The organism is Lysinibacillus sp. Bpr_S20 (assembly GCF_023337835.1).
Classification (GTDB): domain Bacteria; phylum Bacillota; class Bacilli; order Bacillales_A; family Planococcaceae; genus Lysinibacillus.
Genome location: NZ_JALNLQ010000018.1, coordinates 1 through 44,475 on the forward strand (window position 1 = coordinate 1; position 44,475 = coordinate 44,475).

Genomic DNA, 44,475 nt, shown 5'->3' on the forward strand with positions numbered 1-44,475 from the left:
CGAACACGGAAGTTAAGCTCTTTAGCGCCGATGGTAGTTGGGGGCTTCCCCCTGTGAGAGTAGGACGTCGCTAGGCACTTAAATAAGTCGAGGATTTATTCCTCGGCTTTTTTTTGCGATTTTTTAGTCAGTTAATCAAAACATATTGGTTCCTGCTAATCTCCAAATGTGTTGGGAAACGAAGGGATCTTAAGGCTGATACTAAGAAGTTTTTAATTTGTGTTTGAAATGACTGATACGTATGATAGCTTACGTCTAATTTATCTTCTAAATCTGTTTATAAAAGTACAGTTAACAAACATAAGGCAAGATTGACAACAAGCAATACCGATGTTGTTTGGAAGTTCTTTCTGTAAAAACTTTATTGCATATTCAATAGAGCCTTATAATAAAAAAAGAAAGTATATTGAACAATGAGTGATCAAAATGCTTTCTTTTCCTGTAATATAGTAAACAGTTTATACAACGTTGAGGGTTTAATGAGACAAATTTCTTATTCTCCAAGTCGCATTTCATAAACAATCTTTTAATAATCTCCCTTACTTATACCTATTTAATATTTCTTCTGGGATATGACAATAATCATCTGGACATCTAGCTAACCTATCTTGATGTTCTTCTGCACTTCTCATATAGTTTGTAAGAGGTAATACTTCAACAACTATAAGGCTGTAATCATTTCTCTCACTAAGAAACGCCTTCGCCTCTTTTAAGTGTTCAGGCTTTTCACTATATACTCCTGTTCTGTATTTCTCGCCAACATCCTGTCCTTGTTTATTTAAACTATATGGGTCAATGATTTCAAAAAAGTATCCCATTAATTCTTTTATTGTTACAACTGTCGGATCAAATCCTGTTTTTACACATTCGGCGTACCCATCATAAATACCCTCAAGTGTATGACTTGTTCCATTAGCTCTTCCTGCTTCCGTAAGCTTAACTCCAGGTAAAGTTTTTATAAATGCTTGTACTCCCCATAAACATCCACCTGCAAAATATACTACTTCCATATGGACTCTCCTCTTTGTTTAAAAGTTCATTGATTTATTCCCTTTGATGTATCATTGCTTTTAAAAGCTAAAGAAAACTAGTGTATTAAAAATAAAATATAAAAAAGTGAAGTTACTATCATGCGAATGTAACTCCACTTTTTTATTGATGAGATTATTTCCAATTAAAACCCTTTTTCGCTAAGAAATCTTTGATATGGGGACGGCGTTGTTCAATTAAAAAATCTGCCATTTGCTTTGTCCAGTTATCAATTTTTCGATTGGATGAGCGATTATTATAGTATGCTTCCATTGTGTCGTTATAAGCTGGTAAAAGTTCCTCATATTTTTCTGTATTGTATTCATTTTCATGTAATACCGCGGCAACAGGTAAACGAGGTTTTACTTCATTACGACGTGCGGGAACCCCAATTGTTAAGCCGAATAGAGGGAAAACGTATTCAGGTAGATTAAATAGTTCGCTTATTTCTTCAGGCTTATTACGCACTCCTCCGATGTAACAAATTCCATATCCCATAGATTCTGCAGCAACCACAAAGTTTTGCGCGAATAATGATACATCAGCTACTCCAACAAGTACATTTTCTGCGGAATCAGCGACAATGTCTACACCTTCTAATTTGCCTGCTGATTGAAGACGTTTGAAATCTACACAGAAGACAAATGCGCCGCCAGAAGTTTCATATTGACGGGGATTACCAGAGAGCATCCCTAATTTTTCTTTTTTCTCCTCATCAGTTACCCAAATAACACTATAAGCTTGTACAAAATGTGATGTAGCCGCCATTTGAGCAGTAGCAATTAATTCTTCAATAATTTCCTTTGAAATCGGATTTCCATCATAAATACGAACTGAAGAGTGGTTACGTAATAATTCTTTTACCATCAAAAAAATCCCCTTTTCCCTTTAATATATCAAAAGCATATCACGCTTTTTCGTCAAAATCGAATTTTTCCGATGTTGAAATTATTTTTAAATAATTTGCGAATGCATAGAATTTCTCGTAAAATAAAATATTTTGTTAGTTATAGATTAAAAATTCTAAATAGTTTAAAATTATGGTGGCGGTTCATTTGGTTGGATTTCTAATAAATGGATGACTATACCAAAATGAGTAAACCGGATAGTTGGACAAAATAAAGTGGGACGGAGGAATAAGGGATGGAAGAGAAGGTGGCGAAAAAGCTTCGTAATGAACAGCTACGAAGCAAGGTTGTAACAGCAGAAGAAGCAGCGTCTTGGATTAAGGATGGTATGGTACTTGGGATGAGCGGATTTACCCGTGCAGGTGATGTTAAAGTGGTACCTCTTGCGCTTGTGGAGAAAGCTAAAAAAGAGAGCTTCCAGGTAGATGTGTATACAGGTGCATCACTTGGCCCAGAAGTTGACCAATACTTAGCGGAAGCTGGCGTTATTCGCAAACGTGGACCGTTCCAAGCGGATGCTGGTATTCGTAATAAAATCAACAGTGGTGAGATTACATTCGTTGATGCGCATCTATCACATAATGCGGAGCTAGTACGCCAAGGTATTATTGGTCCTATTGATTTTGCGATTATTGAAGCGTCTGCTATTACAGAAGACGGCTTACTAATTCCTACAACTTCAGTTGGTAACTCTCCTATTTTTGTGCAAGAGGCAGATCAAATAATCATTGAGTTGAACGTAGCTCAGCTTGATGCGTTAGAGGGTATCCACGATATTTTAATACCTGGACCACAGGGGAAGCGTGATCCAATTCCATTACAAAATGTATCCGATCGCCTTGGCACAATTGGTATATCACTAGATTTAAATAAAGTAAAAGGTATTGTGATTTCGGATATTTTAGATGCGCCATCGACAATCGTCCCTGCGGATGAAGAAACAGATATTATGGCTAATCATTTATTAAATTTCCTTCGTGAAGAAATTAAGGTAGGTCGTTTAACGACTAGCTTAAGACCGATTCAATCGGGTGTAGGCTCAGTAGCAAATGCCGTTTTATTAGGTTTTAAAGATTCAGAGTTTGAGAATTTAGAAGTTTATTCAGAAGTGTTGCAAGATGCAGTATTCGAATTAATTGATGCAGGGAAGGTAAACTTTGCATCTGCTACTTCGATCACTCTTTCCGAGGAAGTTGGAAAACGAGTTTATGGTAATTTTGAGAAATATGCAGATAAACTTGTATTACGTCCGCAAGAAATTTCTAACCAGCCAGAAATTATTCGCCGACTCGGATTAATTTCTGTTAATACAGCATTAGAAGTGGATATTTACGGGAACGTAAATTCTACGCATGTTTCAGGAACAAAAATGATGAATGGAATTGGCGGCTCTGGAGATTTTGCACGTAATGCGCGATTAGGTATTTTCGTCACAAAATCTTATGCGAAAGGCGGAAATATTTCTAGTATCGTTCCAATGGTGTCGCATGTTGACCATACAGAGCATGATGTAGACGTTATCGTAACAGAGCAGGGGGTAGCAGACTTACGTGGGCTTGCTCCAAAAGAACGGGTTGGGTGCATTATTGATAACTGCGCACACCCGGAATATCGTGAGCAATTATGGAAATATTTTAACGATGCCAATGAAGCAACAGGTGGACATCATACACCACACATTTTAGAAACAGCGCTCTCATGGCATGTGAATTACGCAAAGAATGGTACGATGAAAAACCCTGCTTTATCCAAATAATTAAGTGATAAAAAGCCTTGAAGGACTGTTGACTTGTTCCTTCAAGGCTTTTAATTGTTAATAACGTAATCCAAAATGCTCGGGTATCTCTGGAATTAGGGGAGAGACCTACGAAGTGATTAGGTAAGCCTCTGAAGTGATCAGGTGCCCCAGAGAAGTGATCAGGTATTCAAAGAAAACCCTGGATTTTTATAATAATCCGATCCATTTCCAATACGTTGCGGAAAATAGCAGAACTAGAATGTATCCAATAATCGTTAAGGGGATACCAGATTTTAAGAAATCCTTTGTTGTAAAGGCTCCTGTACCGTAGGCAAGCATATTTTGCGGTGCACTAATAGGTAAAAGGAAGCCAAAGCTAATAACGAATTGTTGTACGATCACGAAACCAACCTGATCGACATTAGTCGTTAGTGTTGAGGCTAGAACGATAAATACCGGTACAAGTGCTGATGCTAAACTTGTTGCACTTGCAAAACCTAAGTGAATAAGAATATTAAATAAAGTAACAAGCGCGATTGTTGCAAGAATCGGCATAGAATCTAAACCAAGTGAACCGAATACTTTATCAGATAACCAGGATGCACCTTTTGTATTAAGCAAGACCGTTCCTAACATTATACCTACTGCAAAGACGATAATTGTTCCCCAAGGAATATGAGGTTCAACTTGCTTCCACGAATAGACTCCGATTTTGGGCATTAATAGAATAGCGATTGCAACGATTGTGACGGTTGTCGTATCGAATGGGTGAAGTTTACCCTCTGCAGCCCAGAAAAATAGTAAAACTACAGATGTAATGATTAATCGAATTTCGGGAGCTTTTAAGGGACCAAGCTCCGCAAGTTGTTTTTTGATTACTTCTTTACCACCTTCAATATTACTTGTTTCAGGTTTGATTAGTGTAATCATAATGAAAAATAGAGCCACTGACATGATGATCGAGAAGGGGGCAGCATAAAGTAACCAAGCACCCCAAGAAATATCAACACCAAATTGTTCTTTGATGAAATTTAAAGCGACCATATTTTGAGCTGCTGCCGTCTTAATACCGATATTCCAAATGGAAACAGCTTGTACAGAGGTAATGACGAGTAAAGCAGCAAGTCGACTATCACGTGGTAGACCAAATGCCGCAACCATTCCGAGTAGTATTGGTACAACTGCGCCTGCACGTGCAGTAGCAGAAGGGACGAAGAATGCGAGTGCAATAGATACCAAAATAGCACCGAATACGATGGCTTTCGTTTTTGTCCCTACTAGTGAAAGAATCCATAGCGCAAGACGTTTATGTAAATTGGTAATTTGCATGGCTGCCGCTAGGAAAAGTGCTGCTGCTACTAGTGCAACTGCTGAATTACTAAATCCGCTCAATGCTAATTTTAATGCATCTGATGTTCCTAGCTCTCTCGTTGGATCTTCCATTGATGGAGCTAATCCTAGTAAGATGGTCACGAGAGCAATAATCATGGCAGAGCTAACGGGATAGGATACTGCTTCTGTAACCCAAAGGATGACCGCGAAAGCTAAAATAGCTAAAGCTCGTTGTCCAGCTATAGGTAAATCGCCACTGTTGGGTAAAAATGTAATTATAATTAGTGAAGCAAAGGCTAATCCAATCCAAAGAGGCTTTAAATTACGTTTCGGTTTTGCTTGTTCAGAAGTAGACATACATTTTCATCCTTTCTATAAGCATGGATATTATTTCCTATAACATCGGCTAGTAAAATGCTTTATTAAGAAAGGAATTTGTCTATTTATTGTAAAGAAAACTAGTGTGTGAAATACGCTCTATTTATAGCGATAATGGACAGTTACGAGAAAATATGTGGTCACGAAAAATACAAAAAAATCCAAAAGTTATTATTTTTTCTTTTTGAATGCAGAAGTCACTTTAGGCTCAGTTCCCTGTGTCAATCGTTTAATATTTTCGATATGCAAAATGATGGCAATACCAACAAGAAATAAGGCTATACTCGTCGGGCCTATTCCAGGAATCCATAAATATGTGGCAATGCAAAATACGAGATAAAATACAAGTACACCGACAATTAAATAGTTCGTCAGGAAAGATAAAATAACAAATAAAATGAGTGCAAATAAACCAATTTTCCAATCAATCGCAAGTAATATACCAATGATGGAAGCGGTACCCTTGCCGCCGTTGAAGCCCATATAAAATGGGAAATTATGTCCAAGAATGACACCAGCAGCTACGATGTAGGTAAAGAGCCAAGCGTGTATTTCTGTTAATTGTGTTATATCTGTTAGGTAGGCTTGTGTACCGAGAATAGCGGCAACGCCTTTACCGATATCGATCAGTGCAACTAATATGCCGTATTTCCATCCAAGGGAAAGTGTTGCATTAGATGCACCTGCATTGCCATAACCTGACTTTTTTAAGTCTACCCCGGATAAAAACTGAGCAACTTTAGAGCCGTGAACACAGCCAATTAAATAACCAACAAGAAGAAAAATGATAATGGCTTTTATCATAAAAGGTCCTCCTTTCTAAATAATAGGCTCATCAAAAAAAGTAGGGATGATATTTTTAAAACATCGTCATTGTAATAAAGTGAAGTGAAGTGCAGGAGCCCCCTGGAACCTTTGCTCTAGCGAAAGCGAAGTGCCCAATCGGAACGGAAATCAACCCTACGTTTTGATGAGAAGAGTAAACACTAAAATAGTGTATGCGTTGGTATTACGTAAAAAAGCATACAGAAGTTTCGGAAAAAATAAAATTTTAGTGTTGACAGAGAAAAAGTCTATGTTTATACTGTGTAACAACGATGGAAATTGAATCTCATACTCTTATCAAGAGCGGCGGAGGGATAGGCCCTATGATGCCCGGCAACCAGTAAGTGACGAACTTGCTAAGGTGCTAATTCCTACAGATTCTTACTTGGATCTGGCAGATAAGGGGAGGAAAACTTGCAACCGCAACCCTCTTCTTAGCTGAAGAGGGTTTTTGTTTTCTACTGAAAAATCCTCCTCATCTCCGGTACCATCGTAAAAAAATAACCATTTGGAGGTATACAATGACAAATTTTAAACCAGAAACATTGCTGTTACACGGTGGCCAAGAGCCAGACCCGGTAACAGGATCTCGTACAGTACCCGTATATCGCTCAACGGCATTTGTTTTTAAAGACACTGCTCATGCGCAACGTCTATTTGCCTTAGAGGAAGCTGGCAATATTTACACGCGAATTACAAACCCAACTGTAGATGTTTTTGAAAAACGCGTCGCTTTATTAGAAGGCGGTACAGCAGCAGTAGCACTTTCATCTGGTGCAGCGGCTATTGCGTTTTCCATTTTAAATCTAGCTGGCGCAGGTGATGAAATTGTCGCGGGTAGCTCTTTATACGGAGGTACTTATAATTTATTCGCCAACACACTACCAAACTACGGTATTAAAACAATTTTCGTAGACGAAACAAATCCAGAAAATTTCCGCGCAGCTATTACGGATAAAACAAAAGCGGTATTCGCTGAAATTTACGGTAATCCAAGTTTAAAGGTATTAGATATTGAAGCGGTAGCTAATATAGCACATGAAAACGGCTTGCCATTAATTATTGATAGCACATTTGCTTCACCGTACGGCTCTACACCGATTGATTTCGGTGCAGATATTGTTGTTCATTCCGCAACAAAATGGATTGGTGGCCATGGTACAACTTTAGGTGGCGTTGTAGTAGATGCAGGAAAGTTTGATTGGACACGTGGACGTTTCCCAGGCTTTACGGAGCCAGATGCTTCTTATCACGGTTTGCGTTATGGTATTGATACAGCAGAGGCTGCATTTGCCACAAAACTGCGAGTGCAATTACTACGCGACTTTGGACCAACATTAAGTGCAGATGCAGCATTTAATTTATTGCAGGGTTTAGAAACGCTTCATTTGCGTATTCCTAAACACAATGAAAATGCATTAGCGGTAGCCGAATATTTACGAAACCACCCATCTGTGGAATATGTAAATTACAATGGCTTAGAAGATTTCCCTACCCATGATTTAGCCAAAAAATATTTGAGAAACGGCTTTGGTTCAGTGCTTACATTTGGTATTAAAGGTGGACGTGAGGCGGGGCGTAAATTAATTGATAGTGTGAAATTATTCTCGCACGTAGCAAATGTAGGGGATGCCAAATCATTAATTATTCACCCTGCGTCTACTACACATCAGCAACTTTCCGCTGAAGAACTAATCCAAACTGGTGTAACCGAGTCGCTCATTCGCTTATCCATCGGTCTTGAGGCAGTAGAGGACATTATTGCAGATTTAGAACAAGCTATTGAACAGGTAACAGCTTCACAACAACAAGTAGAAGCTTAATAAAAAACATTGGCTAATGTTGTAGCGTTTACGTATTTTCTCATTCGATAGGCCTCATCCGGTAATGCGTAAAACGTTGCTGCATCATCCGCTCGCCTCATTTGGTGAACGTAAGGATGTTCTTTAACATTAATACCTAGTAATTTTATAAGTATTATTGACTTATTTAATTCCTTGCTTTATACTAGGAAATAAGAAAAGTGTTCGAATGGCTACCAACCTGAACCAATCCGAGGTATTTGTAGCACCGACTTGTTGATCGGTACAGCAAATCAAACTAACTTAGTTTCATAAGTGCTCCCCCACTTTTGAATATATATCAAGAGGAGTAGTTGCTCAGCCAGTAGCTACTCTTATCTACAAAACTGATGATAAAGGAGTGTTTTAAATGGGAAATGTGTATAGTGCGCAAAACATTGCATCTTATCTTATTTATGAGTTAAATGAAGGTCATGTGTTTGTGAACAACATGTCCATTCAAAACATACTTGCGTCAGTTGAGAGTAAATGGCAAGAGAGATTTGGACATTCTGCTTTTGAGGAGATTGTTTATGTCAATGAGGAAGTCTATACAGTAAAAGAAGTTTTCGAAGCTTATGAAAGCTATGGAGCAAGTCATATTCCTCTACCTGCGACAGAGTATTACTTAAAATACGGCACATTTCAATTAGTTGAACGTACGTATGCAATACCTAACTTTACGCAGGAGGAGATAATACTGGTGCAACAAGCTTTAACACATTATCGTTATAAATTGCTAGCCAAAGCTAGTTAATTATCCCTCATATATTTTAGCTCATTCTCTGCTGCTACAGGGAATGAGCTTTTTAAATAGATGAGAAGATAGACTGGCATAATTGAAAAAATTTTTTTTCATATATTTCAAAAGAACAGTTTTTATGAACGTATTTTACATACATATAATAGAAGAAAGGTATTTATTTTGGGATCATCGTCAAAAGTTGTGGATGACATTTATTAAAATTTATATCAAATATAAGTTGATTGTAGTGAAGGTAAGAAAGCGCCAGCCGCGACGGAAATCAACCCTACGCTATGGTGATGATCCTTATTTGTTTATAAAGAATCGTCAATATTTGTTCAATTATTATAGATCAAGTGAAAAATCATATAATAAAAGGGATGAAAACGATTTCCTTTGCACGTCTGAAGAAAACAAATGTCCACACTAGGGAGATTTCCCTTGTGCAATGTATGTATTTACGTTACAATTTTCTTTAAGTTGAATTTCGAATTATTTGAATTTGTGTGTTTCACGATTTTGTATCTTCTTTCAGAATATTTTTGTAGTGAAAGTGAAACGCCATGACTAAATATCTGTTTGTAGACGAAGTATTAGAAACACTGCAAACTGACCTGCTTTGTAAAGTCGGCGCACAATTCAAAATCTGTACGAATTAAGCTGAGACGAAATAATTATAATGAAACTGCGGAATGTAAGTTGGAGGGAATAACACAAATGGCAACTATAAAGGCAGCTATATTAGGATTTGGAACGGTAGGTCAAGGAATTTACCATATTTTAAATGAAAAGCGTGAAGAGCTTAAAAATAAATTAGGAATTGAGCTAGAAGTAGCAAAAATTTTAGTTACAGACACTAGCCGTGAACGTGTACCAGGGACAGCGCATTTAATGACAACTAGTATGGATGAAGTCTTAGCAGAACCAGGTATGCAGGTGGTTTTTGAGGCGATCGTCAATGAGGAGCCAGCATTTACTTACTTAAAGCGTGCTGTTGAACATAAATGTCATGTCATCACAGCTAATAAAGTAATGTTTGCAAAGCGAGGTTTAGAGCTACAGGATCTTGCAAAAGAAAACGGTGTTTTTGTAGGATTTGAGGCAACAACTGCTGGTGGTGTACCAGTTATTAAAACGATGAAAAATATTTTGCTTGTCAATGATGTTAGTCGAATTCAGGGTGTTTTAAATGGGACATCTAACTATATTTTAACGAAAATGCGTTCACAGGGCTGGTCGTTCGAAACGGCCTTAAAAGAAGCGCAAAATTTAGGCTATGCAGAGGCAGATCCATATAATGATATTTCAGGACAGGATGCCTTTAAAAAATTAATGATTTTAAGTGCGTTGGCATTTGGCGAACAACCAGATTGGGCTGACGTTGAAGTAGTTGGCATTGATAGTATTTCAGCAGAGCAAGTAAAAGAAGCCTGTGAAAAAGGCTTACGTTATCGCCATGTTGCTGAGGTTGAGAAGTTAGCAGATGGTAAAGTAGTCGCAAAGGTTGGTCCGCAATTAGTGGATAAAGAACATCCGCTTTATCCAGTTGATGACGTCAATAATGCTGTGGCATTGGATACAAATTATATTGGTACATTAACGTTAGTTGGACCTGGCGCAGGTATGTATCCAACTGCTAGTGTAATGGTTGAGGATTACGCAGAAATTATCGGTAAGCGAGCAGGGTTTGTCGTAACAATATAATAAAGAATGCCTATCACTCAACAATGTTCTACTTGTTTGAATGATAGGCATTTTTTAATCCTCATCTTTAACATCAATATCCTCTGGAATAGGTGTATTTCGCCAAATTTCAATTTCCTCTTTAATACGGTCTAACTGTTCAAAATAAGTGCTAAACTGTCCGCTATTAATCAGTATTTGATCCCCGTCGTATACTGAGCGAATACGGCCCTCGTAAACTAGTCGAAGTACTTGATCCTCTGGCATACCAAGCTCGATGGCTGTTTCTTCAATTGTTTTATACATAATTTCGCTCCTTTTGTTGTTTTTATTATAACCTCCCTTTAATAGAAAGCCTACTATGGGTTAATAAATGAAAGAAAAAGGAAAATGGTAATTGTTTGCTTTTGGATAAATCTGTATTATTAATATTAGTGGTTGTGAGGGACTATTATTACTACTAAGAGCAGTAATAATAGTCCGTTGTCTTTTTTTTCTAATTCATTCGTCTAACCGATACAACTATTTGAACAATTGATAGCATTCCTTGTTTAGAAGGGATACTATGTTATTGACATTAGAAGGATGCTTTGAGGACAAGCGATACTAGCTAATTTATATATGCTCTAAGTTGATCTACGTTTTGTTGAGGAGACTCATTAAAACCTTAAGAAATTCTTCATTTTTATAATAACTGGTTTTTAAGATTTAAAAGGTACACTATTTATTGAGAGCGAGGTGTATATCATGACGAAACTAACAGTTCTTGTAACAGACGATGATCAAGATATTCGTGATGGTATTGAAATTTATTTAAAGAATGAAGGCTACAATGTCATTAAAGCTGCTGACGGCGTAGAGGCACTCGAAAAATTAGAAAACAATGAAGTACATTTAATAATTTTAGATATTATGATGCCAAATATGGATGGAATAACAGCGACGTTTAAAATTAGGGAAGAGCGTAATATTCCAATTATTATGCTTAGTGCAAAGGCGGAGGATGGCGACAAAATTCATGGTCTGTCTGTAGGTGCAGATGATTATGTTACAAAGCCCTTTCATCCGTTAGAACTGTTGGCCCGAGTAAAATCTCAGCTGCGACGCTATGTACAACTTGGGACGTACAATGAGGAAGCAGCAAAGGTGGAAATCGACGGGCTTGTATTAGATGAAGATGCAAAGGAAGTTCATTTAGAAGGGGAGCCTATTCGATTAACACCAATCGAATATAAAATTACAGAACTATTAATGAAAAATGCAGGGCGTGTATTTTCGATAAGAGAGATTTATGAGCGTGTGTGGAATGAGGAAGCTTACAATGCAGAAAACATTGTGGCTGTACACATTCGAAAAATACGTGAAAAAATCGAAGCAGATCCGAAAAATCCACGTTATTTAAAGGTGGTGTGGGGCGTTGGCTATAAAATGGAAAAATAAAATAGAGCAGTATGCTACAATTGCAGGGTTTGTAGCAGGAGTTATTGGACTAATTTACTTTGGTGTGTACGCCTATCAGATCGTAACTGCCCGCTCTTCGGGGATGCTACAATTGCTTGAGAGAATTTTTTAGAGAGGAGTTAAAAGCATGTTGAAAAATTGGAAACCTCTTCTCGCTCTTATATGTTTAATCTGGGTAATTTTCGGTATATTTACGTTCTCTAAAGTAGGGTACCAATACATTGGGAAGTCCTATTTTCAATCCGGTAATTTCCAACAAGAACTTGATAATTTTCAGTCAGAAATAGGACCATTAGTGTTAAATGTGCCGACTGCTGAGGATTTGAAAAGTAAAATTGTGGTGACACAGAGTGAAATTGAAGAACATCGTAATTTTTATGGAACCTTAGGACAACAGATAGATAATATTAAAGCTCAATACGAAGAACGCATTCAAGAAGCTACTAATTTAAATGCAACAGAATTAAAAACAAAGCTTGAGAAAGAGCGAGATACAACCATTAAAGATATAAAGGCGAATTTTGAGGACGATGAGCATGTCCGTAAAAAAATTCTAGCCCAAAAGAATGAACTCGTTGATCAATATATAAAGGCAGTAAAAGAAGAAGCAAAGAGTTTTGTGAGAAATAATAATTACTGGTCTTATGAATTAACGAACACTGAAACAGGCAAAACGTATCGTTCAGGTGATGTTTCGGATAGTGGTGCGTACAAAATTAAGTATAATGAACAACATCCATTAACTACTTGGAATATTAGTGATAATTTAAGCCAAATTTTTTATCGAACGGATAACAGCTTGGATACGGAAAGTTTAAGGGAAACTTCTGATTACACTGGTACCATCACCATCTCTACAAAAACGGCGCAAGCAGCCAATATCTTGGAGGAATATGACCATTTTACACGCCAGCAATACATTTACTACTTCATATGGTTAACGGGTATTGTGGCAGCAATTTTTGCATGGAACGGACGTAAAGAAGTACTGCAGATGGTACGAGGTTTAAAGGAAAAAGAAGCTCTTGTAAAAATGAAAATTGATTATCAAGTGGGATTATTATTAATAAATGCATTCATCTATTTGGTAGCATCTGAAATTGCTTTTGAAGCGATTGAGTTTACTTATCAATCCAACTATGTACAGTATTTCACTAGTGTGCTGGTGAAATTGGGTGTCTTAATCATTATTGCAATGCTATTCTTTGTACAGCTAATTTGGTTGTATGATCGAGTGAATACAGTAAAGAAATTAGAAGAGAATATAAAAGCTAGCTATTTATGGTCACTAGGTGGATCAATTACGGATTTATTTTTAAATCGTTCCATTGGATTACATGCTATTGTCATGATTGGGGCAGCGTTTTTTGGTGGCGGAAGTCTTGTTGCTTTTATGCTAAGAGGGGGAGGATTCCCCTTTCTAGTATCGGGCATCTGTGCGATGATCGGTATTCCAGCTATGATTCTTTTCCTTTCAAGAATGGGCTATTTAAACCGAATTATGAAGGATACAAAAGACATGGCAGAAGGGCGTTTAAATCATGATGTCAAAGTAATGGGCAAATCACCACTTGCGGAACATGCTGAAAACCTTAATCATTTAAGAGAAGGTGTCAGCACGTCTATGCATGAGCAGGCAAAAAGTGAACGTTTAAAAACAGAGCTTATTACGAATGTTAGTCATGACTTACGCACGCCATTAACGTCTATTATTACGTATACAGATTTACTGAAAAATCCTGATATTACTGAGGAAGAGCGCCAGCAATACATTCATATCCTTGATAAAAAATCAGATCGTCTAAAACTACTGATTGAGGATCTTTTTGAAGTATCTAAAATGGCGAGTGGTAATATAGAGCTTCATCGCAGTCGAGTCGATTTAACGCAGCTTGTACAGCAGGCAGTAGGGGAGCATGAAGAAGACTTAGCACAGGCGCATTTAGATTTACGCATGACAAAACCACAGGAGCCAATCTACGCGATTGTGGATGGACAAAAATGGTGGAGATTGATCGATAATTTAATCGTTAATGTTTTAAAATATGCATTAGAAGGTACACGGGTTTATGTAACATTGAAACGTACAGCAGACGGTGATGCTGAATTCACGGTTAAGAACGTTGCAAAATATGAAATTAGTGAGAATGCCGATGAGTTATTTGAACGCTTTAAGCGCGCCGATGCTTCACGCCATACAGAGGGCTCTGGGTTAGGGTTAGCCATTGCGCAATCTATTGTAGATTTGCATGGTGCTCGTATGAGTATAGAGGTAGATGGAGATTTATTTAAGGTCATCGTTCGAATTCCAACGGCATAAAGCAAAACCAGTGGCTATTATTTTGCCGCTGGTTTTGTTATGTTGAAAATGAAATGTTTGAGGGAATCTTTATGAATATTGTGATCGTTGATCCGTCGTTATGGCGGGGTATCCGCAGCTTTGGCGGTTCTATCCACGACTTTGACAGTTCTATCCACGACTTTGACAGTTCTATCCGTCACTTTGACGGTTCTATCCATCGCTCCGGCAGTTCTATCCGTCGTTCCGTCCCATCAAACCGTCGCCTTGGCTACAATTCGTCACTCCAGGCCATCCATCCGTCACTCCGGCCAAGCTCGGACGTCTTCAGGAACGGAAATCAACCCCTCTGCGGAAGAGCCATACACCTCAATTTCACAGTTATAATCCTAAATTCTTAGCAATAATTACTTTCATGACTTCATTGGTACCTGCATAAATCGACATGACTGGAATATCACGATATCTTCTAGCAATCTTATATTCTTCCATATAACCATAGCCACCATGTAACTGCATACACTGGACAGCAAGCTCACGTGCATTTTCTGTTATCCAGTATTTTGCCATCGAAACTTTTGTCACAACATCATTTCCAGCGATATGTTCTTCTATTAAAGATTCTAAAAATGATTTGCCAAGTTCGATTTTCGTTGCCATTTCCGCTATTTTAAATTGCGTATTTTGGAAGTCGCTAATTGATTTGCCGAAAGCTTCACGTGATTTTACATAATCAATTGTTAAAGCTAGCATGTCCTCAGCGGCTGTTTGTGCGGCGATGGCTACTGCTAAACGTTCTTGCTGCAGCTTTTCCATCATATAGATAAAGCCTTTACCTTCTTCACCAAGGAGATTCTCTACTGGTACGCGACAATCTTCAAAATATAGCTCGGCTGTATCCTGTGCGTGCATACCAACTTTTTCAAGCTTGCGACCTTTCGTGAAGCCTGGTGTCCCATCTTCAATGACAAGAAGGCTAATGCCACGATGTTTTTTTTCTGCCTGAGGATTTGTCTTTACCGCAACGACCGCTAAATTTGTATGAATCCCATTTGTAATAAATGTTTTTTGTCCGTTGACGATATAGTGATCACCATCACGAATAGCAGTTGTTTGGATGTTTGCCAAATCTGAACCTGTGCCTGGCTCCGTCATAGCGATTGCTGTAATATTTTCACCTGTCACGCATTTCGGTAGCCAGCGTGATTTTTGCTCATTCGAGCCGTATGCCTCAATATAAGGCACGACAATATCGTTATGCAGACCAACGCCAATAAGGCTCGAACCTACACGCTCAAGCTCTTCTTGAATAATTACGCCGAAACTAAAATCGAGTCCGAGACCACCGTATTGCTCTTCTACTTGAGGGCATAGATAACCCATTTCCCCAAGCTTACGCCAAAAATCAAGTGGAATAAGATGATCTTTCTCCCATTGTGGATAGTTCGGCTCAGCTTCTTCTGCTAAAAACTTACGTAAGGTTTTACGAAATAACTCATGCTCTGTTGATTCGAATTTATATTTTGTCATATGAACAACACCCCTTTTTCCCCCGTACATGCGTAAATTTTCTCTTGCAATTATAATGTTACTGAAATATTCAGAAAAATTAAAGTATATTATTCATAGATTTTCTACATAATCTTATATAATTAGGTTGAATGAGGGTCTTACCATTTAGTAGGCGCTTTCTAGTGAGGGCTGTTGCATATGATTTCGTGTAATCACCTAAATTACGAAATTGTCACTTTCCTAATTAGATTGTCATGTAAATCATACGATTAAATGACAGAGGAAATGTACACTAGATATAATGAGCTAATTGGATATCCTTGTGCACTTACTTTCTTTAAGAGAAGGTTAAGTAGAATGCTATAATCATCTAAGACTATAGGAAAGTAGGGAACTGAAATATGCCTAAAGTAATTGGTGGAATTCTTTTTATAAGTATATATAGTGCATCAACTTTTTACTTAGGATGGGGATTGAGACAATGGCTTATGGCGATGGGGTGGTTCCATTATCCAATTGTCTATTGGTTTGTGCTGTATATCATTGCGTTCAGTAGTATTATTAGTAGATTACATGAGTCCTTACGAGTGTTTTCAATCATCAATAATTACTGGATGTTTATTTTTGAATACGGATTATTTCTTTGTTTGATAGCACACTTGATTATTTGGCTAAGTCCTTTTAAAAGTGTACCGATAGTTGGTGGTATGGCAATGGCGACGTTGTTTGTACTAGGTATTGTAGGTACCTATTTAGCGTATTCACCTGTAGTCCGCCATTTAGAAATAACGATGGATAAAAAGAGTAGTGAACTAGAATCGATGAGAGTTGTAGTCGCATCAGATTTCCATTTAGGTGTTCTAGCAAATAAAGGACATTTACAGCGCTTTGTTACGTTATCGAATGAAGCAAAGCCGGATATCGTTTTTTTAGTTGGGGACATTGTAGATGACGATCCTAAATGGTTTGTTAAAGAGGGAATGGCAGATGTGATGAAGCAATTAACATCTACATATGGCGTGTATGGTGTACTAGGCAATCACGAGTATTATGGTAAGAAAATCCCTGAATTTATTAAAGAAATGGAAAACGCTAATGTAAAAGTTTTGTGTGATGAAACTATTAGAATTGATAATGTGTTAGTATTAACGGGGCAAGAGGATATTACAAACAAGGATAGAACACAACTAGAGGCACTGAAGATAACAGATGACTTGCCTTGGTTTGTCATGAATCATACCCCAAATGATTTAAATACGCCTGCAAAAATGGGCGTAGACTTCCATATGTCAGGTCATACACATAAGGGTCAACTATGGCCCAATCAGTATATAACAGCACGTGTATTTGAGCTCGATTATGGTTATAAGTTGAAGGAGAAAATGCATACACTTGTTTCATCGGGCTTTGGCTTTTGGGGTCCTCCAATGCGAATAGGCAGCCGTTCTGAATTATGGGTTGTGGATATAAACTTTCGTTAAAAAAAGCGGCAGAAAAATTTCGTTGGAGTAAGGCTGATGATAAATGTTGTCTTTTGGCACAGCATTAAAAGTTGGGGATGACATTTGTTAAAAAGTATGCCATGGATATAAGTTGATTGGAGTGGAGGCTGGGCGACTCCTTGGGGATCAGCAATAGAGGAACGAAGGCTCATCGGACGCCCCCAGGAAGCTGTGCGAAAGCGAAGCGGCAGCTACATAGCGCCCAGCCGGAACGGAAATCAACCCACATTATGGTGATGTGCTCATCGTATATGAAAAAGTGTATTTTATTATATTTTAATCTGTAAAAGGTAAGGTGACAACGTGGATATTATTGAATTATTAAAGGCGCTTATTTTAGGCTTTGTCGAGGGAATGACAGAGTTTGCGCCAGTGTCGTCGACAGGTCATATGATTATTGTGGACGATATGTGGTTAAAGACAGAGGAGTTTTTAGGGATGTATCCCGCCAATACATTTAAAATCGTTGTACAGTTAGGTTCTATTTTAGCCGTAGTCGTTGTTATGTGGAAACGAATGTTAAATTTAGTTGGACTCTATAAAATTGATGGTCAAACGACATCGGTGAAAGGTCACTTCAATTTATTGCATGTTATTGTGGGTATGCTGCCGGCAACTATAATTGGCTTTGCGGCTAAAGATTTTATTGATGATCATCTATTTAAAGTCGAGCATGTGATTTATGCTTTAGTAGCTGGAGCAATTTTAATGATTATTGCCGATAAATTTGCATCAAAAAAACCAAAAGTTGATTCGCTAGATAAAATTTCTTATGGTTTAGCATTTAAAGTAGGGTTAGTACAGTGTTTATCACTTTGGCCAGGGTTCTCCCGTTCAGGCGCAACAATTTCTGGTGGTGTACTATTTGGTATGAGTCACCGTGTGGCGGCAGATTTTACTTTCATTATGGCCGTACCAATTATGGCAGGTGCTAGTTTAGTATCTGTACTGAAAAACTGGGATACGCTGTCTATGGATTATATCGGATTCTATGTGGTGGGCTTCATTAGTTCATTTATCTTTGCATTATTATCAATTAAATTCTTCTTAGCACTTATTTCAAAAGTGAAATTAATGCCATTTGCTATTTATCGTTTAGTACTAGCTGCTGTACTGGCTGTTATTATCTTTATGTAATGAATAAAGTCACTCTTCTATTATAGAATGAGTGGCTTTTTAGTATTTTAAATGGTTAATAAGTATTATCATATTAGATGGTTTTTTACCTACATATTGTCTTTTCAATTGTCTAGACAGTATAATTAATTAAAGATTTATTTATTTTTAGTAAAATAGACATAGGTCGGTGGGGTGGAGAAATTGTTTCGAATTGGAAATAGACCAAAGAAAAAAACAATTGAGATTACTGATGAATCAAGTATAGGGGTTATTATTCAAGATCAGGAACGTTTACAGCAGTTAAATCTAGTAAATTTGACTAGAGAAGATTTGCAGTTAATTCGAAGTTTAAAACCGTATATTGAACGAAATGTCGCAGAGGTAGTGTCAGCATTCTATCACGAGATTGAAAGTGTGCCAGCCTTACGTCAGGTTATTGAGAAGTATAGCTCTAGTGACCGTTTACGCCAAACTTTACGTCATCATATTATAGAAATGTTCGAAGGGCGTATAGACGATGCATTTTTGGCGAAGAGAAGGCAGGTGGCAAAAATGCATGTTAAGATTAACTTGTATCCTAAGTGGTATTTAGCAGCCTTTCAAAATCTTGAAAAATTTTTAAGAAAGGTTGTTTATAAACTTCAATTAACGAGGGACGAAGAAGAAAAGTTTTGTAATGCCATAAGTAAAATGTGTAATTTCGAACAACAAATTGTTTTAGAGGAATATGATAATTACGCGAATACATTAATTGAAAAGCAACAGAGGAATGTTCGAACACATGTTAAAGAAATCATAGGTGGGATATCTACGCAGTTAGAGACTCAGTCTAATAGCACAAATGAAACAGTGACCGAATTAGTTTATAACGCCAAGGAAGTTAATGAATACTTAAAGGAAAGTATCGATGAGGCGAAAATAATGCAGAAGGTATCGTCTGAAGGCTATTCTAAAATAGTGTTAATTAATGAGCAGACTGGGAAAATTCATCATAAGACAGTTGAAATGTCGGGTATGGTGGAGCAATTAGATCAATCTTCGTCTAAAATTAATGCCGTTATTGAAATAGTGAAAAGCATTTCTGGTCAAACAAATTTACTTGCGTTAAATTCAGCTATTGAGGCTGCGCGTGCAGGAGAGCATGGAAAAGGCTTTGCTGTCGTGGCAAATGAAGTTCGTAAGCTTGCTGACCAAACGAAAAGTTCAGTGGAACAAATTGCGGATCTCATAACTATGTCCAATGAAATTACAAATCAAGTTGTTCTAGCTATTCATGAGATTCAAGAACTGGTGAACAATAGTATTGAGCAAAACGAGGAATCTTTAAAAGCATTCGATGCAATATCCGGCTCAGTAGACGGTTCTATCTCTAACTTCCAAAATGTCGGACTAAAAATAACGAAATTAGAGGAAATTATAGAATCGATTGGAGAATCTTCCGAGGAACTAAAACAAGTTGCCAATCGACTAGATACAACAATTAGAGATTTTTAACGACTATGCATAAAGCCTGTGCATAGTTTTTTAAGTTCAGGATGATAAAGTGTATGATACGAGATCCAGCAAGCTATGTGAAAGCGAAGCGGCTTATTCGATGCCATCAGGAAAGCACCCAGACGGAACCGAAATCATCTTACGAATTATTTTTTATAAATGAGACAAAATCGCCTTTTTGAAGGATAAAACAATAAATAGACGGATGAAATTTGTAGAGTGATAAAAAGGAATAGAGATTACATTGTAAAGATAAGAAATCCTCTAGAAAATACTTGTTCTAAGTGTTACGCTATAGGCGAATTAAATTGAGGGGTGTTCGGAAAATGAAAAAGAAATTATTTATTACACGAAAGTTCCCAGCGCATATAGTTGAGCCATTAAAAGAATATTATGATATCGAACAATGGGAAGAAGAAGAAATTGTTATACCTAGGGAAAAACTATTGGCAGCAGTCGCAGATTGTGAAGTACTGTGGGTAACGCTTGCTGACCAAGTTGACGAAGAGTTATTATTACACGCACCCAATTTAAAACTTGTAACAAATTTAGCAGTTGGATTTAATAATATTGATATTAAAGCTTTGCGTAAGCGCGGAATAATGGCGACAAATACTCCAGGAGTATTAACCAATACGACTGCTGATTTTGTCATGGGATTATTGCTTGCAACGGCACGTAGAATTCCAGAAGGTGATCGATATTTACGTGAAGGTAAATGGAAAAGTTGGTATCCGATGCAATTAGTAGGTAAAGATGTTTCAGGGGCCACTATAGGAATTATTGGTATGGGACGTATTGGCCAAGCTGTTGCAAGACGTGCAAAAGGCTTCGATATGAAAATTTTATATAATAATCGTAGACGTCGCCATGAGGCAGAAGAAATGTATGGCTTTCAATATGCATCGTTGGAGGACCTTTTAAAACAATCGGATTTTGTTGTTATTATGACACCTTTTAACAATGATACAGTAGGACTTATAGGTGCAGAGGAACTTGCTATGATGAAGGATGATGCGGTATTGATTAATGCATCACGTGGTGGCATTATCGATGAGAACGCACTTTATGATACGTTAAAAAGTGGTAAGCTGTGGGCTGCAGGGCTAGATGTCTTTGAACAAGAGCCTATTTCATTAGATCATCCATTGTTGACGCTTCCTAATGTTGTAGCACTTCCTCATATCGGGAGTGCCTCGCTTCAAACTAGAACTGCTATGCTGATGCTGAACATTAAAGAGCTTACCGCATATGGGCAGGGCAAGGTTCCATCAAATCGAATCGATTAATGACACCGAAAAAAGGAGCACATCTAATTGCGATGTGCTCCTTTCATATTGATTAAGTATGGCTCTTTGCAGAACGAGGGGGTGATTTCCGTTCCTCTATTGCTAATCCCCAAGGAGTCGCTCAGTCCCCATTTCAATCAACCACTTCAATTAAGATGTCTCTTTTGGTATGTCTATTTAAACGGCGTCCATTATTTATTAAACATATCAAATAAACCGCCAATGCCACCTTCACCTTTAGATTGACCGCCACCGCCTTGAGAAATTGGTGCTGCAGCGAAGACGCGGCTTGCTAATCGGCTAAATGGTAATGATTGAATCCATACTTTACCCGGACCCTTTAAAGTAGCAAAGAAGATACCCTCACCGCCAAATAATGCAGTTTTTACGCCCTTGACCATCTCGATATCGTAATCTACATCAGATGTCATAGCAACTAAACAGCCTGTATCAACACGTAATACTTCACCAGGTGCTAGCGTCTTTTCGTGAATAGTTCCACCTGCATGTACAAAAGCCATGCCGTCTCCTTCAAGCTTTTGCATAATGAAGCCTTCACCACCAAAGAAGCCAACTCCGATTTTTCTCTGGAATTCAACACCGATTGAAACACCTTTAGCAGCAGCTAAAAATGCATCTTTTTGACAAATAATCTTTCCGTTCAATTGGCTTAAATCCATTGGAATAATCTTACCCGGGTATGGAGATGCAAAATACACATGGCGTTTACCTGAACCAACGTTTGTAAATGTCGTCATGAATAAACTTTCACCTGTAATTAGACGTTTTCCAGCACCAAATAATTTACCCATAAGACCACTTTCTAGGCTTCCTCTTGAGCCATCGCCAAAGATCGTTTCCATATGGATAGAATCATCCATCATCATTAAAGCTCCAGCTTCAGCTACCACTGTTTCTTGAGGGTCAAGCTCAACTTGCACGTATTGCATATCGTCGCCATATAATTGGTAGTCAATTTCGTGATTATTCATAAAGGATTCCTCCAAAAAATAATTTTGTTAATATATACGATTATAAGTTGTATAAGTTTCATCGCATAATTAAATGTTTTAGAAAAAAAGGGGATAGGCTAGTAAATGTCGAATATAAAACACTAGAATGAGTATTTTCCTTAGCCTGAAAATTTGTGATTGTTTAACTTCTTTTAGCAGATGTCGCGGAATCGGAAAGGAGTTAATAAAGGATGTTAGCCTAAAATCATCGCATCTATGCGATAACGACTAACTAACCTACATCCTGTTGCTGCCGCTGCGCTTTCGCACAAAAAACATCTTGTTGCTGCCGCTGCGCTTTCGCACAAAAAACATCTTGTTGCTGCCGCTGCGCTTTCGCACAAAAAACATTTGTTGCTGCCGCTGCGCTTTTGCGCAAAACTGATTCCGGACGCCATTATGCCATGGCATAATGGATTGCTCACAAAAGATGACATCAATATTCAGCTAAAGAAAATAAAGCCTCTGCCGATTGTCATTGATAATATTGAATCCAAAGTATGCTCTACAGACTTCTTTATATTAAAAATTCGGAATTTTGACATATTTAATTTCGTATAAATAGAGTTATAGATGCTATCTGTCTGGAAACGATATAGCTGGTAACAATGCAGCAGAGGCACCGTAGTTACTTCAGGGGGTGTATGTAGTGGAAATCAAAAACTATATTGGCGGTGAATGGGTAACCCATTCGCATTTACAAAGTATAGTAGTGTCCAACCCTGCTAATGGGGAGCAGCTAGCTACAATACCGCGTTCTACTGCAAGTGAGGTAGATGCAGCGGTAACAGTTGCAAAAAATGCACAAAAAAGCTGGGCATTAGTACCTGCACCTAAACGTGCTGACTTTTTATATGCCATCGGTCAAAAAATGAAAGAGAAGAAGGAACATTTGGCGACCGTTTTAACAAAAGAGATGGGAAAGGTTATTGAAGAAGCTAGAGGAGAAGTACAGGAAGGGATAGACATGGCCTATTATATGGCTGGTGAAGGGCGACGGTTATTTGGAGAGACAACACCGTCAGAACTAGCCAATAAATTTGCCATGAGTGTACGGGCACCAATAGGCGTTGTAGGTTTAATAACTCCGTGGAATTTCCCGGTAGCGATTGCTACTTGGAAGTCATTCCCTGCAATAGTTGCTGGCAATACGTTCATTTGGAAGCCGTCTAATGAAACGCCGATGATGGCGTATGAAATGGGTAAAATTTTTGAAGAGGTTGGCTTACCAGGCGGAGTGGCAAATATTGTCTTTGGTACAGGGCCAACAGTGGGAACAGCATTGATTGAACATCCAGATGTCAAGGTCATTTCATTTACCGGCTCTACAACAACAGGAAGTAAGGTAGCAGAGCTAGGTGGGAAACACCTGAAAAAGATTTCATTAGAGATGGGCGGTAAAAATGCAGTCATAGTTATGGATGATGCCGATTTACAGCTAGCTACTGAAGGCATCTTATGGAGTGCATTTGGCACTGCTGGTCAAAGATGTACAGCATGTAGTCGCGTGATTGTGCATAAAGATGTAAAAGAGGAACTAGAAAAACGTCTATTAGACGAAATGCAAAAGCTAACCATTGGGGACGGCCTAGATGAAAGTGTGAAAATCGGACCAGTGATTAACAAAGCTGCATTAGAAAAGATTAATCACTATGTGCAAATCGGCAAACAGGAAGGGGCGACGTTGTTAGCTGGAGGTAGAATTTTATCCGAGCCTCTTTATGATAAAGGGTTTTATTATGAGCCTACACTATTTACCAACGTGAAGCCTGACATGATTATTGCACAGGAAGAAATCTTTGGTCCGGTCGTTTCTCTAATTGAAGTAGCAAGTTTGGATGAAGCAATCGAAGTAAATAATGGCGTAAAATTTGGCTTATCCAGTTCAATTTTCTCACAAGATGTGAATACAATTTTCCGCGCACAACGAGATTTAGATACAGGTATTGTTTATGTGAATGCTGGCACAACAGGTGCTGAAATCCATTTACCATTTGGTGGCACAAAGGGCACAGGGAACGGTCACCGCGACTCGGGTGTTGCTGCCTTAGATGTCTATACAGAATGGAAAAGTATTTATGTAGACTATAGCGGTAAATTACAAAGAGCACAAATCGATACAGAATAACAGATCAATGAGAGGGGATGTTCTTGATGAAAGTTGTTGTATTAGGTGCAGGTTTAATGGGGAAAGAGGTAGCTCGTGATCTAATAAAAAATAGCAAAGTGGAGCGTGTATTTTTAGGCGATATAGATGTAAGATTAGCACAGAACTTTGTGGACTCGTTAAATACAGATAAGATTGAGGTTGTAGAGCTTCATGCTGAGCGCGATGATTCGTTAATGGAGGTAATCTCAAAAGGCGATGTAGTCGTTAATGCATTATTCTATTCCTTTAATGAGCGTGTAGCACGAGCGGCAATCGCGGCTGGTGTTCATTCCGTAGATTTAGGTGGTCATATTGGCGGCGTAACAGAAAAAATATTAGATCTTGATGAAGAGGCAAAAGCAAAAGGCGTAACCATTATTCCGGACTTGGGTGTTGCTCCTGGTATGGTTAATATTTTAGCGGGCTACGGTGCTTCTAAATTAGATGAGGTAGAATCTATTAAACTATTTGTAGGTGGTATTCCTACAGAGCCGAAGCCACCTCTTCAATATACACGAGTATTTTCCCTAGATGGTGTCTTTGATCATTATACAGAGCCATCAAAAATGATTCAAAAAGGTAAACTTCAAGAAGTTCCATCGTTATCAGGTGTTGAACCTATTTATTTCAAAGATTTTGGTGTGCTTGAGGCATTTTATACATCTGGCGGTATATCGACATTGTATAAGACATTCCCAAATGTCCAAACACTAGAATATAAAACAATTCGTTATAAGGGACATGCAGAGAAATTTAAGTTATTAGCAGACTTAGGATTCCTCGACGCTGGTAATAAAGTAGAGATAGAAAATCAAGAGGTTCCTGTACGTCCAGTTGTTCGTGAGGCCCTTAAAAAGAAACTTGATCTTGGTACAAAACCAGATGCAGTGCTACTGCGTGTTATTGTAGCGGGGGAAAAAGCACAGCAACAGGTGACTTATGAGTATGAAATGGTTGTGCGTAAAGATATGACGATTAATGAAACGGCTATGGCGCGTGCAACAGCAAATACAATTTCTGTCGTTGCTCAAATGATTGGAGAAAATAAAATTACTGAACGCGGTGTATTTGCGCCTGAATCAATTGTACCGGGCGACACTTATATTGAAGAAATGGCTAGACGTGGTGTTGTGATTAAGGAGACGTCTCATATATCTGCAATGATCGTGAAATGGTAGGTGCTTGGTCATGAATTTCGAGTTTACCACTGAGCAGGAAATGCTACGTAAAACAGTACGGCAGTTTGTGGATGCAGAGATTATTCCACATATTGCGAAGTGGGATGCTGAGGGTGGCTTTGATCCGAAGATTTGGTCAAAACTTGCTGTGCTTGGCTTAATGGGTGTTTGTGTACCGGAGCAATACGGTGGTAGTGGTATGGATTATAATGCACTCGCCATCGTTTGTGAAGAGCTTGAACGCGGAGATACAGCGTTTCGTACAGCTGTTTCAGTCCATACAGGTTTGAATAGCATGACCTTAATGCAATGGGGAACAGAGGCTCAAAAACAGCAATATCTTGTTCCGCAGGCAAAAGGAGTTCGGATTGGGGCATTTGGTTTAACAGAGCCCGGAGCAGGGTCTGATGTAGCCGCGATGACTACCACCGCAGTAAGGGATGGAGACAGTTACGTTTTAAATGGACAGAAAACATGGATTTCCTTATGTGATATAGCTGACCATTTTATCGTTTTTGCCTACACTGATAAATCGAAGAAGCATCATGGCATTAGTGCATTTATCGTAGAGCGTTCCATGGCAGGTTTTACATCGAAGGCCATTAAAGGTAAATACGGTATTCGTGCTGGTAATACTGGGGAGCTCTTTTTTGAAAATTTACGTATACCTGTGAAGAACCGCCTTGGAGAAGAGGGCGAAGGCTTTAAAATTGCTATGTCTGCGTTAGATAATGGTCGTTTTACAGTAGCTGCAGGCGCTGTCGGTCTTATTCAGGCGTGTCTCGAGGCGAGCGTGAAATACTGTCAGGAACGCGAAACATTTGGGAAGCCTATTGGTGAGCATCAGCTAGTAGGGCAAATGATTGCCAAAATGGAAGCGGGCTATCAAATGAGTCGCTTACTTGTATATCGTGTTGGAGAGTTGAAAAACAAAGGTGTACGTAATACGCGAGAGACATCCTTGGCAAAGTGGCAGGCATGTGATTTTGCTAACAAAGCCGCGGATGATGCTGTCCAAATTCATGGGGCATATGGTTATTCGGATGAATATCCAGTCGCACGTTATTTACGTAACTCGAAAGCACCGGTTATTTATGAAGGCACGCGAGAGATTCATACGATTATGCAGGCTGATTATGTATTAGGAAAACGCCAAGATAAGCCATTAGCAAAAATGCTACCGAAATGGCCATTTGAAGAGTAAGTTTATTTCAAGGAATAAACAAAAAAAGAATCCGAATTAGGGTTCTTTTTTTATGTTTCCGTAAAATATTCTGTTTCGTTACAACTAAACCAATTTTTATGCTCCAATTGTGTCCTGACGTTCAAATTATACAAGAAAATTTGTTATAAAATAACATTTTATATCGCTTTACTCTCATAATATGGTATTTTAAAAAAGATAATATAGTTCTAAATAATCAACGTATTATCAAGTTATGGATATAGTGCAATAGGAGGACTTGTTATGAAGAAAAAATTAAAACTCAATCAAGTGTTACTTGGAGTAAGTACAATGGCATTGTCATTTGGAACGTTACAAGCGGAAGCATCAGCAGCAGAAAAAACGCCTTATAATGTATTACAAATGAAGCCTGCCGGCCTAGTGACTTCGAATGAGGAAGTTACACATTCTACAACGGCAGATGAAACATTCTCATTTGAAAAACGTTTGGAAATGGGCGATTTTTCGGAACAACCAGCTCCAACTATAAAGCTTGCTGAAACGAAGCAATTGCAGGAACAATACTCGATGGCAGAGCTTAATAAAATGAATGACAGTGAGTTAATTAATACGCTAGGAAATATTCGTTGGTATCAAATCACAGACTTATTCCAATTCAATGAGGATACAAAAGCTTTTTATCAAAATAAAGAACGTATGCAAGTGATTATCGATGAATTAGGGAAAAGAGGAAGTTCATTTACGAAAGATGATTCAAAAGGTATTGACACATATGTTGAGTTATTACGTTCTGCTTTTTATGTGGGATTTTATAATAACGAACTAGGTTATTTAAATGAGAGAAGTTTCCATGATAAGTGTTTACCAGCATTAAAAGAAATAGCTAATAATCCGAACTTTAAACTTGGTACAGATGAGCAAGATAAAGTAGTATCCGCCTATGGTAAATTAATAGGTAATGCTTCTAGTGATGCGGAAACAGTTCAAAATGCTACGAAGATTTTAAAACAGTATAATGAAAATCTTTCTACATATGAACGCGCGTATTCAAAAGGACAAGCTATATACGATGTAATACATGGGATTGATTTTGACTTGCAGTCGTATTTGCATGATGCACGTAAAGAAGCTAATACGACGATGTGGTATGGAAAGATTGATAGTTTCATAAATGAAGTGAATAAAATTGCTCTTTTACATAATGTTACAGAAGATAATAGTTGGTTAATCAATAATGGTATTTATTATGCAGGGCGTTTAGGGAAATTCCATAGTAATCCGAATAAAGGTTTAGAAGTTGTTACACAAGCGATGCATATGTATCCATATTTAAGTGAAGCATATTTTGTGGCAGTAGAGCAAATTACTACAAATTATGATAGAAAAGACAATGATGGAAATACAGTGGATTTACAGAAAGTACGTGAGGAAGGAAAGAAGGAGTATTTACCGAAAACATATATATTTGATAATGGATCAATTGTATTTAAGACGGGAGATCAAGTAACAGAAGACAAAATTCAAAGATTATATTGGGCTGCAAAAGAAGTAAAAGCACAATATCATCGTGTAATTGGGAATGATAAAGCATTAGAACCAGGCAATGCAGATGATGTATTAACAGTTGTCATTTATAACTCTCCAGATCAATATCGATTAAATCGTCAATTGTACGGATATGAAACAAATAATGGTGGTATTTATATTGAAGAGAATGGAACGTTCTTTACATATGAACGTACGCCGGAGCAAAGTATTTATAGTTTAGAAGAGTTGTTCCGCCATGAATTTACTCATTATTTACAGGCAAGATTCGAGGTTCCTGGTTTATTCGGAAGAGGGGATATGTACCAAAATGAGCGACTAACATGGTTCCAAGAAGGAAATGCAGAATTCTTTGCAGGATCAACGCGAACAAATGATGTTGTTCCACGTAAGAGTATTATTAGTGGATTATCAGATGATCCATCACAACGCTATACAGCTGAACAAACAATGTTTGCAAAATATGGATCGTGGGATTTTTATAATTATTCATTTGCACTACAGTCTTATATGTATAATCATCAATTTGAAACATTTGATAGGATTCAAGATTTAATTCGTGCGAACGATGTGAAAAATTATGATGCGTATCGTGACACTTTAAGTAAAGATCCACAACTAAATACGGAATTCCAAGCCTATATGCAGCAATTGATTGATAATCAAGAAAAATACGAGGTGCCACAAGTATCAGATGATTATTTAGTGCAACATAAACCAAAAGCATTAAATGAAGTGGAGCAAGAAATTGTCGATGTTGCTAACGTAAAAGATGTAAAAATGACAAAGCATAAGTCTCAATTCTTTAATACATTTACACTCGAAGGTACGTATATAGGTAATGAAACAAAAGGTGAATCCGAAGATTGGAAAACGATGAGTAAGCAAGTGAACCAAGTACTGGAACAACTGTCACAAAAAGAGTGGAGCGGCTATAAAACAGTGACGGCGTATTTTGTAAACTACCGTGTGAATGCGGCAAATCAGTTTGAATATGATATTGTTTTCCACGGCGTTGCGACGGATGAAGGAGATCGTCAAGCGCCTATAGTAAATATCAATGGTCCATATGCTGGGGGCGAAAATGAAGAAGTCCAGTTCAAGAGTGAAGGTTCAAAAGATAAGGATGGAGAAATAGTTTCTTACCTTTGGGATTTTGGTGATGGACAAACAAGTGAAGAGGCAAACCCTACTCATGTATACGAAAAAGAAGGTACATATAATGTGACATTAACAGTGAAAAATGATAAGGGAATAGAAAGTAAAGATCGTACAATTGTATCTGTACGGAAGGGCGAACAAACAGGGAATCCTCATCCAGAAGAAGCGAAGAACATTCCATTTAATACGCCTCTAAAAGGTGATTTAGTTGGTGATGATGATACGGATGCATACACATTCGAAGTTACGTCTCCAGAAGAAATCGATATTTCTGTCTTAAATGAAAATCAAATCGGCATGACATGGGTGCTTTATCATGAGTCTGATAAGCAAAATTATGTAGCATATGGACAGGAAGATGGAAATAGTATAAAAGGTAAACTTCATGCAGAGCCAGGGAAGTATTATTTATATATTTATAAATTTGATAAAGAAAAAGGGACATATACAGTAAATGTACAAAATAGTGCACAAACAGAGCTAGAACCAAATAATCGTCCAGAAGAAGCAAAAATGATCCCATTTAATAAGTCTTTAAAAGGTAGCTTGATGGATGATGATCATACGGATATATACACATTCGATGTTACGTCTCCAAAAGAAATCGATATTTCTGTTCTGAATGAAAATCAAATTGGCATGACATGGGTGCTTTGTCATGAATCTGATATGCGAAATTACGTAGCATATGGACAGGAAGATGGAAATAGTATAAAAGGTAAATTTACTGCGAAACCAGGAAAGTATTATTTATATATTTATAAATTTGATAATGAAAACGGGACATATACAGTAAATGTACAGTAATATACGATAGTTTTAGATTCAAAAGTAGAGGCAGATCTGATTTCTATAATGCATAATCATATATCTAGTGTCTAAACATAGAAAAGGGCAGCAGCTAACGTAAAATACATTAGCAGCTGCTCGCAATTATAGTCTTTATAAGACGAGAGGGATTTACTTCCTCTCGTTTTTTGCTAAAAAATTTGGAATATTGTAACTTTCCTGTTATTTGGTAGTCTAATTGATAAACAAGTTTATGAAAGGGAGGAAAATAATGAGAAATAAGCGGTTGGCAATTTTACTCATCGCAGTACTAGCTATTTTGCCAGGAATTATTGTGCTGGTCCCGACCCCTAAAGTAGAGGCGCAAACTAAGAGTGTGAGTACGACTACCCATAGCTGGCAAGTATCCTTTACGGAGGAACTAAAAGAAAACAAAGTAGTGGAAGGTAATGTTTACGTAACAAATAGCAAAAATCAAAAGGTAACAGCAACAGTAACATTGGAGAAAGATAAAAAGACAATACTCGTAAGTGATTTAGCACCTGGAAGCTATAAATTACATGTGAAGAAAGAAGCGTTTGTATTAGATGGACCTAAAACAACATCGCAAGTAATAGCATTTACTATTATTGAAAAGCTTGAAGCTGTAAAATCAGAAAAAGAACTTCAACAATATTTCGAAACACTTTTAGCTAACTCACAAAAAGGACTTAATGAGGCAACCGTAGAAATTGCAAAGAGTGAAGACAAAGCGAGTGCAGATAACTCCTCAACAACGAATAATCAAGTCGAAGGAGTCGAAGAAGGAGATATTGTAGTTGTTAAAGATGGCTTTATTTATGCAGTAAAAGATCAGGGCATTACGGTAGTAGATGCTAAAGATCCGAAAAATTTAAAGTTAGCAACAACAATCAAGCTAAAGGAATCACAATATATTTCGAAGCTAGCATTATATAATAATTTATTAATAGTGATTGGGGATGAATATTTAGAGAAAGTAGGCACGAGTATGTCGATAGCTACTTTGTATGATATTTCAAACCCAAAGAATCCGAAACTCATACGTAAAGTAGGGCAAGAGGGATATTTAAACGATATTCGAATTACAGATGATACATTATATTTAATCGGTAATATGTATCCGAATTATTGGATGCTTAGAGAGCAAAAAACGCTGGATTTAAAACCGAAAACATTTGATAGTGTAGAAGGAAATGAGTACAAAAATTTACCTCTAGAGAAAATCTCTATTTTACCAAATACAATGGATGGATCCTATAGCTTAATTACAGCGGTGGATTTAAAAAATGGTGCAAAGACAACGGCGAACACTAAGGGATACTTAGGTGGTAGTAGTGGACTTTATATGTCGGAGAATGCACTTTATTTAACAACACCAATTTATGATGGAAATCTACTACCTTCTGTTGGTCGCATGACGGATATGATTTGGATGCCAAGAACAACTAATACACAAGTTTTTAAATGGAATTTTGATGGAACTACCATGAATTTTGTAGGTACTACGGAAGTAAAAGGAACAGTGTTAAATCAATATTCAATGGATGAGTATGAAGGTAATTTCCGAATCGTTACAACTGAAGGAAATGCGTGGGATGAACAAAAAATATCACGAAACCACCTATTTATTTTAGATGGAAATTTACAAGAGCTCGGTGCAGTAAAAGATTTAGCTCCTGGTGAAAAAGTGTATGCTGCACGCTTTATGGGCGAAAAAGCATATGTGGTAACATTTAAGCAAGTGGATCCGCTGTTTGTTATTGATGTAGTAAATCCGAAAAAGCCAACTGTGCTAGGTGAGCTGAAAATTCCAGGCTTTAGTAACTATTTGCATCCACTAGACGATACACATTTAATCGGTATTGGCTATGATACCGAGCAACGCTATAATGCATATTCGAAGCGTAATTTGACGGTCACAACTAATATGAAAATGTCATTGTTTGATGTTTCAGATTTCAAAAATCCAAAGGAACAATCAACAGTAAAAATCGGTGGAGAAGGCTCGTACTCCGAAGTTCAAAACAATCCTAAAGCGCTATTCCGCAATAAGGAATACAATTATTTTGGTTTCCCAGTTGTCCTGTATGATGCAGGGAAGGGTGATGAAATCGTCTACAAAGGTCAAGGTGCACAAATCTATGAAATCACTGCTGATAAAGGAATCGTCCTAAAAGGAAATATTGTTAATAAAAGCACTGGCGATCAGTATGAAAATTGGGAGCAGCGTGTACAGCGAGTAGTCTATATAGATGACACTCTTTACACAGTAGCTAACAATGAAGTAAAGAGCTATCAGCTAAAAGACTTCAAACCACTTGATACATTAACGATCAAATAAAAAGAAAGTCCAATAAACTCAAGTTAGCGTTTATTGGACTTTTCATGTTGTTTTCAGGAGTTATCGCCCAACTTTTATAGTTTATTGACCAACTTTCACGTTTTATCGCCCAACTTTTAAATTTTATCTACCAACTTTCGCGTTTTATCACCTAACTTTTAATTTTTATCGACATCTACCTTCAAAAGAGCAAAAAGGATTCACACACAAAACTGTGCGTGAATCCTTTTACTTTATTATGTGGTTAGTTATTTTTGACGATATGGAAGGATTTCCGATACTGTCACGAATTCATAGCCTTGCCCTTGTAAATAAGCAAGTACGGAATCAAGACCATCTGCAGTCGATTGGTGAATATCATGCATTAAGACAATGGCATTGTTGTGTAAATTGTTTTTGACATTAGGTAGTAATTGTTGCGCATTGCGATGCTTCCAATCTAATGTATCGATCGACCATAAAACAACAGGAATAGGAATTTGCGCGTTAATCGTATCGTTTGTTGCTCCGTATGGAGGTCTAAATACAGTTGGCTTTTGATTAATTGCCTTCTCTATTTCCGCTACTGTAGATGTGTATTGATTTACTGCCGATTCGAGTGACAATTTTGTTAATACTGGATGGTTCCATGAATGGTTACCTATTTCATGTCCCCGTGCAAGTACGTCTCTTGCGATCTCAGGGTAATATTGTACACGACTACCAAGCATAAAGAAGGTAGCTTTTGCATGATACTTATCGAGCGTATCTAAAATCTGTTCTGTAACCTTTGGATGTGGGCCATCATCAAAAGTTAAGGCAATACGTTTTTTGTTTGGATCTCCAATATCGGCTGGTTTTACCGGCTTTTTCATGGCAATCTGGAAATCAGAGGCTAACAATGGATTGATAAGGGATAGGGGAAGCTTCACAATTTGTGGACCAGCTGCTCCGTTAGCAATCTCATACTTATCAAAATAGAATTGTAGCGAATTATCAACGATAGCAAAGCGATTGAAGTTAGACCACTTTGGTTCAGTCGACTTTATTAAATCCTCCTTGAAAAGGTCATCCTTTAACTTGAGATTTTGTTGTAAGTCATTACGTACATGAGTAGCTAATGCCGATAAGCTGTTTTCATCGTTGTTTAACAATGTTTTAATGGAGATTTGTTTATCAGTTTCACTATTGATGAAGAATGTTTTTGTTGAAATCTCGGGATTAGCTCCGCCTGTATACAACATTTTTGTTAATACAAAAGAATAGTAATGTTTTTGATATGGGAAAGTTTCCAAGCTAATATTAAGCTCACCCATTACCTCTTTATCTTTATTTTCGTTCATAGCTGACAGATAGCTTTCTTTTGACTCTGTTATGTACTTTAATACAGCATCGTTAAAAGTTTTATTATCTGTTTCCGGATAATGAATAGCAAAAGGTGTTCGCTTATCATTAGATACATCTGTTACAATACGTATACCCGGAAACGCAGAGCTTTCTGTGGAGATATTACTCTTTATTGAATCAGCAGTTGACTCTTTAGAGGCACTAATTTTTTGAAACTTAAAGTCATCCTTTGATAGGATAATGACTAAAATAATAGTCGTTAATGTAATGATAAGGCCGATTAATAGGAAATCAATCATTGGGCCGCGTCTTTTTCTGCGTTCCGGCATTTTGATGGATACGCTCCTTCCTTGTGTATTTTTCTATACTTCTTATAAAATCAGACGTGTTAGTCCTTGAAAAAGTTATATGAATCTATGAAGTTCTGCTATCAATTTATGGGAAACCCGTCTTCAAGAATAAAAGCTTACCATCTTCAGTATATGAAAGCCAAAGTACTTTGGTTAAAAGTTAAATTTTTAGTTGAGTTTTTATTTGCAGTTCGATACTATTGGCAAGGAACCTTTTAAAGGAGGCAGATAACTGCAATGGTTTTACATGAAGTGGATAATGAATTTACGATTGACTGCTTATTGCTTGCAGGGCGAATTATGATTGAAAGTGGTGCAGAAACATACCGTGTGGAAGATACAATGTTACGCATGGCACATTCTCAAAATATGCTGGATGCGCAATGTTATGCCACACCTACAGGGATCATTTTTTCGTTAGGCAAGACACAGCCGACGAGAATTACATCGATTTCCAATAGGGTAACAGATTTACAAAAAATAGCCTTGGTAAATTCAGTATCTCGGAGACTCACATCTCACATGATAACATTAGAACAAGCTTATGACGAGCTAAAGTCGATACAAAAAACAAATTATTTTTTACCAACATATATTCAAGTCATAGCAGCGGCTCTTGCGAGTGGTTGTTTCCTTATAATGTTTAAGGGGGGATGGTCTGATTTCCTTTTTGCCTGTTTAGCAGGAGGATTAGGCTTCCTAGTACTTTTATTGATAAATGATTTAACAAAAGTGAAATTTTTCTCAGAATTTACAGCTTCATTAGTAGTAGGATCGATTGCTGTCTTTACAGTGAAATACGGCCATGGTACAGAAATAGATAAGATTGTTATTAGCTCCGTTATGCCACTAGTACCAGGTATTTTGATTACGAATGCAGTTCGGGATTTAATAGCAGGTCATTTTATGTCAGGGATGGCGAAGGGCGTAGAGGCCTTTTTAACAGCTTTTGCAATCGGCGCAGCTATTGCCGTTACCCTATCGTTTTAGGAGGCAGACGACATGGACTATATCACACAGTTGATTCTTAGCTTTTTTGCGACGGCGGGTATCGCAATTATTTTTAATGTACCTAGAAAAACCTTAATATATTGTGGCTTTGTTGGAGTAATAGGCTGGATGATTTACTTCGTCCTAGCAGAGCATGGCATGGATATAGTATATGCCTCATTCTTTAGCTCTTTCGTTATTGCTATCGTTGCCCATTTGTATGCTCGACGCTTCAAAATGCCAATGATTATTTTTATTGTTGGCGGTATTATCCCACTAGTCCCGGGTGGGATGGCTTATAATGCAATGAGAAATATTGTAGAAGATGATTATATACAAGGGCTACAGTATGGATTGAAAGCATTTTTAGTAACAGGTGCCATCGTTATAGGACTTGTATTCGCAGAGGTTCTTATACAGCTCATTTTCCGTTCTGTACGTAGCAGTAAGGCGACAATCCGAAAAGTTTATAAGAAATAAGACGCTACATCGTGAGTTTGGCGGATGGAATAAATGTAAGGAAGGAGGTTATATTCAAATGTAACCTCTTTTATAATGTAAAAAAATTTTCGCACATAAGTGGAGGTTGGACGCCCCGGAGAAGCGCTCAGCCGGAACGGAAATCCAGCCAAAGAGCCAAAATATTTTTTTAACTACAAAAAGGAGGTAACGTTTTAAACGTAGCCTCCTTTTTTAAATGAACTATTTAACTAGTAGTGCTTCAATCTCTTCAGCAGAAACTGGTTTACTAATATAGTAACCTTGAATCGCATCACAGCCATAAGAAATCAATAGGTCTGCTTGTTCAGCCGTTTCGACACCTTCTGCTACAACTTTAAGTTCCATAGATTTTCCGAGTTGCACCATACCGTTCATTAGCTTTTGGGTTTTTTCAGATTTTAATAAAGAACTTGTAAATGCCTTATCGATTTTCAATGTATCTATCGGTAGAATTTGCATATATCTAAATGAACCATACCCGGTACCGAAATCATCTAGTATAAAGGCAATGCCTTCATTTTCAAGTTTACGCATTTGCTGTGTGATAAAGGTAGCAGCTTCTGCTTCAAGGGCAAATTTCTCGGTAATTTCGATTTGAATTAGGCTTGCAGGACAGCCGGTTTTTGCCAAAGTTCCAAGGATTGACTTTGCCATGTTTTTATCACGGAATTCGCGTACAGAAGAGTTAATGGATACTTTTAAATCAAGGCCAGCTTTTTTCCAGATTAGTGCCTGTTCACAAGCTTTTTCTAGCATAAAGGAGCCGATATTATTAATAAGACCAGTTTCCTCAGCAATTGGAATAAGCTCATCTGGTGAAACAACGCCTATTACTTCATCTTCCCAACGAACCAGTGCTTCTACAGCTGTGATTTTACCTGTGTTAACATCAATTTGCGGCTGATAGAGAACCTTTAGATTTTTTTGGTCAAGAGCCTGAAGTAAACGTTTTTCAATTAAAGCTTTACGATTCAATGCCTTATGTGTTGCTTTGGATAATGAGACGATTCTATCGCCACCTGCTTCACGGACAGTTGTAATAGTAGCAATGGAAGCTTTCATTAGTTGGGAGAATGTAGTTTGATCCTCTGGATAACGTGTAATTCCGCCACTAATAGAAATAGGGACAGCAACATTACTGCTATAAATTGGATGCTGTTGTAAATAAGACAGGAAGCCTTGAATAAACCATTCACTTAATGGTGTAATCACGACAAAATCATTTTCGTTAATACGTGCCATGGTGCTATCTTGGAAATACATTTTTATACGATTTGTAAACTCTACAATAAGACTTTGATCGATTTGCTGATCATGTAACTCTTTTAATGTATAAAATTTATCAATACTTAAATAGACAAAAGAAAAGTTTCTTTCTTCCTCAATCATAGTGGAAATCACTTTTTCGAGTCGATGTGCATTCATAAGACCCGTTTCTGTATCGATATAAGCGATTTTTTCAAGCTGGTGTTGTATTGTCTTGGATTTCGTAATATCCTTTTCTATTAAAAAAAATTGTTGCTCGTTTGTTTCGATATTAAATGTTGGGATAGCTGTTAGTAGCACCCAATAAGACTGACCTGTTTTTGTGATTTTTTCTACTTCACCTTGCCACGTTTGGCCACTGTTTAAATTCCGCCAGATGGTATTCGTGATTTTTTCACTTTCTTTATTATCAGGGAATAGCTGCCAAAACGTTTTACCAATAACGCGTTTTGGTGTCCATTGACTAGTTTTTAGAAATTCAGCATTACATTCTAAAATGAACCCATCATGATCAAGGGTTACAGTCATAAATGTCGAGTCTAATCCCTGTTTTAAGTCTACTAGAGTGCTACTACTAGAAACAGAGCTAATCATTAGCTCTGGTAGCATAAACATCATAAGAATGAAATGCTCTCCTTGTTCAGTAAATGGTTTTGCTAGTAGCGCTGTTGTAATTTCTTCATTTGTATACGTTTTCAGTTGAATTTGATTGATATACGTACTGTCATCATTTTGTAAAATGGCTTGAAAGGTTTCTAATGAAAGCTGACGTAGTAAATTTTCATGAATGAATAAAGTGGTATGTTCTTTAATAGTAGTAACTGAAAAACCAAATAGCTGTTCAGCAAGCTTTCCCAAATTTATCACTTGTCCATCTTGATTCATGACAATAGCAGGAAAAGGAAGTGAATTTAAATAATGTTCATCGATCGTAAATGATTTATGCATATGACTCATGATTATTCGATCTCCTTGAGTAATCTATATATACTATTATTATAGTTAATTATCAGGAATTAGTCATTATGAATATGATTGTAAATATTTGATAATGAAAAGTTTTGGGACTTTTCTAGCGAAAAATAAGGAAAGAATTGAAGAAATATACCATTTTTTAGTATATATATAGGGAGCAAGAATTGTATAGAAAGGTTAAAAAGAATAGTATTTTATCGTCTCGGTACGATGTTATGGGGAGCAACCAAGCCTTTAATAGAGTGGTTTCTCCACCATGCGCTATAGAGAGGTTCCTTTATGGTAACAATTCGTGTATTGCTTGCAGATATATGATTATTTACATATTGATTGTTATCTGGCAAAAGATTTTTTCGGCAGTTGAAAACAAAAACTATGTTTCTAGCACCGCTAGTTGTTGTTGCTTATGTCTCTCTTAGTTTATAGAAATTGCAACCGAAATATCAAGTGATAGGGATTATTGGTACACCTATAGGTCTTTTCCTCCTACTAACGAACGCTTCATTTGACTATTTTTTAGTTAGTAGCAAAGCCTTATTTAGGAATTGCTTTGGTCTATTTGCTTTTTGCACATTGTTTCTTGCACATTCGATAAAAGAATCGGATGTACTTACTGGTGTGACTAGTATTGTTTCTAGACCGCTGACGGCCATAGTTATTTCAGTTATCATATTTGATACATCGCTAGGTTTTTGGCAATAAGTAGGTGTGTTTGTTATGCTTGCTTGTGTAATGGCTTTCTATAGGTGAGGAGAAAGCATAAAAATACTATCTGCGCAGGAGTTCTTTACTATGTTTGAATTTTATGGAACTCCTTGCCTTCTTTCAGAGGGTGTCCCAATACCTGTTGCTGTCGCTGCGTTAGCACTGCGCTTTCGTTCAAAACACATTTTGCAGGTCAAAACACAAAGCTGATTCCGGACGAATTTAGCAGAGACATAATTGATTGAGAAGAGGGGGAGAGTATGAAAGAAATTTTTTCCTATGTAAAGCCTTATAAATGGACTGCATTGATCGCGTTTTGTTTAATGCTGTTGGAATTGTTTGTTGAGCTCGCTCAGCCGCTTATTATGGCTAAAATTATAGATGATGGCGTACGAGCTCAAAATCAAGAGATGATTTGGCAATGGGGCATTGTTTTACTTTGCTTATCTTTCGTAGCCTTTATAGCTGGTGTTGTAAATTCGTATTTTTCATCGCACACAGCACAGAGTTTTTCTTATGATTTACGAAATGCATTGTTTGAAAAAATACAATCCTTTACATTAGCTACTTATCAGAAATTCTCAACAGCTTCTCTTATTACACGGTTAACGAATGATGTGACGCAAGTTCAGACGGTGCTGTTTATGAGTTTACGTATTATGCTTCGTGCACCTCTTGCTGTTATCGGCAGCATCGTTATGGCTTTTATTGTAAATGCTAAATTAGCGTTGTTTTTAGTTATTGGCGCACCCATTATTTTTATTTTTCTTATTTTCATGGTGGCAAAAGGCGTGTCTTATTTTGGACTTGTGCAAAAGAGAGTTGATCGTTTGAATCGTGTCCTACAGGAAAATTTACAGGCTATTCGATTAGTGAAAGCTTATTTACGCGGTACATATGAATCCTCTCGTTTTGATGAAGTTGCCTCACGTTTAAAAATAGATACTGTAAAGGCGTTACGTACAATGGAGTATATTATGCCTGTACTATTATTCATCATGAATATGAGTCTATTAGCAGTACTGTGGTTTGGAACAAAACAAATAGCTTCAGGTACAACACCGCTTGGAGATGTTGTTGCTATTGTCAATTATGCAATGCGTATGACAGGCTCGTTTTCGATGTTTGCCTTTATTATTATTTTTTATGCGCGCGCAAAAGCCTCAGCAGAGCGTATGGCAGAAGTCCTTTCAACTGAGAATGAGATTGAGCTCACATCATCTTCAGAGAAAACGTCTAAAGGCTTGAATTTTGGAGAATTAGCTTTTGAGCATGTTAGCTTTACTTATCCTGGAGGAGATACTCCTGTACTATCCAATGTAAGCTTCCGAGTGAAATCTGGTGAAAAGCTTGCCATTATGGGGGCAACAGGTGCGGGGAAATCAACGCTGTTACAGCTTATTCCACGTTTCTACGAAGTGACAGAAGGTAAAATAGTAGTAGAGGGGAAAGATGTACAGCAATGGGATTTACAAGAACTGCGAGAAATCATCGGCTATGTTCCACAACAATCTTTATTATTTACAGGAAGCATTGCTGATAATGTTCGCTGGGGTGATGCAGAGGCTGACATGGATGCAGTGCTACAGGCTACAATGCAAGCGCAAATCCATGCTTCTGTGGAGGATTTCCCGAATGGTTATGAGACAAGAGTCGGTCAGAAGGGCGTCAATCTTTCAGGTGGTCAAAAACAAAGATTATCTATTGCAAGGGCGTTACTAAGAAAAGGGCATATCTTAATGCTAGATGATAGTACAAGTGCGCTTGATGTTAAAACGGAGCAGGCATTATGGGAGGCATTGAGTGAGGAACAAGCGACAATGCTAGTGGTCACTCAAAAAATTCGGACAGCTAAAGGGGCAAGTCGCATTTTACTTATTGATGCAGGAAAAGCAGTCGCATACGGGACACATGAAGAGCTTTTGCAAACGTCAGAGCTCTATAAAAAAATTGCAATCTCCCAACAGGAGGTAGAGGAATGATGGGATTTTTCCAAAAACCTTTTGGCTATGAGCCGATTTTAACGAAAGATGATTTAAAGCAAGCTGTTAAGAAAAAGAAGGGACCTCGTGCGACAGATTGGAAAAGTACACTACTTCGTTTATGGAAAATCGTTGATGAACAACGTGTACTACTCATTATTGTGCTGTTACTTGTCTTGGCGAGTTCCATTTTGGCTCTTCTTGGACCGTATTTAATCGGAAAAATGATTGACATGTATGTAACACATGGAGAGCTTGCAGGACTAGAGAAGGGGATTGTGCTGTTAATCGGCATTTATGCTCTATTAGCAGTATCATTATTTTTGCAAAACTTTTGGATGATTGGTATTGCCCAACAAACCATTTATAGATTACGAACGAGTGTATTTGCTCATTTCCAAAGACTTCCGATTGCCTTTTTTGATCGTCGGCAGCATGGAGAGTTAATGAGTAGGATGACGAATGATATTGAAGCAGTTAGTTCAACATTAAATAGTTCCTTTATCCAAGTGTTTTCTAGTGTCATAACGCTTACAGGAACAGTGATCATCATGCTAAGTTTAAGCCCTTTACTAACGGTATTAACGATGACAATTATACCGATTATGTTTTGGGCGATGCGTTGGATTACACGAAGAACCGCACCATTATTTAAGGAACAGCAAGCAGCCATAGGAGCTCTGAATGGCATGATTGAAGAAACGATTTCGGGCCAAAGAATTGTGAAAGCTTTCTCACAAGAGGAACGCATGAAAGGGGAGTTTCGCGAAAAAAGCTTACGATTAAAAAGTACTGGTTTTTGGGCACAGACATACTCTGGTTATATTCCGAAGGTCATGAACTTTTTAAATAATATGAGCTTTACAATTGTGGCAGGTATTGGCGGTGTACTGGCTTTTTATGGACATGTGTCAATTGGAGTAATTGTTATTTTTACAGAATACGCAAGACAATTTACACGACCGTTAAATGATTTGGCCAATCAATTTAATACCGTGCTGTCAGCGGTTGCTGGTGCTGAGCGTGTATTTACATTACTAGATGAACAGCCCGAAGAGGAAGTGGCTTTAGCACAAAAACATAAGCTATTAGGACAGGTAAGCTTTCAACATGTGTACTTTAAATATGAGCAAGCAGAAAAAGCTTACACTTTGAAGGACGTTAATTTTAACGTAGAGCCCGGACAAATGGTAGCTCTTGTTGGGGCAACTGGAGCAGGGAAAACAACAATCTTACAGCTTATTGCAAGATTTTATGAAGTATCAAAGGGTGAGGTCTTATTTGATGGTGTTAATGTTCAGCAAATAGAACGACAAGCGTTGCGCTCGCAAATGGCCTTTGTGTTACAGGATCCGTTTTTATTTGAAGCATCTGTACGTGAAAATATTCGTTACGGTCGATTAAATGCTAGCGATGAAGAGATAGAGGAAGCGGCGAAGCGTGCAAATGCACATGACTTTATTATGACGCTAAAGGATGGCTATGACACAGTACTAGTCGCAGATGGCGGTGGAATTTCGCAAGGTCAAAAGCAGTTATTGTCAATAGCACGAGCCTTGATTGCAGATCCTAAAATTCTGTTGTTGGATGAGGCAACAAGTAGTATTGATACCGTTACGGAGCTTGCGATTCAAGAGGCTCTTGATGTGTTAATGCAAGGACGCACAAGTTTTGTTATTGCTCACCGTTTAAATACAGTGCATAATGCTGATATTGTTCTTGTTATGCACAAAGGTGAGTTAGTTGAAGCGGGTCCTCAACAAAAATTAATGGAGTCCGGTGGCATCTATGCGCAGATGTTGCAATCTTCATCCCATCATCTTGAGGAGTAATATGAAAGTAACGATGTAGGTGTAAGTCACATTTCTCAAACATAAGAAAGAGCGATTTCATATTGGAATTGCTCTTTTTTAGTTGGAATCTATTATTTTAATTCAATTTAAATGTAATCCGTCTGTAAAAATAGTATAATTATGGATAATGCCAGTAGGTAGTGAGTGACAATTGACATATCAAATACTTTAAAAATCCCTAACGTTATGGTGATAGGGATTCAATAAAATTGTGTAGTAGGATGGATTTTTATCTGTTAATTATAGTAACTTTCGGTCATTATAACCGTCAAAAATCATATAGAACCTTTTAATTTCACTATAATTAAGTGGAATTGTTAATATTTAGAAGTGGTTAGTGTATTTTGTTGCCAGCTTATTTTCTTTCTTGCTACAATGGGGCAATAGTCTAATACAAGAACGGAGTAAATGATGAATATTTCAGTGATGACAGTGTCTTTTCCGTTAGACGGGGAAACATTAAATGAATTAAAATTATTGTGTGAAGAAGCGACCACACATGATTATCGTGTATATGAAACTGCTATGGGTTTGCCTATGGCGAGCTCCTTTGAATCGAAGGGCTTTATGGTCCTTGCTTATGAGGACGATAAAGATGTATTAGTGGGTGCAGCTAGTGCAATAGATTTAATGGGGCTGCATACTTATGAATGGTCTTTAGTTGTAACACCTCCATACCGTCAAATGGGAATTGGAACCGCTTTAGTGGATGCTTTACAGGTCGGCCTCGAAGAGCGTGGGGCAGAAGGGCAATTGGCGGTAGTAATAGATGGCACACCTTTTGGGCACACATTTATTGAAAAGAAGGGCTTTGCATATAGCTTTTCAGAGGCCACTTTAGAAACAAGAGCAGAGTCAGTAGAATTAAAGAATGATATCGAAATCATCCCTTATGAAGGTCAACAGGCAGAACTGATTGCCATTTATAGTGCAGCTTTTGGAGACTTACCTGAAGAGTCTGAGGAGTTAATCGCTTTTAACACATCAACGACTGGAAGAAAGCTTTGGGTAGCGCGTAAGGACGGAGAAATTGTTGGAACAGTGACAACTGCTCAAGAAAATGAAATTCAGTGGGTAACAGCATTGGCAGTGCATCCAAACTGTGAGGGGCAAGGAATTGGTACTGCGATGCTTTCATTTTCCAAAGATTATGCAAGCAAAATTGGTGCGAAATTTGTCATGCTGGATGTTGAAATTGACAATCGAAAGGCGCTTTCTGTTTATGAGAAGGCAGGCTTTATGAAGGCTCAACAAATAGACTATTATGTAAAACAATAAGTGAAGAGTGAGGGATGTGCTTATGCATCGTTCCTTGCTTCTTTATGTTTAGTATGGGTTCAAACACTAGAGATAAGGAAGTGGTGAATTTTTCAGTTAATACAATGTCTCATAAAACAGAAACAAAACCCAAATCCAAATCTCATTTTATTAGTGACGTTGCTTATAATGTCTGCAAGTTGATAGTAGACCGTCTAAGTGCTTTATTACAAGCGGCATAATCAATGTAAGTTTCTATAATAGTAGCAGTTGAAAAAATATAATTTATGAAATTGATTTAATAGAGATTAATAACAATAAGACATAAATGATCTTCAGATTGTGAGTTTTATATTAGATTGTTTTCTTAATCATTATATAGGAAGTTTCTTGACGGAGTGAAAAACTATTAATATTTTTTAAGAAAAAGTGTTGACCTTTTAAAATTATGAGTGTAATATAGTACAAGTCGCTAAGATAACTAATGACGAAACAATAAAAAATAAAAATAGTTGTTGACATCAAGTTGGTAGCGTGATATTATATAAGAGTTGCTGTTGAGAAAACAGTGACGAAATGAACCTTGAAAACTGAACAAGCAAAACGTAATCAATAAAGTTTTAAGTAGCTAACTTTAAGTTAGTGAACGAAACAAAATTTTGGACATCAAACATGATGCCAGCAAAACAATTTGAGCTAATCAAATTTCTTTTTATGGAGAGTTTGATCCTG

General features: G+C 37.5%; 30 protein-coding genes, 1 rRNA gene, 2 pseudogenes and 1 riboswitch. Of the genes and pseudogenes, 23 read left to right on the forward strand and 10 right to left on the reverse strand.

Annotated features, from left to right (window positions below):
- Nucleotides 1–76 (forward strand): 5S ribosomal RNA (gene rrf / locus MWJ95_RS24770); the annotation flags it as partial.
- A gap of 463 nt (nt 77–539) precedes the next feature.
- On the opposite strand, the gene MWJ95_RS23540 is transcribed toward rrf, so the two are convergent.
- A complete protein-coding gene (locus MWJ95_RS23540) occupies nt 540–1,010 on the reverse strand; it encodes a peptide-methionine (S)-S-oxide reductase (RefSeq protein WP_249107327.1) in 471 nt (156 codons plus the stop codon).
- Nucleotides 1,011–1,164: 154 nt separating this feature from the next.
- Nucleotides 1,165–1,896 carry a class II chromate reductase ChrR gene (chrR, locus tag MWJ95_RS23545; protein WP_131199607.1) on the reverse strand — a complete coding sequence of 244 codons (732 nt, stop codon included), beginning with the start codon at nt 1,894–1,896 and terminating at the stop codon, nt 1,165–1,167.
- Nucleotides 1,897–2,172: 276 nt separating this feature from the next.
- Here chrR and MWJ95_RS23550 point away from each other — a divergent pair, with 276 nt between their 5' ends.
- A complete protein-coding gene (locus MWJ95_RS23550) occupies nt 2,173–3,693 on the forward strand; it encodes a succinate CoA transferase (protein ID WP_249107328.1) in 1,521 nt (506 codons plus the stop codon).
- 189 nt (nt 3,694–3,882) lie between these two features.
- Here the strand turns inward: MWJ95_RS23550 and MWJ95_RS23555 are convergent, their stop codons facing one another.
- The gene (locus MWJ95_RS23555) at nt 3,883–5,364 is read right to left on the reverse strand and encodes a DASS family sodium-coupled anion symporter (protein WP_249076192.1); all 1,482 of its coding nucleotides are present in this window, start codon (nt 5,362–5,364) and stop codon (nt 3,883–3,885) included.
- Between the two features lie 192 nt (nt 5,365–5,556).
- Nucleotides 5,557–6,189 (reverse strand): glycerol-3-phosphate acyltransferase, encoded by a 633-nt coding sequence (locus tag MWJ95_RS23560; RefSeq protein WP_249107329.1) that lies wholly within the window; start codon nt 6,187–6,189, stop codon nt 5,557–5,559.
- A 312-nt stretch (nt 6,190–6,501) separates the two neighbouring features.
- A riboswitch (SAM riboswitch) is annotated at nt 6,502–6,615 on the forward strand.
- Nucleotides 6,616–6,731: 116 nt separating this feature from the next.
- On the opposite strand from MWJ95_RS23560, the gene MWJ95_RS23565 reads away from it, so the two are divergent.
- The 3 genes from MWJ95_RS23565 to MWJ95_RS23575 all read left to right on the forward strand — a co-directional run bounded on the left by MWJ95_RS23565 (nt 6,732) and on the right by MWJ95_RS23575 (nt 10,500).
- Nucleotides 6,732–8,033 (forward strand): O-acetylhomoserine aminocarboxypropyltransferase/cysteine synthase family protein, encoded by a 1,302-nt coding sequence (locus tag MWJ95_RS23565; protein ID WP_249076190.1) that lies wholly within the window; start codon nt 6,732–6,734, stop codon nt 8,031–8,033.
- A gap of 388 nt (nt 8,034–8,421) precedes the next feature.
- Nucleotides 8,422–8,808, forward strand: coding sequence for a hypothetical protein (locus MWJ95_RS23570; RefSeq protein WP_249076189.1), 387 nt, complete (start codon nt 8,422–8,424; stop codon nt 8,806–8,808).
- Between the two features lie 705 nt (nt 8,809–9,513).
- The gene (locus MWJ95_RS23575) at nt 9,514–10,500 is read left to right on the forward strand and encodes a homoserine dehydrogenase (RefSeq protein ID WP_249076188.1); all 987 of its coding nucleotides are present in this window, start codon (nt 9,514–9,516) and stop codon (nt 10,498–10,500) included.
- Nucleotides 10,501–10,554: 54 nt separating this feature from the next.
- On the opposite strand, the gene MWJ95_RS23580 is transcribed toward MWJ95_RS23575, so the two are convergent.
- The gene (locus MWJ95_RS23580; RefSeq protein WP_049667308.1) at nt 10,555–10,785 is read right to left on the reverse strand and encodes a MerR family transcriptional regulator; all 231 of its coding nucleotides are present in this window, start codon (nt 10,783–10,785) and stop codon (nt 10,555–10,557) included.
- 441 nt (nt 10,786–11,226) lie between these two features.
- Here MWJ95_RS23580 and MWJ95_RS23585 point away from each other — a divergent pair, with 441 nt between their 5' ends.
- Genes MWJ95_RS23585 through MWJ95_RS23595 form a run of 3 tightly spaced genes read left to right on the forward strand, consistent with a single transcriptional unit; the run spans nt 11,227 to nt 14,260 of the window.
- On the forward strand, nt 11,227–11,919 hold the full coding sequence (locus tag MWJ95_RS23585) for a response regulator transcription factor (protein WP_249076187.1): 693 nt from the start codon (nt 11,227–11,229) through the stop codon (nt 11,917–11,919).
- Nucleotides 11,897–12,052, forward strand: a complete 156-nt coding sequence (locus tag MWJ95_RS23590) for a hypothetical protein (protein WP_249076186.1) — start codon at nt 11,897–11,899, stop codon at nt 12,050–12,052. Before MWJ95_RS23585 ends, MWJ95_RS23590 begins: the two co-directional genes overlap by 23 nt.
- 15 nt (nt 12,053–12,067) lie before the next feature.
- Nucleotides 12,068–14,260: a histidine kinase dimerization/phospho-acceptor domain-containing protein gene (locus MWJ95_RS23595; protein ID WP_249107330.1), complete on the forward strand. Its 2,193-nt coding sequence runs from the start codon at nt 12,068–12,070 to the stop codon at nt 14,258–14,260.
- Nucleotides 14,261–14,620: 360 nt separating this feature from the next.
- Here MWJ95_RS23595 and MWJ95_RS23600 read toward each other — a convergent pair whose 3' ends face one another.
- The gene (locus tag MWJ95_RS23600) at nt 14,621–15,769 is read right to left on the reverse strand and encodes an acyl-CoA dehydrogenase family protein (protein WP_249076184.1); all 1,149 of its coding nucleotides are present in this window, start codon (nt 15,767–15,769) and stop codon (nt 14,621–14,623) included.
- A gap of 383 nt (nt 15,770–16,152) precedes the next feature.
- Between MWJ95_RS23600 and MWJ95_RS23605 the strand changes: the two genes are divergently transcribed.
- The 4 genes from MWJ95_RS23605 to MWJ95_RS23620 all read left to right on the forward strand — a co-directional run bounded on the left by MWJ95_RS23605 (nt 16,153) and on the right by MWJ95_RS23620 (nt 21,155).
- Complete coding sequence (locus MWJ95_RS23605; RefSeq protein WP_249107331.1) at nt 16,153–17,232, forward strand: metallophosphoesterase; 1,080 nt, start codon at nt 16,153–16,155, stop codon at nt 17,230–17,232.
- A gap of 324 nt (nt 17,233–17,556) precedes the next feature.
- Nucleotides 17,557–18,390, forward strand: coding sequence for an undecaprenyl-diphosphate phosphatase (locus MWJ95_RS23610; protein WP_308221955.1), 834 nt, complete (start codon nt 17,557–17,559; stop codon nt 18,388–18,390).
- A gap of 174 nt (nt 18,391–18,564) precedes the next feature.
- Entirely contained in the window at nt 18,565–19,866 is a 1,302-nt protein-coding gene (locus MWJ95_RS23615) for a protoglobin domain-containing protein (RefSeq protein ID WP_249107332.1), read from the forward strand.
- A gap of 326 nt (nt 19,867–20,192) precedes the next feature.
- Nucleotides 20,193–21,155, forward strand: coding sequence for a 2-hydroxyacid dehydrogenase (locus MWJ95_RS23620; RefSeq protein ID WP_249107333.1), 963 nt, complete (start codon nt 20,193–20,195; stop codon nt 21,153–21,155).
- A 191-nt stretch (nt 21,156–21,346) separates the two neighbouring features.
- Here the strand turns inward: MWJ95_RS23620 and MWJ95_RS23625 are convergent, their stop codons facing one another.
- Both MWJ95_RS23625 and MWJ95_RS23630 read right to left on the reverse strand, forming a co-directional pair.
- Nucleotides 21,347–22,147 carry a TIGR00266 family protein gene (locus MWJ95_RS23625; RefSeq protein WP_249076180.1) on the reverse strand — a complete coding sequence of 267 codons (801 nt, stop codon included), beginning with the start codon at nt 22,145–22,147 and terminating at the stop codon, nt 21,347–21,349.
- A gap of 253 nt (nt 22,148–22,400) precedes the next feature.
- Nucleotides 22,401–22,547 (reverse strand): hypothetical protein, encoded by a 147-nt coding sequence (locus tag MWJ95_RS23630; protein WP_249107334.1) that lies wholly within the window; start codon nt 22,545–22,547, stop codon nt 22,401–22,403.
- A gap of 270 nt (nt 22,548–22,817) precedes the next feature.
- Between MWJ95_RS23630 and MWJ95_RS23635 the strand changes: the two genes are divergently transcribed.
- The 6 genes and pseudogenes from MWJ95_RS23635 (at nt 22,818) to MWJ95_RS23655 (ending at nt 32,538) form a co-directional block, all read left to right on the forward strand.
- On the forward strand, nt 22,818–24,296 hold the full coding sequence (locus MWJ95_RS23635) for an aldehyde dehydrogenase family protein (RefSeq protein WP_249107335.1): 1,479 nt from the start codon (nt 22,818–22,820) through the stop codon (nt 24,294–24,296).
- Between the two features lie 26 nt (nt 24,297–24,322).
- The gene (locus MWJ95_RS23640) at nt 24,323–25,495 is read left to right on the forward strand and encodes a saccharopine dehydrogenase family protein (RefSeq protein ID WP_249107336.1); all 1,173 of its coding nucleotides are present in this window, start codon (nt 24,323–24,325) and stop codon (nt 25,493–25,495) included.
- 10 nt (nt 25,496–25,505) lie between these two features.
- The gene (locus tag MWJ95_RS23645; protein ID WP_249107337.1) at nt 25,506–26,699 is read left to right on the forward strand and encodes an acyl-CoA dehydrogenase family protein; all 1,194 of its coding nucleotides are present in this window, start codon (nt 25,506–25,508) and stop codon (nt 26,697–26,699) included.
- A gap of 264 nt (nt 26,700–26,963) precedes the next feature.
- Nucleotides 26,964–29,849: pseudogene (locus MWJ95_RS23650) on the forward strand (collagenase); the annotation flags it as partial.
- 12 nt (nt 29,850–29,861) lie between these two features.
- Nucleotides 29,862–30,194, forward strand: a pseudogene (locus MWJ95_RS24775) (PPC domain-containing protein); the annotation flags it as partial.
- A gap of 253 nt (nt 30,195–30,447) precedes the next feature.
- Complete coding sequence (locus MWJ95_RS23655; RefSeq protein WP_249107339.1) at nt 30,448–32,538, forward strand: beta-propeller domain-containing protein; 2,091 nt, start codon at nt 30,448–30,450, stop codon at nt 32,536–32,538.
- Between the two features lie 248 nt (nt 32,539–32,786).
- Here MWJ95_RS23655 and MWJ95_RS23660 read toward each other — a convergent pair whose 3' ends face one another.
- Nucleotides 32,787–34,193 carry a polysaccharide deacetylase family protein gene (locus MWJ95_RS23660; protein ID WP_249107340.1) on the reverse strand — a complete coding sequence of 469 codons (1,407 nt, stop codon included), beginning with the start codon at nt 34,191–34,193 and terminating at the stop codon, nt 32,787–32,789.
- 258 nt (nt 34,194–34,451) lie between these two features.
- Between MWJ95_RS23660 and MWJ95_RS23665 the strand changes: the two genes are divergently transcribed.
- Together MWJ95_RS23665 and MWJ95_RS23670 are read left to right on the forward strand one after the other, a co-directional pair.
- The gene (locus MWJ95_RS23665; RefSeq protein ID WP_249076173.1) at nt 34,452–35,204 is read left to right on the forward strand and encodes a threonine/serine exporter family protein; all 753 of its coding nucleotides are present in this window, start codon (nt 34,452–34,454) and stop codon (nt 35,202–35,204) included.
- Between the two features lie 12 nt (nt 35,205–35,216).
- Complete coding sequence (locus MWJ95_RS23670; RefSeq protein WP_249076172.1) at nt 35,217–35,684, forward strand: threonine/serine exporter family protein; 468 nt, start codon at nt 35,217–35,219, stop codon at nt 35,682–35,684.
- Nucleotides 35,685–35,906: 222 nt separating this feature from the next.
- Here MWJ95_RS23670 and MWJ95_RS23675 read toward each other — a convergent pair whose 3' ends face one another.
- Nucleotides 35,907–37,928: a GGDEF domain-containing phosphodiesterase gene (locus tag MWJ95_RS23675; protein WP_249076171.1), complete on the reverse strand. Its 2,022-nt coding sequence runs from the start codon at nt 37,926–37,928 to the stop codon at nt 35,907–35,909.
- 983 nt (nt 37,929–38,911) lie between these two features.
- On the opposite strand from MWJ95_RS23675, the gene MWJ95_RS23680 reads away from it, so the two are divergent.
- The 3 genes from MWJ95_RS23680 to MWJ95_RS23690 all read left to right on the forward strand — a co-directional run bounded on the left by MWJ95_RS23680 (nt 38,912) and on the right by MWJ95_RS23690 (nt 43,764).
- Nucleotides 38,912–40,633, forward strand: a complete 1,722-nt coding sequence (locus MWJ95_RS23680) for an ABC transporter ATP-binding protein (protein WP_249076170.1) — start codon at nt 38,912–38,914, stop codon at nt 40,631–40,633.
- The gene (locus tag MWJ95_RS23685) at nt 40,633–42,465 is read left to right on the forward strand and encodes an ABC transporter ATP-binding protein (RefSeq protein WP_249107342.1); all 1,833 of its coding nucleotides are present in this window, start codon (nt 40,633–40,635) and stop codon (nt 42,463–42,465) included. Before MWJ95_RS23680 ends, MWJ95_RS23685 begins: the two co-directional genes overlap by 1 nt.
- Nucleotides 42,466–42,894: 429 nt before the next feature.
- Nucleotides 42,895–43,764, forward strand: coding sequence for a GNAT family N-acetyltransferase (locus MWJ95_RS23690; RefSeq protein ID WP_249107341.1), 870 nt, complete (start codon nt 42,895–42,897; stop codon nt 43,762–43,764).
- The last annotated feature ends 711 nt before the right edge of the window (nt 43,765–44,475 follow it).

Coding starts and splice junctions, on each gene's coding strand:
- MWJ95_RS23675 (WP_249076171.1), bottom strand. CDS start 37,928: ATGAGTCATATGCATAAATCATTTACGATCGATGAACATTATTTAAAT.
- MWJ95_RS23550 (WP_249107328.1), top strand. CDS start 2,173: ATGGAAGAGAAGGTGGCGAAAAAGCTTCGTAATGAACAGCTACGAAGC.
- MWJ95_RS23690 (WP_249107341.1), top strand. CDS start 42,895: ATGATGAATATTTCAGTGATGACAGTGTCTTTTCCGTTAGACGGGGAA.
- MWJ95_RS23600 (WP_249076184.1), bottom strand. CDS start 15,769: ATGACAAAATATAAATTCGAATCAACAGAGCATGAGTTATTTCGTAAA.
- MWJ95_RS23540 (WP_249107327.1), bottom strand. CDS start 1,010: ATGGAAGTAGTATATTTTGCAGGTGGATGTTTATGGGGAGTACAAGCA.
- MWJ95_RS23620 (WP_249107333.1), top strand. CDS start 20,193: ATGAAAAAGAAATTATTTATTACACGAAAGTTCCCAGCGCATATAGTT.
- MWJ95_RS23645 (WP_249107337.1), top strand. CDS start 25,506: ATGAATTTCGAGTTTACCACTGAGCAGGAAATGCTACGTAAAACAGTA.
- MWJ95_RS23570 (WP_249076189.1), top strand. CDS start 8,422: ATGGGAAATGTGTATAGTGCGCAAAACATTGCATCTTATCTTATTTAT.
- MWJ95_RS23680 (WP_249076170.1), top strand. CDS start 38,912: ATGAAAGAAATTTTTTCCTATGTAAAGCCTTATAAATGGACTGCATTG.
- MWJ95_RS23625 (WP_249076180.1), bottom strand. CDS start 22,147: ATGAATAATCACGAAATTGACTACCAATTATATGGCGACGATATGCAA.
- MWJ95_RS23640 (WP_249107336.1), top strand. CDS start 24,323: ATGAAAGTTGTTGTATTAGGTGCAGGTTTAATGGGGAAAGAGGTAGCT.
- MWJ95_RS23660 (WP_249107340.1), bottom strand. CDS start 34,193: ATGCCGGAACGCAGAAAAAGACGCGGCCCAATGATTGATTTCCTATTA.
- MWJ95_RS23685 (WP_249107342.1), top strand. CDS start 40,633: ATGGGATTTTTCCAAAAACCTTTTGGCTATGAGCCGATTTTAACGAAA.
- MWJ95_RS23560 (WP_249107329.1), bottom strand. CDS start 6,189: ATGATAAAAGCCATTATCATTTTTCTTCTTGTTGGTTATTTAATTGGC.
- MWJ95_RS23555 (WP_249076192.1), bottom strand. CDS start 5,364: ATGTCTACTTCTGAACAAGCAAAACCGAAACGTAATTTAAAGCCTCTT.
- MWJ95_RS23565 (WP_249076190.1), top strand. CDS start 6,732: ATGACAAATTTTAAACCAGAAACATTGCTGTTACACGGTGGCCAAGAG.
- MWJ95_RS23585 (WP_249076187.1), top strand. CDS start 11,227: ATGACGAAACTAACAGTTCTTGTAACAGACGATGATCAAGATATTCGT.
- MWJ95_RS23670 (WP_249076172.1), top strand. CDS start 35,217: ATGGACTATATCACACAGTTGATTCTTAGCTTTTTTGCGACGGCGGGT.
- MWJ95_RS23605 (WP_249107331.1), top strand. CDS start 16,153: ATGCCTAAAGTAATTGGTGGAATTCTTTTTATAAGTATATATAGTGCA.
- MWJ95_RS23655 (WP_249107339.1), top strand. CDS start 30,448: ATGAGAAATAAGCGGTTGGCAATTTTACTCATCGCAGTACTAGCTATT.
- MWJ95_RS23665 (WP_249076173.1), top strand. CDS start 34,452: ATGGTTTTACATGAAGTGGATAATGAATTTACGATTGACTGCTTATTG.
- MWJ95_RS23575 (WP_249076188.1), top strand. CDS start 9,514: ATGGCAACTATAAAGGCAGCTATATTAGGATTTGGAACGGTAGGTCAA.
- MWJ95_RS23580 (WP_049667308.1), bottom strand. CDS start 10,785: ATGTATAAAACAATTGAAGAAACAGCCATCGAGCTTGGTATGCCAGAG.
- chrR (WP_131199607.1), bottom strand. CDS start 1,896: ATGGTAAAAGAATTATTACGTAACCACTCTTCAGTTCGTATTTATGAT.
- MWJ95_RS23595 (WP_249107330.1), top strand. CDS start 12,068: ATGTTGAAAAATTGGAAACCTCTTCTCGCTCTTATATGTTTAATCTGG.